Consider the following 57,368-nt stretch of genomic DNA (forward strand, 5'->3'; position numbering starts at 1 on the left):
TGATCAAGCGTGCGCAGCGCGTGTACGGGCGCATCTTCACCATTTCCGGGGTGATCGCCGGGTTCCGCCGCACCGCGCTGCACCGCATCGGCTACTGGGCCGATGACATGATCACCGAGGACATCGACATCAGCTGGCGGCTGCAGATCGACCACTGGGACATCCGCTACGAGCCGAACGCGCTGTGCTTCATCCTGATGCCGGAAACGCTCAAGGGGCTGTGGCGGCAGCGCCTGCGCTGGGCCCAGGGCGGCGTGGAAGTGCTGCTGCGGCATGGCCGTTCGCTGTTCGACTGGCGCAAGCGGCGCATGTGGGGGGTGCTGCTGGAGTACATGTTCAGCGTGCTGTGGGCGTACACGATGCTGGCGATCATCGTGCTGTGGGCGCTGGGCAAGTTCATCCCGCTGCCGCAGGACCTGTACATCGCCACGCTGCTGCCGCAATGGCACGGCGTGATCCTGGCGCTGGTGTGCCTGCTGCAGTTCGCGAGCAGCCTGATCATCGACCGCCGTTACGAAACGCATATTGGACGTAATTACTTCTGGGTGATCTGGTACCCGATGGCGTACTGGCTCATCAGTCTGTTCACGACCCTGGTGGCACTGCCCAAGACGCTGTTGAAGCGGCGTGGCAAGCGCGCGATCTGGGTCAGTCCTGACCGGGGTATACGATGAACGCTTCCAAGCCGACCCGCCGCTACGACTCCCGCCTGATCCGCAAGACACGCCAGCAGCCACGGCTGCAGCGCACCGCGTGGGGGTTTGTCACCATCGCGTTCTGGGGGTTCTATTTCTACCTCTGGGCGCCGCTGATCACCGCCCTTTCCTGGCTGCTCGGTGGGCAGCTGGCGTGGCTGCAGCTGTACGAGTACAAGCAGAGCGTGGACCCGTTCATCGTCATCGCGCTGCCGGTGATGCTGGTGTGCTGTTCGGTGCTGCTGATCGCCTGGGCGGAATACAACCGCATGCGTTTCGCCGGCAAGGACCGGCGCAATGCGCGCGCGGATGTGTCGCTGGAAGAGATCGCGCACAACCTGGGCGCCAGCCCGGCGTTGGCCGCGCAGCTGAGCGCAGGCAAGTCGGTGACCCTGCACATGGACGACATGGCTCGTCCGGTAGGCCTGACAGAACAGCGCTTGCCAGGCTGACAAAGCGTAGAGCCACGCCCTGCGTGGCTATGGGCCCGGCCGAGGTGAATGTGTAAATTCCTTCACATAACCGCCCCCGGCCGGGCGTACGCTCCGCCTCGGAGACATCCCGCACTTCATTGTGAGGGGATACATCATGTCGTCTATCGAGACTTTGGTCAGTGAAGTGGCCCGGGCTACCGGCCTTGGACCGAACGCACAGAAATTCATCGGCGTCGTCATCGAGTACATCTTCAAACAGCCCGGCGGACTCGCCAGTCTGGGCGACAGGTTCACCGCGGCCGGGCTTGGCGATGTCTTCAAGTCCTGGTTCTCAGGCCAACCCAACATGCGCGCTGTCGATGCCGGGCAGATCCGCAGCGCGCTGGGCGGGCAGAGCATCGAGGACATCGCCAGCAAGGCCGGGGTAACGCCCGCCGTGGCCCCCGCGCTGCTGGCAACCTCCCTGCCGGCGATCGTACGGGCGGTGACCGCCGGCGGGGTGATGCCGACCTCGCTTCCCGCTGCGTTCACCGGTCTGTTGGGCACGAAGGGGAAGAAGCAGTCCACCTTCCGCCTCTGGCGCTGGCTGTTGCCCTTGCTGGCATTGCTCGCGCTTGCGTGGTGCGGCTGGCAATCGCGCAACGTGGCCAAGGCGCCAGCGGTTACCGCGCCGGCCGCCAACGTCGCGGCCGTGTCCACGAACCCCACCCTGTCGTTCCAGAACACCGACGGCAAGGTGACGTTGAACGGCACATTGGGGTCGGTGGCCGACAAGGCGAAACTGCTTGGGGCCTTTGCGGGCGCCTATGGACAGACCAATGTCAGCTCCAACATCCAGGTAGATACCAACGTCAAGCAAGCCAGCTGGCTGGGCCGGTTGGCCGATCTGATCCCCAGCCTGAAACAGAACGGGCTGCAGTTCGCATTGAACGGTGACTCGCTCAAACTGGATACGTCCAAGCTGCCCGAGGCCCAACGCACGGCGGTCAGCCAGCTGTTCCAGAAGGAGCTGGGCAACCTGGAGGTGGAGGGCCTGTTCGACAGAGGCGCTGCCGCACTGGGTGCGCTACCGCCAGGCTTCAGCAGTGACGACCTGACCCAGGCGTTGAACCAGACCACGATCACCTTCGAAACCGGGTCGGCGGTGATTACCCGCAGCAGTGCGTCGATCCTGGACGGTGCGGCAAAAGCGATCCAGGCGGCGCCGCCAGGGGCCCGCGTTGAAGTGGAAGGACACACCGACAACGTGGGCAACGCCGAGACCAACCAGACGCTCAGCGAGCAGCGTGCGAAGGCCGTAGCGGCAGCCTTGGCTGCCCGTGGCGTACCTGCGGACCGGTTGCTGGCACGCGGGTTCGGCGCAAACCGCCCGGTGGGCGACAACACCACCGAGGCAGGGCGCGCGGCGAACCGGCGGATTGCCTACAAGGCGTTGTAACGACCCACCATCGTTACCCGACGCACCCGCGCGCCGGTCATGGCGCGCGGGTCTGGCCGCTGCCCTGGACCACGAAGCGTTCCACGGTGAGCGCTTCGAGGCCCATCGGACCGTAGGCGTGCAGGCGCGTGGTGGAGATGCCGATCTCCGCGCCCAGGCCGAGTTCGCCGCCATCGGAGAAGCGGGACGAGGCGTTGACCATCACCACGGCGGCGCGCAGCGCGCTGATGAAACGCTGGGCGGCGGCCGGGTCTTCGGTGACGATGACTTCGGTGTGGTCGGAGCTGTACTGCTGGATGTGGGACAACGCCTGTTCGAGGTCATCAACGACGCGCACGGCGATGATCAGGTCGAGGTATTCGGCCGCGAAATCGTCCTCCGTGGCCGGCGCGGCCTGCGGCAGCCACTGCCGGGCACGCGCGTCCGCGCGCACCTCCACCCCGCGTTCGCGCAAGGCGGCTTCAGCCTGCGGCAGGAACGTCGCGGCGACCTCGGCGTGGACCAGCAGGGTTTCGAGTGAATTGCAGGCCGAAGGGCGGCTGCATTTGCCATCCACCAGCAGCGCCAGCGCCTTGGCCGGGTCGGCGGCACGGTCCACGTACAGGTGGCACACGCCCTTGTAGTGCTTGATCACCGGCACGCGCGCATGTTCGGCAACGAAGCGGATCAGCCCTTCCCCGCCGCGCGGGATGGCCAGGTCGATCAGGTCGTTGAGCTGCAGCAGGGTGAGCATGGTCTCGCGACGCAGGTCTTCGACCAGGGTCAAGGCGGCGTCGGGCACGCCGGCCTCGCGCAGGGCGCGCTTGAGCGAGGCGGCGATGGCGGTGTTGGAATGGATGGCTTCGGAGCCGCCGCGCAGGATCACGCCGTTGCCGGCCTTGATGCACAGCGCTGCGGCGTCGGCGGTGACGTTCGGTCGCGCTTCGTAGATCATCGCGATCACGCCGAGCGGCACGCGCACCTTCTGCACGCGGATGCCGTTGGGGCGGATGTCGTCGCGGGTGATGCTGCCGACCGGATCGGGCAGCGCGGCCACTTCGCGGAGGGCAGCGCTGATGCCGGACAGGCGCGCCGGATTGAGGGCGAGGCGGTCGAGCATCGCGCTGCCGGTGCCTTTGGCTTCGGCGGCGGCGAGATCCAGCGCGTTGGCGGCCAGGATGGCGGCCGCGTCGCTGTCCAGCGCGTCGGCCATGGCATCCAGCAGCGCCGCCTTGGCCTCGGACGAAAGCTGCGCCAGCACCTGCGCGGCGTCGCGGCATTGGAGGGCTTGGTCTCGGATGTCCATGGGATCTCTCATCACGAAGGGTGTTTTGGCGCGTTTCAAAAAATCTTCGGGGCCGACGTCATATCTGGCTTCGAGGTCCACGTGGGACACGCATGGCGTGTCGCTACGCGTAGAGACACGCCATGCGTGTCCCACGTAAACCGGTCGACGCCCGTTTAGACCAGCACCAGATCATCCCGGTGGATCACATTGCCACCGTAGTTGTAGCCCAACACACTTTCAATGTCGCGCGAATGCCGCCCGGCCACGCGGCGGATGTCGCTGGCCGAATACTGGCTGACCCCACGCGCCAAGATCACTTCACCGCTGTCGGTACGCAGGCGCACCTGCACCATGTCGCCGCGGCGGAAATCGCCTTCGGCAGCGGTCACCCCGCCCGGCAGCAACGAGGCGCCCTTGTCGCGCAATGCTGCAGCGGCACCTTGATCCACGATGATCGCACCGGCCTCCAGCGGCGCATGCCGCAGCCAATACTTGCGCGCGGCTTCACGGGTCTGCCCGGCATGGATGCGGGTGCCGAACAACCGGCCCTGCGCCAGCGCGCGCACCACGTCGCCATCGCGGCCGTTGAACAGGCAGGTATCGATGCCGACGCGGCCGGCCTTGGCCGCCGCTTCCAGCTTGGTGTGCATGCCACCGGTGCCCGCCCCGCTGCCCGCACCGCCGGCCATGGCCAGCACCTCGAGGGTCAGCTCCGGCACGTCGTGGATCGGCCGCGCCTGCGGATCGCGGCGCGGGTCGGCGCTGTACAGGCCGTCGATGTCGGTGGCGATGAACAGGATGTCGGCGTCGATCAACGCGGCCACGGTGGCGGCCAGGTTGTCGTTGTCGCCCAGCTTGAGCTCGTCCACCGACACGGTGTCGTTCTCGTTCACCACCGGCAGCGCGCCCAGCCGCAGCAGCTCGTTGAGCGTGGCGCGGGCGTTGAGGTAGCGGCGGCGGTTGCGCAGGTCGTCGTGGGTGAGCAGCACCTGCGCCACCGGGCGCTCGAAGAAGCGCTGCCACAGCCCGATCAGCTGCGCCTGGCCGAGCGCGGCCAGTGCCTGCCGCGCGGCCATGGCGGCGCCGGCCTCGATCGCGCGCGGCACGATCGCACGGCCCGCAGCCACCGCGCCGGAAGACACGATCACCACTTCGCGCCCCGCCAGCACGTGTGCCGAGACGAACTGCGCCAGGCCCAACGCATGCCGTGGCGACAGCCCGCCCCCATCGGCGGCCAACAGGCTGCTGCCGACCTTGAGCACGGCACGCTTCCAGCCGGGAAGCAGCTGTTCGGGGAACGGGGACTGCACGGGCGTGGGGGTCATCGCGGGGGCTGCCTCAGCGGGTGGACCATTCGTGGACGGTGGCGGTGGCGCTGCCGAGCGTCATCAGGGGATCGGCATCGACGATGGCCTGCGCGGCGGCGCGGTCGGCCACGTTGTGCAGCACGTAGGCGCCGCCGGTCTTGTCGGTGAAGCCGCCGGTGATGAGCAACTGGTCGCGGGCGCGCACCTCATCGAGAAAACGTGCGTGTTCGGCACCCGCTTCATCGCGGAACTCAGGCGTGCGGGTAACGAGTACCAGGTAGCAGATCTTCATGCGGAACTCCGTGGATTCATGCCAATACAGGAACGGCGGCCAGTGGCCGCCGTTCTGCGTTACGCCAGTGCCGCCCAGCGGGCGCGCAGCTCGTCCAGCCGCAGGTCCGCGGCCGCGCCGGGCGAGACACGCGCGGCCAGGCTGCCTTCGGGCGTACGCCCCTGCCCGGCGGTGTCCGAAGACGCAGCCGCCGCCTTGTAGGCCTCGCGGAACGGGACGCCGGCCACGGCCGCTTCCACGGCGACGTCGGTGGCGTACATGCCCGAATCGATGGCAACGCGCAGCTTGTCTTCGCGCCATTCCAGGTTGGCCAGCAGGGCCGGCAGCAGTTCCAGCGCGGCCAGGCCACGACCGAAGCCGTGGAAGATGGCGCCCTTGCTGCCCTGCAGGTCACGGTGGTAACCGGACGGCAGCGACAGCAGCTGCTCGATCTCGGTACGCGCCGCAGCCACGCTGGCGTGGGTGGCACGCATCAGTTCGATCACGTCCGGGTTGCGCTTGTTGGGCATGATCGAGCTGCCGGTGGTGTACTGCGCCGGCAGCGCGACGAAGCCGTACTCACCGCTGGTGAACAGCGACAGGTCCCACGCAAGGCGGCGCAGGTCCAGGGTGGCACCGCCGAGCGCTTCCAGTGCGGCCAGTTCGAACTTGCCGCGCGACAGCTGCGCGTAGATCGGCGAGATCTGCATGCGCGCAAAGCCCAGTGCCTGGGTGGTGTGGGCGCGGTCCAGCGGCAGGTTCACGCCATAACCGGCCGCCGTGCCCAGCGGATTGGCATCGACCAGCGCGAAGGTGTCGTGCGCGCGCACCGCGTTGTCGATGAAGGCTTCGGCCCAGCCGGCCCACCACATGCCCGCCGAGGACACCACGGCGCGCTGGATGTGGGTGTAGCCCGGCACCGGCAGGTCTTTCTCTGCTTCGGCGCGGTCCAGGGCGACCTTGGCCACTTCGCGGCTCAGCGCGGACACCTGCAGCAGCTTGTCCTTCAGCCACAGCCGGGTGGCGACCAGGATCTGGTCGTTGCGGCTGCGGCCGGTGTGGATCTTGCGGCCGGCATCGCCCAGGCGTTCGGTCAGGCGCGCTTCGATCGCCGAGTGGCAATCCTCGAAGCGCTCATCAAGCACGAACGCGCCGCTGCGGAAATCGTCGGCCAGCACGTCCAGCTCGCGCTGCAGATCGCTGCGCTCGGTGGCGGTGAGGATGCCGATGTTTTCCAGGCCCTGCGCGTGCGCCTTGCTGGCCTGCACGTCGTACAGGAAGAACTCGCGGTCGAGGATGACGTCATCGCCGGCGAGGAAGGTCTGGATTTTCGCATCCACCGCTACGCCGGGCTTCTGCCAGAGAAGGTCTGCCATGTCTTGCTCCAATCAATGCGGAATCGAGGTCAGTTCATCCAGGCCCAGGGCCAGGTTGAGGTTCTGCATGGCCTGGGTGGCCGCGCCCTTGAGCAGGTTGTCCAGGGTCGCTACGACCACCACGCGCTTGCCGCCCGGGGCCACGTCGAAGCCGCCGATCTGCACGCCATGGCGGCCGGCGATGCGGCTCACCCACGGTGCTTCGTCGAGGATCTCGATCAGCGGCTCATCGGCGTAGAAGCGGCGGTAGGTCTCCACGACCTGATCGCGGGTCACCGGCTGCTGCAGCCACAGGTTCACGGTCATGGTGATGCCACGGAAATGCGGGGCCACGTGCGGCATGAACTCCACCGGCACGCGCAGGTGCGCGGTGACTTCGCGCTCGTGCACGTGGTTGGTGAGCGCGTACGGCATCAGGTTGTCGCGCAGCAGTTCGGGGTTGTTCTTGTCCGACGGGCTGGTGCCGGCACCGGAGTAACCGGATACGCCGAAGCACTGCGGCGGCCCGGCCAGCTGGTCCAGCAGCGGGCTGATCGCCAGCTGCATGGCGGTGGCGTAGCAGCCCGGGTTGCTGATGTGCGTCTGGCCGGTGTAATCGCCCCGGGTCAGTTCGGGCAGGCCGTAGTACCAGCTGCCTTCGAAACGGTGGTCGGCGGAGAGATCCACGATCACCGTCTCCGGGCGCGCGGCATCCAGCGCGGCCACGAACGGGGCCGACAGGTTGTTGGGCAGCGCCAGGATCACCGCATCCACGCCTTTGGCGGCCACGGCGTCGGCATCGAGGTTTTCAAACGCCAGCTCGCCGGCAACCTCGGGATAGGTATCGGCCACGCGCTGCCCGGCCAGCTCGCGCGAGGACACGAAGCCCAGGGCCAGCTGCGGGTGCGCGGCGATCAGCTTGACCAGCTCGGCGCCGGTATGGCCGCGGGCACCGACGATGCCGATGGTGAACGTTCTGTTGGAAGTACTCATGCGTGTGCGTCCAGGCGGTCCTGCAGGGTGCGCTTCACGTCCTGCCATTCCGAATCGATGATGGAGAAGACAACGGTGTCGCGCGGGCTGCCATCGGGGTGGCGCTTGTGGTTGCGCAGCACGCCTTCCTGGGTGGCCCCCAGGCGGGCGATGGCCGCGCGCGAGGCGGCGTTGTGCGAGCTGGTTTCAAAGGCCACGCTGATGCACTTCAACCGCTCGAAGGCATGGGTGAGCAGCATCAGCTTGGCTTCGGTGTTCACCCCGGTGCGCTGCGCATGCGGGCCGTACCAGGTGTAGCCGATGCTCAGGCGCGGCACCTCTTCTTCCAGCGCGTAGTAGCGGGTGCTGCCCACTACGTTGCCGTCGGCGTCGAGCACGGCGAACGGCAGCACCTTGCCGGCGGCCTGGTCCTGCAGGGCCGCCTGCACGTAGGCGGTCATGGTCTTGGCGCTGGGCACGTGCGCGTACCACAGCGCGGAAAGCGAACCGTCGCCCAGCGCACCGCGCAGGCCGTCGATATGCGCCATCTGCAGCGGTTCCAGCCGTGCATGCCGGCCGTCCAGCGTGGGGACCTTGGTCCAGTCGGCATGATTCATCGGGGTCAGCCCTCCAGGCTCGGGGTGCGCTTGGCGCAATGGTCCACGTAGGTGCGGATGCGGTCGAAGCCGTCGGCACCGAACCAGAACACCTTCCAGTGGTCCTGCTTGTAGCAGCCATCGGATTCGGCGTAGTAGAAATGATTGATCGGGTTGCCGTGGCGCGAGCGCCAGAACAGCTGCGGGGTTTCCTCCAGCATCACGTTCCATACCGCACGGCCCAGGCCTTCGCCCTGCGCGTCATCGAGCACGGCGAACTTGTCCAGGTACACGCCTTCGGCTTCGTCGGTGAGGATCACCGCAGCGCGGTAGTTCTCGCTGACATAGGCGCGCAGCAGGCGGGTCTTGTCGAAATAATCGGGCACCAGGGTGCGGCCGAAGCTGGATTCGATCAGGCCCTTCAGGCGCGGCAGGTCCAGTTCGCTCCAGGCGGTGGCGCGCAGCACCTTCTCGCCCTTGCGCACCAGCGTGCCCGAGCCCTTGTGGGTGAACAGTTCCTTGGCCAGGTCGGCCGGCCGGGTGATCGACACCGACGACTCCAGCGGCAGCCGGTCCAGCAGGTCCTTGATCTGTTCGATCTTGACCCGCATGCCGCCGTGGATCCACGGCTGCTGCATCAGCTGGTCGTACTCGGTGGACAGGTTGATCGAGTCGATCACCCTGCCCTCTTCATCGAGCAGGCCGCCGGTGCCGGTGAGGAAGATGATCTTGTACGGCTGCAGTTCCTGCACCAGTTCGTTGGCGGCGAAATCGGCGTTGACGTTGAGGATCTGGCCGCAGCGGGTTTCGCCCAGGCTGGTGATCACCGGAATGGAACCGGCGCGCAGGCTGGCTTCGATCGGGGCCAGGTTGACCTTCTTCACTTCGCCGACCAGGCCGTAGGTGTCCTGGTCCAGGTATTCGGCTTCGAACACGCCACCGGTGATCGAGGTGGCACGTGCACCGTTCTGCTGCAGTGCTTCCACCAGCTGCAGGTTCGACGCCTGGAACACGCGGCGCACGATGGCCAGGCCTTCGGGCGAGGTCACGCGCAGGCCGTTGACGGTCTGCTTGACGATGCCGGCCGCCGACAGCTCCGCATCCAGCTGCGGGCCGGCACCGTGCAGCACGATCGGGGTGAGCCCGACTTCCTGCAGGAACGACAGCGAAGAGGTCAGCGCGTCGAGGTCATCGCGCAGCACGGCGCCGCCGACCTTGACCACGGCGAAGCGCTTGGCATCCACCTGCGAAAAGCGCTTGAGGTACTGGCTGATCTCTTTCGCGCTGGCCATGCTGGAAAGCAGGCGCACGATGGTCTGGCGGGTCTGGCGGTGGGGCTGGAGGGAAGAAGGCATTTCAGTATCGTCACGGGCGGCCGTGGCCGCGGTGGGAGATCCGTCAGTGGTGGGCCACGACGGCGTCATTCGGTCAGGCGCCGGCGCTGATGATGCGGTGCACGGCGTCGGTGTAGCGCTGCAGCTGCTCCAGCGTCACGAACTCGTCGGCGGTGTGGGCCTGGGCGATGTCGCCCGGGCCGTACACCAGGGTGGTGTAGCCACCGGCCGAGAACAGCGAGGCTTCGGTCCAGAAGTCCACGGCGTTGCCGATCGGCAGGTCCAGCGCATCGGCCACGTCACGCGCGGCCAGGCGGCGGTTCTCCGCTTCGGCGATGTCGCCGGCCGGCAGGCTGGGGCCGCGGAAGGTTTCGGTGAACAGCGCCGCTTCCGGTTCGGCAAAACCGGCGAAGGTGGCCAGCAGCGCGTCGATGTCCATCGACGGCAGCGGGCGGAAGCCGAAGCGCAGTTCGGCGGCCGGGGCGATCATGTTGGCCTTGATGCCGCCTTCCACGCGCCCGATGTTGAAGCGCAGCCCGGTCAGCCCGCCGAAACGGGCATGGGCCAGCGAATCCACATGGTCCAGCGCGCGGTTTCCCCAGCGCATGGCCTGGTGCAACGCGCTGGCGGCTGCATCCTGCTTGCCCGAGGCATGCCCGGCGCGGCCCGCGAAATGCATCAGCACCGAGCTGATGCCCCGGTGCGCCAGCACCGCTTCGCTCATGGTCGGTTCGGCCACCAGCACCGCTTCATACGGAATGCCACGGGCCAGGAACGCGGCGATGCAGCGCGGATCGTTGGCTTCTTCATCGCTGGAGAACAGGAACGCGGCATCGCCATCGCTGGCATTGGCCGCGGCCACCAGTGCGGCGGCCGCGCCCTTGATGTCGCACACGCCGAGCCCGATCACCCGGTCATCGGCGCGCCGCATCACGTGCGGGTCGGCGCTCCAATGCGGGGAATCGGGCACGGTGTCCAGGTGCACGTTGAACAGATAGCGCGGCGTACCGCGCACCGCATACAGGCTGACCGCGCCGTCGCCATGGTCGATCACCTCCACGTTGAACCCGGGCAGGTTCGCGCGCAGGTAATCGAAGATGCCACCGGTGGTGATCGCACGCGGCGGGTTGCGGGTGTCAAAAGACACCAGCGCCTGCAGGTGATGGAGCGTCTGTTCCAACATGCCCGGGCCTCAGCGGTTTACTTGCGCGTACAGGGTGCTGCTCATGCCGAACAGCTTGATGAAGCCTTCGGCTTCCTCCACGCCCCAGTCGGCCGACTGCGCATAGGTGGCGCCCTTGGTGTTGAGCAGGTGCGGCGACTTCACCGCCACCGCATCGACGCGGCCGCCACGGGTTTCCAGCACCACTTCGCCATTGACCTTGGCCTGCGAGGACTTCAGGAACGCTTCGATGTCGGTCTTGAGCGGGTCGTGGTAGAAGCCTTCGTACACCAGCTCCACCCACTTGCGCGCCACGTCCGGCTTGAAGCGGTTCTGCTGCTTGGTCAGCACGGCATCTTCCAGCGCGCGGTGCGCGGCCAGCAGCGAGACCAGGCCCGGGGCTTCGAACACGATGCGGCCCTTCAGGCCGATCACGGTGTCGCCGGTGTACACGCCACGGCCCACGCCATACGGCGCGAACAGCTTGTTGAGCTGGGCCAGGATCTGCTCGCCCGGCAGCGCCTTGCCGTTGAGTTCAACGGCTTCGCCTTCGACGAACTTCAGGGTGACGGTCAGCGCTTCTGCCGGCCATTCGCTGCGCGGTGCGCACCAGCCGCGGGCACCTTCGCCCGGGGCTTCCCAACGGTCGATCTCGCCGCCGGACATGGTCAGGCCCAGCAGGTTTTCGTTGATGGTGTAGGCCTGCTGCTTGGCGCGCACGCCGAAGCCGCGTTCTTCCAGGTACTTCTGCTCGTAGGCGCGGGTCTGGGTGTGTTCCTTCTGGATTTCACGGATCGGCGCGACGATCTGGTAATCGCCCAGCGCCTTCACGGCCAGGTCGAAGCGGACCTGGTCGTTGCCCATGCCGGTGCAGCCGTGGGCGATGATGTTGGTACCCAGTTCGGCGGCGCGCTTGAGCGCGGCATCGACGATCAGGTAGCGGTCCGACACCAGCAGCGGGTACTGGCCCTGGTAGCCTTCGCCGGCCCACACGAACGGCTTGACGAAGCCCTTCCAGATGGCCGGGCCACCGTCGACGGTAACGTGGCTGGTCACGCCCAGTTCGGCGGCACGCTTTTCGATGAAATCACGCTCTTCGTCATCCACGCCGCCGGTGTCGGCGAACACGGTGTGCACGTTGTAGCCGCGCTCCTGCAGGTAGGGCACGCAGAAGCTGGTGTCGAGTCCGCCGGAGAAGGCCAGGACGATGTCTTTCTTGCTCATGGGGGTCGGGTCCGAAGTGGGGTTTATAGGAAAAATGGGGTGAAACGCGCGATTACCGGCCGGCCAGCGCCGACATGATGGCCTTCTGCACGTGCAGGCGGTTTTCCGCTTCGTTGATGGCGATGCACTGCGCCGAATCCATCACGCCGTCGGTGGCCTTGACGTTGCGGCGCAGCGGCAGGCAATGGCTGAACACGCCGTTGTTGGTCAGGGCCATCTTGGCTTCGTCGACGATGAAGTGCTTGTACTGGTCGCGGATGGGCTTTTCCGGTTCCCAGTTGCCGAAGAACGGCAGCGCGCCCCAGCTCTTGGCGTACACCACGTCGGCGCCACTGTAGGCGCTGGCGATGTCGTGGCTGATCTTCAGCGAACCGCCGTTCTCGGCCACGTTCTGCTCGGCCCAGCCCATGTAGCGGTCATCGAGGATGTAATCGGCGGTCGGGCACAGCAGGGTCACGTCCATGCCCATGCGGGTGGCGATGGTCAGTGCCGAGTTGGCCACGGCGGTGTTGAGCGGCTTGGGGTGGTAGGTCCAGGTCAGCACGTACTTCTTGCCGCGCAGGTCCTGGGTGCCGAAGTGTTCCTGCAGCGCCATCACGTGGGCCAGTTCCTGGCACGGGTGGGTGATGGTTTCCATGTTGATCACCGGCACCGGCGAGTACTTCGCGAACGCCTTGAGCACGATGTCCTCACGGTCCTGCGCCCAGTCGATGAACTTCGGGAACGCGCGCACGCCGATCAGGTCGACATAGCGGCCCAGCACCTTGGCCACTTCGGCGATGTGCTCTTCGGTGTCGCCGTCCATCACCGTGCCGAGGTTGAACTCGATCGGCCATGCATCCTTGCCCGGCTGCAGCACGATCGCGTGCCCGCCCAGCTGGAAGGCGCCCAGTTCGAAGCTGGTGCGGGTGCGCATGGACGGGTTGAAGAACACCAGAGCAATCGATTTGCCCTTGAGCTCGTCGCCCAGCTTGTTGCGCTTGAACAACGCGGCCTGGGTCAGCAGGGCATCCAGCTCGGTACGGCTCCAATCCTGGGTGTTCAGGAAGTGCTTCAGGGACATCGATCGATCCTTTGAGGCGGGTTTCAATGGAAGAAAGGGTACAAATGCAACTTTTCAGATCGTAGAAACGAAAAAACCCAGCGCGGGGGCTGGGTTTTCCGAACAGACAGCACGAAGCTCCGGTTACCCAGCGAAAATGTGGGGTTCCGGTCGGCGGGCACGCGACGTCATGCCCGTAGCCATACGGGCGGCGCTGGTGTCGTGCTGGAAGTCGGTGAGTTTCATGGCCGCCCATCTTTGCATGTGATCGGGCACGGCGCAAGGCCTGAACCGACGGTTCAGGGATTTGCCGCGCTGCCCTGCTCCGCTCCCACCCACGGGGTGATGGAGACGCGGATCTTGAGCCGGTTGCCGGGGTCGTCGGGCAGGCGCGAGCGGTACTTGGTGCCCTTGTAGACGTAATCCACGTCATAGGCGATGGGCCGGCGGAACTCGCGGCCGACCGGGATGATGCGGCAATCGCGGGTCAGCAGCGGGCCGTTGTTGGCGGCCGGGGCTTCCACGACGGGGGCCATGTCTTCGGTGCTGCCGTCTTCACGCTTGAAGATGGAGCGGACCGAATCCATGAAACGGCCGAACCGGCCCTTCTCTTCCTGCGGCTCTTCGCCGGTGACGTTGACCGGGGCCAGGGTCCGGGTGGATACCGGTTCGCAATGTTCCTCGGTGCGGGTGGCGCGCAGGGTCTGGAACACCGGCTCCACGTTGAGCACCTGCGCGTAGTCGAACTTCACGTTCTCCACGATCACCACCCGGTTACGGACTTCGGCGTCCTGGGCGCACGCCATGAAAGCGGCGCTCCCCAGCAGGCAGGTCAGCGTCAGCAACGAAGCGGATTTCATTGGCAACAGGAAAGAGGACAAGGCGGATAGTGTAGGCAGTGCGTGGCACAAGGGGCTGAACATTACCCTTCCGCGACGCTTCTGCCCATACCGAACCGTGTCGTTTGCGAAATCAGGGGGCAACGGGCGGCGTGCCGGGGCCGGCGCTGGGGGCCGTTGTGATCTAAAATCGAAGGCTTGCCCCTACTCCGCCCGGCCCTACGCCCCCATGACCCTGCGCCTGCACAACAACCTGACACGCCAGCTCGAACCGTTCACCCCGCTCGATCCGACCTGTCCGACCCTGTATGTGTGCGGCCCCACGGTCTACAACTACGTCCATATCGGCAACGCCCGGGGCCCGGTGGTGTTCGGGGTGCTGGCCGACCTGCTGCGGCGCCGCTTCGGCGGGCTGCGCTACGCCCGCAACATCACCGACGTGGACGACAAGATCAACACGGCCGCGCGCGAGCAGGGGGTGCCGATTTCGGCCATCACCGACCGCTTCGCCGCTGCCTACCGTGAAGACATGGCCGCGCTGGGCGTGGTGCCGCCGGACATCGAGCCGGAAGCCACCGCGCACATCCCGCACATCATCACCATGATCGAGCAGCTGATCGCGGCCGGCCACGCCTACGCGGCCGAGGGCCACGTGCTGTTCTCGGTGCCCTCCTACGCCGACTACGGCAAGCTCTCGCGCCGCGACCCGGACGAGATGCTGGCCGGGGCGCGGGTGGACGTGGCCCCGTACAAGCGCGACCCGGGCGACTTCGTGCTGTGGAAGCCCTCCAGCGACGACCTGCCGGGCTGGGAATCACCCTGGGGCCGGGGCCGTCCGGGCTGGCACATCGAGTGCTCGGCGATGGCCGCCGCACACCTGGGCCCGACCATCGACATCCATGCCGGTGGCGTGGACCTGCAGTTCCCGCACCACGAAAACGAGATCGCGCAGAGCGAATGCGCCCACGGCGGGCAGACCTTCGCCCGGTTCTGGCTGCACAACGGCATGCTCAATTTCGGCGGTGCCAAGATGAGCAAGTCGATCGGCAACATCGAGCGGGTCCACGACCTGGTCCGCCAGCACGCCCCGGAGGCGCTGCGGCTGGCCCTGCTGTCGGCCCATTACCGGCAGCCGCTGGACTGGTCCGATGCGCTGATCGAGCAGTCGGTGCGTACCCTGGACCGCCTGTACGGCACCCTGCGCGACCTGGCCGACGTGGCCGCGAGCCCGGCCATCCCGGCCGAGATCGAGGCGGCGCTGGACGATGACCTGAACACCCCGCAGGCGCTGGCCGAGCTGGCCCGGCTGGGCGCGGAAGCGCGCCGCGCCGAACCGGCCGACAAGGCGGGCTGGAAATCGGCCCTGCTGGGCGCTGGGCAGGCGCTGGGGCTGCTGCAGCAGGACCCGGCTGCGTGGTTCGGCACCAGCGGCGGCGACGCCGATGATGACGCGCGCATCCAGGCGCTGATCGACGAGCGCGCGGCGGCCAAGCAGGCCCGCGATTTCGCCCGTTCCGATGCGATCCGTGACCAGCTGGCCGCAGCGGGCATCGTGCTGGAAGACACCGCGCAGGGCGTGCGCTGGTCACGCAGGCGTTGAAAGGCCGCCCGACCAACGGTCGGGCGCTACCGTCGGGTTGGCCCGACGTTCCGTAACAACTGTAGAGATGGCTGTGATCGATTCCCCGTTCCCGATTGAACCCACCGCTGCCGACGCGCAGGCCGCCATTGCCGAGGAATTCGCGTTCTTCGGCGACTGGTCCGAGCGTTACCAGTACCTGATCGACCTGGGCCGCAAGCTGCCGGTGTTCCCGGACGCATGGAAAACCGAGGAACACCGCCTGCTGGGCTGCCAGTCGATGGTGTGGATCGTGCCGGAGGGCAACGCCGATACGCTGCGCTTCCATGCGATCAGCGATTCGGCGATCGTCTCGGGCCTGATCTACCTGGCGCTGCGGGTGTATTCGGGGCGTTCGGCGGCCGAGATCCTGGCCACCGAGCCGACCTACATCCAGGACATCGGGCTGTCGCGGCACCTTTCGCCGACCCGCAGCAACGGGGTGGCGGCGATGCTGGCCTTCATCCGTGAGACCGCGCAGGCGCAGTCGGCGCCGTGAGTTCGCCGGCCCCTTCCGAAGCCGCCGAGAGCGCGCTGGGCCTGCTCACGCGGCCGGGTTTTTCGCTGCTGCTGGCGTACCGCATCCTGGCGATGCTGTCCTACCAGATCGTGGCGGTCACGGTGGGCTGGCACATCTACGAAGTCACCCGCAACCCGTTCTCGCTGGGACTGGTCGGGCTGGCCGAGGTGCTGCCGTTCTTCTGCGTGGCGCCGTTCGCCGGCTACCTGGTGGACCACCTGCCGCGCCGCCGGCTGGGCATGGTGGCGTGCAGCGGGCTGGTGCTGACGGCGGTGGTGCTGACGGCAGTGGCGGAGGGCTGGCTGCCGTTCCACGGGGTGTGGCCGATCTATGCGGCGGTGGCGATGACCGGCATGGTGCGGGCGTTCCTGTCGCCGATCTACAACGCGCTGTTCGCGCGTGTGCTGGAACGCCACCAGTTCGCGCGTAGCGCGGGGCTGGGGTCGGTGGTGTTCCAGGCGGGCATGGTGGTCGGCCCGGCACTGGGCGGGGCGCTGGTGGCCTGGGGCGGCAAGAGCCTGTCCTACGGGGTGGCGGTGGCGGCGGCGCTGGGCGCGCTGGGCTGCCTGGCCATGCTGCGGGTCTCCGAGCCGGTGCACACCGGGCCGGCGGCGCCGATCTTCAAGAGCATCGCCGAGGGCGGCCGCTTCGTGCTGGGCAACCGCATCATGGTCGGCGCGATGGCACTGGACATGTTTTCGGTGCTGCTGGGCGGGGTGGTGGCGATGCTGCCGGCGTTCCTGCACGAGATCCTGCACCACGGGCCGGAAGGGCTCGGCATCCTGCGCGCGGCACCGGCGCTGGGCTCGGTGTGCGTGGGCCTGTGGCTGGCGCGCCGGCCGCTGCAGCGCCATGCGGGGCGGGTGCTGCTGTTCGCGGTGGCCGGGTTCGGGTTGTGCGTGATCGGCTTCGGGCTGTCGCACAGCTTCTGGCTGTCGGCGGTGATCCTGCTGTTCTACGGGGCTTTCGACGGGGTGTCGGTGGTGATCCGTTCGACCATCCTGCAGCTGGCCACGCCGGAAGAAATGCGCGGGCGGGTGTCTTCGATCAACGGCATTTTCATCAGCTCGTCCAACGAGCTGGGCGCGTTCTACGCGGGCACGATGGCCAAGCTGCTGGGCCTGGTCCCGGCAGTGGTGCTGGGCGGGTTTGCGGTGTTGAGCGTTGCCGGGATCACCGCCTGGAAGAACCCGACCCTGCGCCGGTTGAATCTGCGCGATCTGCAGTAACCGCAAACGGCAACAAAAAACCCGGCCTTGGCCGGGTTTTTTGATTGGATCCATGACTTGGGATCAGTCGCCCTGCTGCTTCTGCAGGTGCTCCCAACGCTCCTGGGCATCGATGGTGCGTTCGGCGGTCAGGCGCGCTTCGAGGCGGTCCAAGCCGATTTCTTCGCCGGTGTCCACGCAGAAGCCGTAATCACCGTCTTCCAGGCGCTTGAGCGTGCTGTTGATCTTGCCGATCAGCTTGCGGTAGCGGTCGCGGGTACGCAGTTCCAGCGAGTTCTCGGTCTCGCGGGTGGCGCGCTCGGCTTCGTCGCCGATGTCACGCACTTCTTCCTGCAGGTTGGCGATGGTCTGCTTGGATTCCTCGACCAGTTCATTGCGCCAGTGCTGCAGGCGCTGGCGGAAATACTCCAGCTGCAGCGGGCTCATGTACTCCTCTTCCGCGCTCGGCTTGTAGCCGTCGGGCAGGATCGGACGACCGGTGGCTTCGTCAGTCTTGTACTCGACCACCTTGACCTTGGTGCGCGGGGCCGGGGCGGACGAACGCGCTGCCACGGCAACGGCGACCTTGCCAACCGGACGCGACACGGGCTTGGGGGCGGATTCGGATTTCACGGGAGTTTTTGCAGGCGATTTCGAAACGGGCACGGGATTCTTGTTTTGCGGGGCTTTTGGCGCGGGGGCTGCCGCCACCGGCTTCGGCGCGGGCGCCGGAGCTGGAGCAGGCTTGGCCGCGGCCTTGGCCGGGACAGACTTGGCCGGTGCCGGCGGTGCCGGCTTCGGTGCGGACTTCACTACGGGTGCTGCAACCGGCTTGGCAGCCGGCTTGGTTGCTGCCGGCTTGGTTGCCGGCTTGGCGGCCTTTGCCGGCTTGGCCGGTGCAGGCTTGGCAACCGCTTTTTTCGCCGGCGCGGTCTTGGCCGCCGGCGTTACGGATTTCTTGGCCACAGGCTTGCTGGCGGGCGCGGCTCTCTTCACCGGCGCCTGGGCAGCCTTCGGCTGCTGTGCAGCTTTGGCGACAGGCTTCTTGACCACGGCCTTCTTGGCCACCGGCTTGGTTGCCACCTTCTTCACCGGCGCTTTCACCGGCGCCTTGGCGACCACCTTCTTGGCGGGGGCTTTCTTGGCCGCCGCTTTCTTCACGGGTGCCGTCCTGGCCGCCGGTTGTTTGGATGCAGGCTTGCCCGCCGGCTTTGCGGCCGGTTTTTTGGCAACGGTCTTGGCCGCCAACTTCTTAGCAACAGGCTTGGCGGTTTTCTTGGCGGCCTGGACGGCCTTCTTTGCAGTTTTTTTAGCAGCCACGAAACGCTCTTCCTTGGTTTCCCCGGGGCCCGGGAAAGCGGGCCTTTATAGCCTACCCGACCAGCAGCAGCAACCACTCCGCCTACTCCGTTCAGTTGGAGAACACAGCGGTGTGTGGCCGTTCCCCCGCCGGGGCGGAACGACCTGCGCAGTTCGGAACCTGACCCGGCGATGGCGCCGGGGCGGCCCCGCCGCGCACCAGCGCGGACGGGTCCAACACCCCATCCTGCGACAAATGCGGCCTTCATGCCAACTGCTCTAAGATTGGGGGGTGATCTCCCACCTGCTCATTGCCCTGTTGCGCTTCTACAAGCGCTTCATCAGCCCCCTGCTTGGGCCGCGCTGCCGGTTCATGCCGAGCTGTTCTGAATACGCCATGCAAGCCATTGCCACGCATGGCCCCGCGCGTGGCAGCTGGCTGGCCGCGCGCCGGCTGGGGCGCTGCCACCCCTTCCATCCCGGTGGCGTGGACGAGGTGCCGCCGCGCACCGGCCACGCCGATTGCCGCTGCACAGGAAAACACTGAAATGCCCTCCACGCTCATCGTCAACGCCCGCATGGTCAACGAAGGCCGCATCTTCGACGGCGACCTGCGCATCGACAACGGCCGCATCGCGCAGATCGGTACCGGCCTGCAGCCGCAGGACGGCGACACGGTGGTCGATGCCGCCGGCCGCTGGCTGCTGCCCGGGATGATCGACGACCAGGTGCACTTCCGCGAACCCGGCTTGACCCACAAGGGCGACATCGCCACCGAATCGGCGGCCGCGGTGGCCGGTGGCCTGACCAGCTTCATGGACATGCCCAACACCAATCCGCCGACGCTCAACGCGGCGGCCCTGCAGGCCAAGTACGACAGTGCCGCCGGTCGCGCGCGCGCCAACTACGGCTTCTACATGGGCGCAAGCAACGACAACCTGGCCGACATCAAACTGGTGGATCCGAAAACCTCGCCCGGCATCAAGGTGTTCATGGGCGCCTCCACCGGCAACATGCTGGTGGACAACCCGGAAACGCTGGACGCGATCTTCAAGTACGCCCCGACGCCGATCATCACGCACTGCGAAGACACCCCGATAATCGACGCCAAGGCGAAGGAATACGCCGAAAAGTACGGCGATGCGCTGAGCGCCGAGCAGCACCCGGACATCCGCTCGCGCGAAGCCTGCCTGAAGTCGTCGGAGCTGGCGGTGGCGCTGGCGAAGAAGCACGGCACCCGCCTGCACGTGCTGCACATTTCCACCGCCGATGAGCTGAAGCTGTTCGAGAAGGGCCCGCTGATCCGTGCCGATGGCAGCCGCAAGCAGATCACCGCCGAAACCTGCATCCACTTCCTGCGCTTTGACCGCACCGATTACGCGCGGCTGGGCAACCTGATCAAGTGCAACCCGGCAATCAAGGAAGTGAGCGACCGCGAGGCGCTGACGCAGGCCGTGGCCGACAACGTGATCGACGTACTGGCCACCGACCACGCCCCGCACACCTGGGAAGAAAAGCAGAAGCCATATGCGCAGGCGCCGTCCGGCCTGCCGCTGGTGCAGTACGCGCTGGTGGCTGCGCTGGAGCTGGTGCACGAAGGCAAGCTGGAGATCACCCAGGTGGTGCAGAAGTTCGCGCACGCGCCGGCGCAGCTGTTCGATGTAAGCCAGCGCGGTTACCTGCGCGAAGGCTACTGGGCCGACCTGGTGCTGGTGGAAGACGTGCCGTTCACCGTGAAGCGCGAAGACGTGCTCTCCAAGTGCGCGTGGTCACCGTTTGAGGGCATGACCTTCCGTTCGCGCGTGGCCTCGACCTGGGTCAACGGCCAGCTGGCCTGGGATGGCACCCAGCTGGTGGGCGCGCCGAATGGCCAGCGCATGAGCTACGACCGCTGATGCGGGCAACCGTGTTGGGCCTGGGCCTGCTGGCCCTGGCCCCGGTGGCCGTGATCGGCCTGCTGCCCTCGCCCGCCCAGGCCCAGGCCGACGCGCGCGTGGTGTTCCCGGCCAGCGCGTCGCAGGGTGCGATGGTGATCGGCAAGGTGCCGGCCGGCAGCGTGGTGCAGTACGCCGGCCGCACACTGCGGGTGAGCGGTTACGGCAGCGTGGTGTTCGGGATCGGGCGCGATGAGAAAGGGCCGTTGCAGGTCCAGGTGCAGCGCCCCGATGGCGGCAGCGAAACGGTGAGCATCGCGGTGACCCCGCGTGACTGGCCGGTGGAGCGCGTCAACGGCGTGCCGCCCAAGACCGTGAACCCGCCGCCGGCGATCGCCGAGCGGATCAAGCGCGAGCAGGCGCAGGTGACCGCGGCGCGGGCGCGCGATGACAACCGCGCCGATTTCGCCCAGGCCTTCATCTGGCCGGTGCAGGGCCGCATCAACGGCCGCTTCGGCAATGCGCGGGTGTACAACGGGCAGCCCGGTTCCGGGCATTCGGGAATGGATATCGCGGTGCCGACCGGCACCCCGGTGAAGGCGCCGGCCGCTGGCGTGGTGACGTTTGCCGGACCGGATCTGTACCTCACCGGCGGCACGTTGCTGCTGGATCACGGGTTCGGGATCAGCTCGAACTTCCTGCACCTGTCGCGGATCGACGTAAAGGTCGGCGACCGCGTCGAGCAGGGCCAGGTGATTGCCGCAGTCGGCGCGACCGGCCGTGCGACCGGTCCGCACCTGCATTGGGGCATGAACTGGTTCGATACGCGGATCGACCCGCTGCTGGTGCTGGAACGCGGGAAGTAACCTGAAACGCGGGAGTGACCGGCTGATGGCCGGTGACCTGATGATGCGAGACGGAGCGGCAGGGTCGGTCGACAGACGACCGCCGACAGCGAAGCAACATCCGGTAACGCATGACCTGAAACGAAGGCGCCTCTCCGGCAAAGGTCATGCGTCCCAGCGCCGATCATCATGGTCGGCAGTCGTTTGGGAACCGACTCTACCGACGGCGCGTCACGCCCCGCGCCGCCCGCCGACGGCACGTCACCCGCGCGCGGCCCACCAGGTGCGCAGCAGCGTGCGCACCGGGGTGGCCTTGAGCTCGCGCCCTTGTGACCACGCCTGCTGGCGCGCGCGCGCCAGCGAGGCGTACAGGCGGCGCGGGCGCGGGCCCGCCACGCGGGCCGGCCACTGCCGCACCAGCTGCTGCGCCCAGCGCTGCGTGGCATCGCCATCGGCCTGCGCCAGCAACGAACGCGGCACGGCTGCCACACCCGCTTCGTGCAGGCGCTGGGCCAGGGTCTGCAGTACCACCGGGGTGGCCACGTCGCCGCGCGCCGGGATAGCGAACATCACCGCTTCCACTGCGGCCACGGCGGCGCCGTAGGCCTGCAGGGCGCGCTGCGCGTGCGCCGGGTCCACGGGAACCGCGCGTGCTTCGATCAGGTCCGGCAGGGCCTGCGCCAGTTCGGCCCACGGTGCGCGCACGGGCTCCAGCACGCGGCCCAGCGGATGGCGCGAACGCTGCCCGGCCCAGCTGCGCAGCTCCTCGCCCCACCACGCCAGCTTGGCGTCCGCCGGCATCGGGTCGCCGGCGATGTTGAGGATGTCGTCGAACTCCTGCAGCAGCGCGAACCACGCCACCACCAGGGTGCGCTGGGATTCGGCGATGAACGGTTCGGCCACCTGCCATTCCGGCCAGCGGGTCCGCCATTTGTCGAGGAAGCTGTCGAGGGCGGTGGAGGTGGTCATCAGGGGATTCCTTGGGGAGCGCGTATCGACCAACGGTCGATACCTACCAATGTTGTTCGACGCGCGGTTTGAGCGGCGTCAGGGTGATGCCCGGCGACCCGTGGGCCGGCCAACGGCCGGCGCTACCGGCGGGCGGCTGGCCAGGCGTCGGCGTGCTGCAGCGCTTCCGGCTGCTCGATCATGACTTCGGCGCCCCAGGACATCGGGTCGTCGGCGTCCAGACGGTAGCCCCACAGGGCGGCGACCGAGGCCATGCCGGCGGCGTTGGCGGCGACGATGTCGCGCTCGTCATCGCCGACGTAGATGCAGGTGCCCGGATCGATGCCCATCCGCTCGGCGGCGGCCAGCAGCGGCAGCGGGTGCGGCTTGCGCTGGGCCAGCGTGTCGCCGCCGATCAGCACCGCGCAGCGGGTTTCCCAGCCCAGCTGCGGCAGGATCAGCCGCGCCAGGTATTCGGGCTTGTTGGTGACGATGCCCCAAGCACAGCCTGCGGCCTCCAGCGCGTCGAGCATGCCGGCCACGCCATCGAACAGCACCGCGTGCTGGCCGATCAGCGCTTCGTAGCGATCGAGGAACTTGGGCACCAGCGCATCACGTGCCTCCTGCCCCAGTTCGGGAAACGCCACGGCCACCATCGCTCGCGACCCCTTGGACACCACCGGGCGCAACGCCTCCAGCGTGATCGGGGCGCGTTCGCGTTCGGCCAGCATCGCGTTGGCGGTGGCCAGCATGTCCGGCGCACTGTCGAGCAGCGTGCCGTCCAGGTCGAACAGCACCGCCTGCGGAAAACCGGACTCAGCCACGGCCGTCAGCGTCGGGCTTGACCGCGTGGGCCAGGTAGTTGATGTCGGTGCGCGAGCTCAACCGCGCGCGGTTGCGCCACGGCTCGTAGGCCATGCCGCTGACATCGCGCAGGTTGAAATTCGCTTCGCGCAGCCACTTGCCCAGCTCGGCCGGCTTGATGAAATCCTGGTAATGATGCGTGCCCTTGGGCAGCAGGCGCGCGATGTATTCGGCCCCGACGATGGCCACGGCGAACGCAGCCGGGGTGCGGTTGACGGTCGACAGGAACAGCTGGCCGCCCGGCTTGAGCAGGCGGTGGCAGGCGGCGATGATCGCGCCCGGGTCCGGCACGTGTTCCAGCATTTCCATGCAGGTGACCACGTCGAAGCTGCCCGGCTGTTCGGCGGCGAGGTCTTCGGCGGCCTGCACGCGGTAGTCCACCGTGACGCCCGACTCCAGCCCGTGCAGGCGGGCGACCTTGACCAGCTCCGGGGCCAGGTCGATGGCGGTCACGTCCGCGCCGGCCTGGGCCAGCGCTTCGCTGAGCAGGCCGCCGCCGCAGCCGATGTCGAGCACGCGCGCACCGCGCAGCGTGACCCGGTCCGCAACGTACTTCAGGCGCACCGGGTTCAGCGCGTGCAACGGCTTCTGCGGACCGTCAGCGTCCCACCAGCGGTTGGCGAGCGCGGCGAACTTGTCCAGTTCGGCCTGGTCGAAATTGGTGGAAGCGGGGGGGGCGTTCATGGCTGTCCTTTTCGCGCCTCAGGCGCGTGCATATCAATGACGAGCGTGACGAATGCGCTCGCGCCACTGGCGGGCGTTGGCGACGATGGCGGCGGTGTCCATGCCGACCAGCTCGCGCTGGACCAGCTTGGGCTGCCCGGCAATCCAGACATCGCTGACCTGGTGGCGGCCGGCGGCATACACCAGCTGCGAAAGCACGTGGTGCAGCGGCTGTGTTTCCAGCGCCGACAGGTCCACGCAGACCAGGTCGGCCTGCTTGCCCACTTCGATCGAGCCGATGCGGTCGCCGAAGCCCAGCGCGCGTGCGCCGCCCAGGGTGGCCGCACGCAGCGTGGTGGCCGCGTCCAGCGCGGTGGCATCGTTGGCCACGGCCTTGGCCAGGATCGCCGCGGTGCGGTTTTCGCTGAACATGTCCAGGTCGTTGTTGCTGGCGCAGCCATCGGTGCCGATCGCCAGGTTGACCCCGGCGCGCTGCAGGGCGCAGGCCGGGCAGAACCCGGAGGCCAGCTTGAGGTTGGATTCGGGGCAATGCACCACGCTCACGCCGCGTTCGGCGCAGAGGTGGATTTCCGCTTCGGTCAGCTGAGTCATGTGCACCGCGATCAGGCGGTCGTTGACCAGCCCCAGGCGGTCCAGCCGCGCCAGCGGGCGCTGGCCGTGCAGCTTGAGCGAATCGCTGATTTCCTGGGCGGTTTCATGCGTGTGCAGGTGCACCTGCATGTCCAGCTGGTCGGACAGCATGCGCACGCGTTCGAAGTTGGCGTCGTTGACGGTGTACGGCGCGTGCGGGGCGAACGACGTGCCGATCAGCGGGTCGTTGCGCCACTGGTCGTGCAGCTCGCCGGCCTTGGCGAAGTACTCGTCGTCGGTCTTGGCCCAGGCGGTGGGGAAATCGATGATCACCGCGCCGACCAGCGCACGGAAGCCGTGCTGCTTGTAGACCGCCGCCTGGACGTCGGCGAAGAAGTAGTTTTCGTTGGCGCAGGTGGTGCCACCGCGCAGCATTTCAGCGATGGCCAGGGTGGTGCCATCGGCGACAAATTCCGGGCCGATCACCGCCGCTTCCACCGGCCAGATGTGCTGCTGCAGCCACACCATCAGCGGCAGGTCGTCGGCGACGCCGCGCAGCAGCGTCATCGGGTTGTGCGTGTGGGCGTTGACCAGGCCCGGCATCAGCGCTGCATCGGGGCGCGAGACCACCTGGCGGGCACTGAAGCGCGCGCGCGCTTCGGCGCGCGGCAGGATCGCCACGATTTCGCTGCCGCGCACGGCCACGGCATGGTCTTCCAGCACCACCGCATGCGGTTCGATCGGGACCACGTAACCGGCTTCGATCAACAGGTCACAGGGTTCGGGAATGCGGGTGGCGTCGGTCATGCGGTCTCGCTGAGGCAAAGGTAATGCATCGAATCGGAACGGTGCGCCTGCGGCGTACCGCTGGCGCTCCGGAACGAACGGGCGGGATATCGGCGGCGTATCCCCGGTAGAGCCGACTGTTAGTCGGCTGCCGTTCGCGACGCGCGTTCGGACCCCGCCTGAAGCAGCCGACTAACAGTCGGCTCTACCGTAACTCGACGTTGTCGAATTACTTGCCGGCGCGTGCGGAGTATTCGCCCGAGCGGGTGTCGACCTTGATGATTTCATCCTGGTTGACGAACAGCGGCACGCGGACCACGGCGCCGGTTTCCAGGGTGGCCGGCTTGCCGCCACCGCCGGAGGTGTCGCCACGGACGCCCGGATCGGTTTCGGTGATCTTCAGTTCGACGAAGTTCGGCGGCTGCACGAAGATCGGCTCACCGTTCCACAGGGTCACGATGCAGGACTCTTCGCCCTTCAGCCACTTCTCGGCGCCGCCCATGCCCGACTTGGTCGCCTGGACCTGCTCGAAGGATTCCGGGTCCATGAAGTGCCAGTACTCGCCATCGCTGTACATGAAGTTCATGTTGGTATCCACGACGTCGGCCTTCTCCACGTCGTCGGTGGCCTTCATGGTCATTTCGACCACGCGGCCGGACTTGATGAAGCGGTACTTCATGCGGGTGAAGGCCTGGCCCTTGCCCGGCTTGACGTACTCGGTCTCGGTGATGACCGCCGGTTCATTGTTGACCAGGATCTTCATCCCGTTCTTGACGTCGTTCATGCCAACAGTGGCCATGCTGAAACTCCTGAATGGGCAAACGCCGCGCAGGCGCGGCGAGCCGGATAGAATGGAAAGGCTTTCCCTATGATAACCGCAGGCCCCCATTCCATGCAGCTCTCCGCCACGCCCCTGCCCACCCCCGTCCGCTGGCAGCAGCTGTGGCGCGAGGCGGTCCGCGACCCGCGGACCCTGCTGGAACAGCTGGGGCTGGATCCGGACGCGCTGCCGGTATCGGCCGAGGCGGCCGGGCAGTTCGCGCTGCGGGTGCCGCAAGGCTTCATCGCCCGCATGCGCCAGGGCGACCGCCATGACCCGCTGCTGCGCCAGGTACTGCCGGTGACCGACGAGCTGCAGCACGCGCCGGGCTTCACCCTGGATGCGGTCGGCGATGGGCTGGCCCGCAAGGCCACCGGGGTGATCCAGAAGTACCAGGGCCGTGCCCTGCTGGTGACCACCGGCAGCTGCGCGATCAATTGCCGTTACTGCTTCCGCCGGCATTTCGATTACGGCACCGAGAACGCGGCCCGCGAGGGCTGGCGCGAGGCGGTGGACGCAATCGCGCAGGACCCGGGCATTGACGAGGTGATCCTGTCCGGCGGCGATCCGCTGTCGCTGGCCACCCACAAGCTGGTGGAGCTGACCCAGGCGCTGAAGCAGATTCCGCACCTGCGCCGCCTGCGCATCCACAGCCGCCTGCCGGTGGTGCTGCCCGAGCGGGTGGACGAGGAGCTGGTGCAGTGGATCGCCGCCCTGCCCTGGCCGGTGGCGTTCGTGATCCACGCCAACCACGCCAATGAATTCGATGCATCGGTGGATGCGGCCATGGCGCGCCTGCGCGGCGCCGGCGCTACCCTGCTCAACCAGGCAGTGCTGCTGCGCGGGGTGAACGATTCGCTGCAGGCGCTGCAGGACCTGAGCGAGCGCAGTTTTGCTGCAGGCGTGCTGCCGTATTACCTGTACCAGGTGGACCGGGTACAGGGCGTGGCGCATTTCGAGGTGGACGATGCAACGGCCAAATCGCTGCACGCGCAGCTGACGGCGCGGTTGTCCGGGTACCTGGTACCGAAGCTGGTGCGGGAAATTTCCGGCGATTCCAGCAAGCGCCCGGTGTAGGGCGCAAGCGCCCTACACCGCGCTTGCGGTAGAGCCGACTGTTAGTCGGCTTCCGCTTTGCCGCCCTACCGCCCGGATTCGATCATTTCCACGACATCGGTGGCCGTGATCGGCACGCTCAGCCAATAGCCCTGCGCCAGGTCGCAACCGCGCTGGCTCAGCAGGTCGAACTGCACTTCCTGTTCGATGCCTTCGGCCACCACGGTGATGCCCAGCGCGTGGGCCATGGCGATGATCGCCGTGGTCAGGGCCAGGTCGTCCGGGTCGCGCTGCATGTCGGCGACGAAGCTCTTGTCGATCTTGACCCCGTCCACCGGCACCTGGCGCAGGTGGCTCAGCCCCGAGAAGCCGGTGCCGAAATCGTCCAGCCAGACCTTCACGCCGGTGCGGTGCAGCTTGTCCAGCAGGGCCGCGGCCAGCATCTCATCGCCGATCACCGCCGTTTCGGTCAGCTCCAGGTGCAGGCGCGAGGCCGGCAGGCCGGTGTCACGCAGGCAGTCGGCCACCAGCTGGGGCAGCTCGCCGCCGCGCAGCTGGCGCGGAGATACGTTGACCGAGACGAACATGCCTTCGCCATCGGACGAATGCGGCCACTGCACCGCTTCCATGCAGGCCGCGCGCAGCACCTTCGGGCCGATCACTTCGATCAGGCCACTCTGTTCGGCCACTTCGATGAACACCGAGGGCGGAATGGTGCCCAGGGTCGGGTGCTGCCAGCGCAGCAGCACTTCGACCCCGACCATGCGGCGGTCGCGGGTACGGAAGATGGGCTGGTAGACCAGGCGCAGCTCGCCGCGCTCCCAGGCGCCGCGCAGTTCCTGCTCCATGTGCACGCGGCGTTCCACCGCATGGTCCATGGCCCGACTGTAATAGCGGTAGCAGTTCTTGCCGGCGACCTTGGCCTGGTACATGGCGATGTCGCCATTCTTGAGCAGGGTGGTCGCATCGGCGGCATCGTCGGGGAACAGGGTCACGCCGATGGAGGTGCCGAGGAACAGCTCGCGGCCCTGCACCACCAGCGGCTTGCTCAGTTCGCGGACCAGCAGTTCAGCCAGCTGGCGCGCGCTCGCCGCCACGTCGCCATCGCCGATCAGGATCACGAACTCGTCGCCGCCAAAGCGGGCCAGCAGCGCTTCGTCGCCCCCGGCCTGGGCCACGGCCGCACTGATGCGCTGGGCGAACTGCAGCAGCGCTTCATCGCCGGCCTCGTGGCCGAGGGTGTCGTTGACGCGCTTGAAGTCGTCCATGTCGGCGAACAACAGGCCCAAGCGGTGGTTGGACGCGCGCGCGGCCATCAGCCGGTGGTCCAGCGCCTCGCGGAACGCCAGCCGGTTGGTCAGCCCGGTCAGGGCATCGGTATAGGCCATGTGGCGCACTTCGCGATCGTGCCGCGCAATGGCCTCGCTCATCCGGCCGAACGCACGCACCAGCTCGCCCACTTCGTCCTGGCGGTTGCTGTTGCTCAGCTGCGGCCGGTAGTCACCCGCCTCGATCTGGCGCGCGGCGGCGGCCAACCCGCGGATCGGGCCGACCAGGGTGCGCTGCACATACACGATGACCCCCGCGCCGATGGCCAGCAGCAGGCCCAGCATCAGCAGCAGCCAGCCCAGGTGGCGCTTGCCCACCTGCTGCAGGCGCTCGCCCAGGGTCAGGTTGGCCCGCTGCTCCATGGCCTGCACGTCATCCAGCGCCATGCCGACGCGGACGCCGCCAATGCGCTGGTTGCCGATCATGATCGGCATGGCGTTGTCGAGCACTTTGGGCGATTGCTGCACCACCAGCTTGCGCGCGCCCACTGCCCCAGCGGCCAGCGGATCTTCCATGGGCCGGCCGAAATCGACCACTTCGGTCGAACCGTCGTGGATCAGCTTGCCGTCCTCGTCGAACACCAGCACGTAGCGCACCACCTGTTGCCGCGAGGTATTGCGCACCAGCGCACCTACCTGGGCCAGGTCGTTGTAGTACAGCGGGTTGGCCAGCGCGTCGGACAGCTCGCGCGCCAGGGCCTCGCCCCGGCTGCGCACGCTGCGGTCGAACAGTTCGTGGATGACGCTGCCGCTGAGGTGCTTGACCTCCTCCTGCATCGCCGCCTGGCGCCCCAGCACCACGGCCACGATCGCCACCACCACCACCATCGCCCCGCCCATCGCCAACACGAAACGGGACTGCATTCCGGAACCCAACGGCCTCATTCCACTTCCATCCGCACGCGTGTAAGACCCTGTTTCAATTCATCCAAACGGTGCTGCATCTGCGCATCGACCCGATGGAACCCGGACGTACCAAAAAACTTCTCGAGCGCATCCTGCGCCTGCGGATCCGAGGCGGCATCCAGCAGTACCTGCTGCAACCTGTCACGCACTTTCGGGTCCAGCCCCGCGCGCACCACTTCCACCGCACGCGGGTACGGCTCGGTGCGATGGATGGCACGGAAGTCGCGGCGGAACGCGGCCGGAATCCGGTGCTGATCGGCCCAATCCACGCTGCTGACCGCGCCGGCATCGACCATGCCCTTGTGCACGAAGGTGGCGATGTTGGCCTCCGACCGCGCGAACACATAGCCCACCGTATCGGGCGCGGCCGCGTCGCGCGCGGACAACAGGATCTCCGGGGTCAGGCCGTTCTGCAACAGGGTCATCACCGGCACCAGGTAGGCGCTGGTGGAGGCCACGTTCTGCAGGGCCAGGGTGTGGCCCTTGAGGTCGGCCAGCGAGGTGATGGGGCTGTCGCGGCGCACGAAAAACACGGTCTGGTAGTCGCGCACGCCGCTGCGTTCGGTCAGCAGCAGCGGCTGGGCGCCGCTGCGCAGGCCCAGGTTGACGGCGGTGCCGGAGGTTTCGGTGACCCAGTCGACCCGGCCACGGCGCAGGTAGCTGGCCATCTGCTGCGCATCGGGCGCCATCAGGATGCGGCCTTCGGTGATGCCGACATCGCGCATGCGTGGAACAACATAGTCGAGCAGGGGTTGCAGTTGCGCATAGTGTGACTTGGGGTTGTCGCTGATCCGACCCAGCACCAGGACATGGCCCGGTTCGGCGTGGCCTGGACGGGTGTCATCAGGGGGGGCCGCTGCGGTGCCAGCCGTCATGACGCTGGCCAGACACAGCACCCCTCCCTGCAGCAGCCATCGCAGTACCGGCAATCCCATCCGCTCCCCCCAAGGAATCGAGACAGCCTACCCGAAAAAGTGAGACGTGCGTCGGGTCAATCGGGTTTAGCGTTCGCCAGGCGTGCCATCCGCTGGGCGTCGGCCAGAATGCCGCGCAGCAGCCGCACTTCCTGTTCGCTCAGTTCGGTGCGCAGGAACAGCCGGCGCAGTTTGCGCATGGCCGAATCCGGGGCGCGGCCCTTGTGGAAGTCGATCTCGTCCAGGGTCTGGCCGAGCTGGCCGAACAGGCCTTCGACCTGGGCGTGGCTGGCCGGCTGTTCACGATGTTCAGGATCGGCCGGCGCGGCCGCTTCCACTCCACCCAGGCTGGCCATGCGCAGCTCGTAGGCCAGCACCTGCACGGCGGCGGCGAGGTTCAGCGAGCTGAACTCCGGGTTGGAAGGAATGTGCACGGCCAGGTGGCACAGCTGCAGCTCTTCATTGGTCAGGCCGGTACGCTCGCGACCGAATACGAAGGCGACCTCGCCATCGATCTCGGCCGCCTTGGCCAGGGCGCGCTGGGCGGCCACGCCGGGCAGCAGTTCTTCGAGTTGGACGCGGCGGGCGCGGGCGGTACAGCCCAGCACCAGCCGGCAGTCGGCCACGGCTTCGGCCAGGGTGGCCACGACCGGGGCGTCGCCCAGCACGTCCTCGGCGCCGGCCGAGCGGCGGAAGGCTTCCTCATCCAGCGGCTTTTCGGGGGCGACCAGCACCAGCCGGCCCAGTCCCATGGTCTTCATGGCACGCGCGGCGGCGCCCATGTTGCCGGGGTGCTGGGTGCCCACGAGGACGAAACGGATACGGGAGGAAGCAGATTCAGTGGACATGAACAGGCCAAACGCGAGCAGGACAGTCACAAATGGTAAACTGTGTGACCGGCCTCTGCGCCGGGACCGCTCTTTTCCCCCGCCAGTACCCCCTACTCTGCCTTTCCGGGAGCTTTTCGCCATGCAGAAACCCGCCGTCACCGTCATGGTCAAGGCCGCCCGCCTCGCCGGCAACGTCCTGTTGCGCAACATCAACAAGCTGGAGGCGTTGAACGTCGTGCAGAAGGGGCGCATGGACTATGCCAGTGAAGTCGATGCGGATGCGGAAAAGGTGATCGTCAAGGAACTCAAGCGCGCCTATCCCGAGTACGGGATCATGGGCGAGGAAGGCGGCGTGCAGGCCGTCAACCGCTACATGTGGGTCATCGACCCGCTCGACGGCACCAGCAACTACCTCCGCGGCTTCCCGCACTACTGCGTCTCCATTGCCCTGGTCGAAAACGGCGAGCCGATCGACGCGGTGATCTTCGATCCGCTCCGCAATGAACTGTTCACCGCCAGCCGTGGCGCCGGTGCGGTGCTGAACGACCGCCGCATCCGCGTGGCCGACCGCAAGGACCTGGCGGGCGCGATGATCCACACCGGCTTCGCCCCGCGCGAGCGCAACCGCACCAGCGCCCAGCTGAAGGCGGTGGACGCGCTGCTGGTCCACGCCGAAGACGTGCGCCGCACCGGTTCGGCCGCGCTGGACCTGGCCTACGTGGCCTGCGGCCGCGCCGACGCCTACTTCGAAGCAGGCGTGAAAGCCTGGGACATCGCCGCCGGCGTACTGCTGGTCCGCGAGGCCGGCGGCCGCGTCTGCGACTTCAAGGGCGCAACCCCGGGCCGCATGGACAGCCGTGGCCCGGAAACCCAGCAGATCGTGGCCGGCAACGTGAAGAACACCGACATCCTGCAGAAGGTGCTGGTCAACACGGGCTACGCGGCCGAGTTCGACGCGAAGTTCTGATCTGGTTGATGTGCGATTCAAGCGACGGCGCCTGCGGGCGCCGTTTTTTTTGTTTGGGTCCGCGCTTAGAGCGTTGGCTGTTCGGTTGTTCCTGCGCGGGGCGAGGACGGGGATGCCCTGGCCGGACACGCGTGAACCCATCCATGGGGCTTATCGCAGCATCCATGCTGCTCAAAGTCCGGCCAGGGCATCCCCGCCCTCGCCCCCTCAGTTCTCTGCGACGACCGGACACAAGATCAAAAGCGTCGCGCGAGCCGCCGCATTCTCGGCTGCTCAGCCACGCATGGCGTGGCTCTACGAAGTAACAGGTTGCTCCACAGATCGCCACTTGCCGTTGACTTCGTCACCGCCGGCGCGATCTGTCTGGGGGCGCGGGGTGGGAGGGGGTAGCGGGGCTTTGAGCAGCATGGATGCTGCGATAAGCCCCATGGATGGGTTCACGCGTGCCCCGCTACCCCCTCCCACCCCGCGCCCCCGCGCGCAGAGAATGAAAACGCTAGTGCTTCCCAGCGCGGCAAGCCCAGCAGGCGAAGGCTTTTTGCATTGCGCACCGACCAACGGTCGGTACCTACCCATGCCGCAAAAAGAAAACGCCCGACCAACAGGCCGGGCGCTTCTTTCAAACCAACCACCAGCGCATCACGCCACGGTGTTGCTCGCGGCCTTCAGCGCGGCAATGCGCTCTTCCAGCGGCGGGTGGCTCAGGAACAGCTTCTTGGCGGTGGCGCCGGCGATGCCGAACGCGGCGATCTGGGTCGGCAGGGTGCTCTGGCCGTGATTGAGCTTCAGGCGCTCCAGTGCGGCGATCATCTTCTGGCGGCCGGCCAGGTGCGCACCGCCGGCGTCGGCGCGGAACTCGCGATGGCGCGAGAACCACATGGCGATCATGGTCGCGAACAGGCCGAACACCATTTCCAGCACGAACACGATGATGAAGTAGGCGAAGCCGCGGCCGCCGCCTTCGCGGTTGCCCGACAGCGCACTGTCGATGATGCCGCCGACCACGCGTGCCAGCACGATCACGAACGTGTTGAGCACGCCCTGCAGCAGCGCCATGGTGATCATGTCACCGTTGGCCACGTGCGCGATTTCATGGCCCAGTACCGCCTCGGCCTCGTCCTCGCTCATGTTCTGCAGCAGGCCCGTGGAGACCGCCACCAGCGCGTTGTTGCGGTTGGCACCGGTTGCGAACGCATTGATTTCCGGGCCGTCATAGACCGCCACTTCCGGCATGCCGATACCGGCTTCGCGCGCCTGGCGCTCCACCGTGGCCAGCAGCCAGCGCTCGGTCTGGTTGCGCGGCTCGGTGATCACTACCGCGCCAGTGGAACGCTTGGCCATCCACTTCGACAGCAGCAGCGAGATCAGCGACCCGCCAAAACCGAAGATGGCCGCAACCACCAGCAGGCCGCTCATGCTTGCCGGATCGATACCGGCCAGGCGCATTACGAAGCCTGCCAGGATCAACACGGCGAAGTTGGTCGCGAGGAACAGGGCAATACGACTGAACATGGGAAAAGGACGCTTTCAGGTGGGTGTTGGTGCAAATCTGCGGGGACTTCATGTTGAATTCAAGTCGCAACCTGACCGACGATTCATAGTTCATGTCCATGACTGCCTACCGCGGGCGCTTCGCCCCCTCGCCCACCGGCCCCCTCCACGCCGGCTCGCTGCTCGCCGCCTTCGGCAGCTGGCTGCTGGCCCGGCACGCCCGTGGCCAGTGGCTGGTCCGGGTCGAAGACGTCGACCCGCCCCGCACCGTGCCTGGCGCCATCGACCAGCAACTGGCCGCCCTGGCCGCCTTCGGCCTGGGCAGCGATGACGCCATCGTCCACCAGAGCCAGCGCGACGCCCTCTACCAGGCCGCGCTGGACCGCCTGCTGGCCGAGGACAAGGCCTTTGCCTGCCACTGCAGCCGTACCGAACTGGCCGACCAGCAGGGTATTCATCATTACTGCGTGGCACGTACTGAACGCGCCCGACCGGCCATCCGCCTGCGCGTGCCGCCGGGCAGCGTGGTCGCGTTCGACGACGGCCTGCGCGGCCGGATCCGCCAGGACGTGCATGCCGAAGTCGGCGATTTCGTACTGCGCCGGGCGGACGGCTACTGGGCCTACCAGCTGGCCGTGGTGGTCGACGACGGCGACCAGGCCATCACCGACGTGGTACGCGGGGCTGACCTGCTCGATTCCACGCCGCGCCAGATCCTGCTGCAGCAGGCGCTGGGGCTGCCCACCCCGCGCTACCTGCACCTGCCGCTGCTGCTGGAGCCGGACGGGCTCAAACTGTCCAAATCCGCCGCCGCGCGCCCGGTCGATGCCCATCGTCCCCTGCCCGCCCTGCAGCAGGCCTGGGCGCAGCTTGGCCAGGATCCCGCACGCCTGCAGGGCTGCCGCAGCGTTACCGAGCTCCTTGAACGGGCCGTTGCCGGCTTCGACCCGGCGCGATTGCCACCGGGTGACATCCGCCTTGACGCCGACGCCTGCTGAGCCGCCCATTTTCCGCCGCGATGTTGCAGAATCGCTGTCCCCCCCCTGTTGGCCCCGGAGTAGCTGCTCATGACATCTCGCGTCGCACTGGTCACCGGTGGTACCGGCGGTATCGGTTCCGCCATCTGCCAACGTCTGGCCGACCAGGGCCATCGGGTTGCCACCAACTACCGTGACGAAGCCAAGGCCCTGGCCTGGCGCGAGAAGATGCTGGCGCGCGGCTGCGACGTGGCGATCTTCCCCGGCGACGTCTCCGATCCGGATACCGCCGAACAGATGGTGCACGCGGTGGAAGCCGCACTGGGCCCGGTCGAGATCCTGGTCAACAACGCCGGCATCACCCGCGACACCACCTTCCACCGCATGCGCGCCGACCAGTGGCACGACGTGATCAACACCAACCTCAATTCGGTGTTCAACGTCACCCGCCCGGTCATTGAAGGCATGCGCCGCCGCGGCTGGGGCCGGGTGATCCAGATCAGCTCGATCAACGGCCTGAAGGGCCAGTACGGCCAGGCCAACTACGCCGCCGCCAAGGCCGGCATGCACGGCTTCACCATCTCGCTGGCGCGCGAAAATGCCGGCTTCGGCATCACCGTCAACACCATCTCGCCCGGCTACGTCGCCACCGACATGGTGATGGCCGTGCCCGACGAAGTACGCGCCAAGATCATCGCCGACATCCCCACCGGCCGCCTCGGCAAGCCCGAGGAAATCGCCTACGCCGTCGCCTTCCTGGTCGCCGAAGAAGCCGCCTGGATCACCGGCTCCAACCTCGACATCAACGGCGGCCACCACATGGGCTGGTAACGCTTACACCGTTACCCACCACAGGTTCCCAAGGCCCCCAACCGCCGGCGCCACCGCCATATCGGCATACCTGCGAAAAAAATGCTGCACTTCACCCGCCCGCCCACCGCAGGAGGAGCCCCCTGCTTGTTGAAGGGGGCGCGCCGAAGGCGCGGGGTTAAGGCGGCATGCCGCAGAGGCCCACGTTTTGCGCAGCAAAACGTGGGCAAGCGCAGCAGGCGTTGCGAATACCCCGGAATGCTGCACCCATGCTGCGCAGCATGAAGAACGCCACCAAATGACCAAAGGAGGTTGCAACGCCTGCTGCGCTGCGCCATGCTTCGCCCTTACGCTGACGAGTGATTGCTTCATGGCTGCGAACCGCATCATCAAGAAGTATCCCAACCGCCGTCTCTACGACACCGAGATTTCCAGTTACATCACCATCGAGGACGTGCGCCAGCTGATCCTGGACGGCGAGGACTTCGAAGTCCGCGACGCCAAGAGCGGCGACGACCTGACCCGTTCAGTGTTGCTGCAGATCATCGCCGACCAGGAACAGGACGGTGAGCCCATGCTCTCCACCCAGCTGCTCAGCCAGCTGATCCGGTTCTATGGCGATTCGCTGCAGGGCTTCATGGGCAACTACCTGGAGCGCAGCATGCAGGTCTTCCTGGACCAGCAGCAGCAGTTCCGTCAGCAGATGGGCAACCTGCTCGGCCAGACCCCGTGGGCGATGATGAACCAGCTCACCGAACGCAACCTGGAGCTTTGGCAGGACTTCCAGCGCAACATGGGCGGCGGCTTCGGCCCGCGTCCGCCGGGTACCCAGACCGGCACCGGTACGGGCACCGGCAAGCCCGAAGCCCCCACGGCCGGCAAGACCCGCCGTTGACTGCTTCGCCCGGCAGCGCCGGGACGCATGAAAAAAGGCGCAGCCTCACGGCCGCGCCTTTTTCATTTGCGCCCCGTGGAAATCAGCGCTTGGGTTTGGCGCAGCCGGTGCAGATCCGCTCCACCTGGTAGCCCTTGGCGCGCAGTTTTTCGACGACGCCATCATCGCCCAGCAGGTGCAGCGAGCCCACCACCACCAGCGTGCCGCCCTGCCCGGCCTTGAGCTGCTGCTCCAGCTTGGGTACCCACGCATTGTTGCGGTCGGTATTGATGCGCTTGTACAGCTGCGGGTACTCGCCGCGCATTTCCGCGGCCATCGAGGTCCACAGCAGCTTGTCGTCGCCACGGCGCCAGGCATCGTGCAGCTTGCGACCCATCGCATCGGCCTCGCTGGCCTGGTCCAGCGCTTCGGCCACCATCTGCTGCTGCTCCTGCGCGGACATGCCCGAGAGCACCGCCACCTGCGTATCGATGTCTTCCAGGCCACTGGTCGGCTTGCCCGCATCGGCGGCGCGCGTCATGAAATGCCGGTCCAGCCCCAGCGCCGGGTCCAGGCCCATCTTGGCGAACTGCGACAGCGTGATGGTCAGCCCGACGAACCACGGCTTCATGCCCTGCAACTGTGCCAGCGGCAGGTTGTTGTCGCGCGCGTAGGCCTGCAGCTTGGTCCAGGTGGCGTCGTCCAGGTCACGCCTGAGTTCGCTGCCATCGGTGCGCATCGCCGCCTGCAGCATCTTGCGGGTCAGGTCCGGCGACTGCATGTCCTGCGGCGAGAGTTCGAATACCACGCGCTTGGACGCCGCAAAGGCCTGGTCCACGTCGGCCGCCAGCGGATAATCGTCGGCACGCAGCAGATGGAACGAGCCCAGCAGGTACACCCGGCTGTCGCCCGGGCCGGTCACCTTCCACAGCAGCGGCACCGGCGCGGTGGATTTTGCCGCCGGCACGGCGGCCATCGTGGCTGCGCTGCCCAGCAGCAGGCTGGTCGCCAGCAGCAGCGGGGCCGCCAGTCGCTTCAGCATCGTCATGCTCAAACCCCTCCCTGGGGTGTGTGGTAGGCCTGCTCACCGGCTTCGACCTTCAGGTCCAGGCGGTTTTCCGGCGGGGTCAGTGGGCACGTGGCGAACGGCGTGAACGCACACGGCGGGTTGTAGGCGTGGTTGAAATCAATCACCACCTTGCCGCTCGCATCCGGTGCGGGCAGGTCCAGGTAGCGGCCAGCCGGGTAACTGCCATGGCCGCTGGTGCGGTCGCCGAAGATCACGAACAGCTCGCGCCCCGGCTCACCCAGCGCTTCCAGCCGCCAGGTCTTTCCATCGCGCTCGAATTCCAGCGCACCCGAATTCGGCATCTCGGTGGTGAGGCCGGTGATGTCCACGATCGGCAGGGTCTTGCCGGCCGGGTGCGGAACAAACCGCGCGCTGATGCGCCAGTCCGGACCACCCGGCCAGTAGTTCAGGCCAGTGAAGCCGGTGCGCGAATAGGCGTCGGCATGCTTGACCCGCAGCGCGTAGCGCTCACCACGGTGGATCAGGCTGAGCTGGCCCTTGCCATCATCGAAGCCGATAAGCGTAGGCGTCGGATCGCGGTCGCTCTGGAAACGGATCGGCCCGGTGAGCGGCTTGCCGTCCACGGTCAGTGCCGTGCCGCGCTCGGGGGTGAAGGTGAGTATGTCGCCACGGTGCGCCACCATGCCCAGCTTGGCCGGGCCCACGGCCAGGCGGATGCCGCTGCCGGGGCCGCTGCCGATGTAGTGCGCCTTGTGCTCAAGCCAGTGCAGGCCGACCAGGCTGGTCCAGCCATCGGGCGCGTGCAACTCGGTGTAGCGCTGCTGTCGCCATTGCTGCTGTTCGGCGGCGAATGCCGGATCCACCGCCGCCGGCGCCGGCGCGGCTTCTTTATCGCCACACCCTGCCAGGCCCAGCGCCAGCACTGCCGCGCCGAGTCCCCATCCCCAAGTACGCATCGTGCTCCCCTTCAACGTCCGCGCAGGAACCAGCGGTCGATTTCCGCCAGTGAAAAACGGGCCCAGGTGGGCCGGCCGTGGTTGCATTGGCCGGACCGCTCGGTAATTTCCATGTCGCGCAGCAGCGCGTTCATTTCCGGCAGGGTCAGCCGCCGGTTGGCGCGCACCGCACCGTGGCAGGCCATGGTCGACAACAGTTCGTCGCGCGCACTGGCGATGCGCCGGCTCTGGCCGTGTTCGCGAAGGTCGGTGAGCACATCGCGCAGCAGCCCTTCCGGCTCGGCGTTGGCCAGCAGCGCGGGAATGCTGCGCACATGCAGCGAACCGGGACCGGACCGGGTGATCTCGAACCCCAGCGCGGTCAGCGTATCGGCTTCGCGCTCGGCGGTATCGGCATCGCGCTCGCCCACTGCCAGGGTGATCGGCACCAGCAGCGGCTGCGCATGCAGGCCGGTGGCATCGTGCGCGGTCTTCAGCCGCTCATAGCCGATCCGCTCGTGGGCGGCATGCATGTCCACCACGATCAGGCCTTCGGCATTCTCGGCCAGGATGTAGATACCGTGCAGCTGCGCCACCGCATAGCCCAGCGGCGGCACGCCACTGTCGGCCGCGGTGACCGGCAGGCCCTGCTCGCTGGGCATCGGCGGCAGCGCGGCATCGCTGCCGGCCGGGCGCGCGTACAGCGCTGCATAGGCCGACGGGGCATCGGCCACGCGCAGGCCCAAAGGCGACTGCTGCGGGCGCCAGGCCGCGTTGCCCATGCCACCACCGCCACCGCCCGCCAACGCGTAGCCCGTGCCGGCCGCCGCACTGGCGTAGGCAGGCGCGGCAGCCTCGGCGACGCCCTCGCTGCCCGCCCCCGTCGCGGTCATGCCCGCACGGGTTTCGGCCAGCGCTTCTTTCAACGTGCGGTAGACGAAGTCATGGATCAACCTCGAATCGCGGAAACGCACTTCATGTTTGGCCGGGTGCACATTGACGTCCACCCGGGTCGGGTCCAGCTCCAGGAACAGCACGTACGCGGGCTGGCGGCCATGGAACAGCACATCGCCGTAGGCCATCTTCACCGCATGGGCCACGCTGCGGTCGCGCACCGAACGACCGTTGACGTACAGGTACTGCTGGTCAGTGCTGGCGCGCGAATAATGCGGCTGCGCGATCCAGCCATGCAGGCGCAGCCCGGCACCGCTGTGGTCCACGCGCATGGCCTGGGCGGCGAAGTCGTCGCCCAGCGTTTCGCCCAGCCGCGCATCGGAATACAGATCACCCGGCTTGTAGCGCCGCGACGGCTTGCCGTTGTGCGATACGCGCAGCTCCACGTCCGGCCGCGCCAGCGCCAGCGAACGCAGCCATTCTTCGATATGGCCCAGTTCCGTCCGCTCGGCGCGCAGGAATTTGCGGCGAGCCGGCACGTTGTAGAACAGCTCGCGCACTTCCACCGTGGTGCCCGGTGCATGCGCGCGCGGGGTGACTTCACCCAGCTTGCCGCCTTCGATCTGCAGCGCCGAGCCATGCTCGTCACTGCGCCGGCGCGAGGCCAGGGTAAAGCGGCTCACCGACGCGATCGACGGCAGCGCCTCGCCACGGAAGCCCAGCGTGGCCACCGCTTCCAGGTCATCCAGACTGGCGATCTTGCTGGTGGCATGCCGCGACACCGCCAGCGGCAGTTCTTCCGGCGCGATGCCACCACCATCGTCACGGATGCGGATCAACCGCACCCCACCCTCTTCCAGGTCGATATCCACGCGGGTGGCACCGGCATCGAGCGCGTTTTCCACCAGTTCCTTGACCACCGACGCCGGGCGTTCAACGACTTCGCCCGCGGCGATCTGATTGATGAGGATTTCGGGAAGCTGGCGGATGGTCATGCGGGAATGATATCCGGATCGTGGGGATGGATTCCGATATCGATTGGCCAATGGGCCCATGGTCGATTGATCCCGATCCCCATGGGCCCGTAAAAATTCGTAGCCCCGGCCGTTGGCCGGACACCGCGCGCAGCGCGGCCCAAGCGTCCGGAGCCGACGATTCATCGGTTGCGGCCTTCCCCCCGGCGTTTACGCGTTCCGAAGACACCCGTCAGGCGTTCATGACGCCTGATACGCGGTTTCGTTTCGGGTTTACACCCGGATGCATGGCCGCCATCGAGAGCAGGTCGAGCTCCGGACGCTTGGGCCGCGCTGCGCGCGGTGTCCGGCCAACGGCCGGGGCTACGAACCGTTACGTAACGTCCGGATACCCGGATCAATCAACCATGGGCTCCAGTGGGTACGTTGGGGCCGGGCAGACGCCACAAAAAAACCCGCCGAAGCGGGTTTTTATTTGCTGCCGCCGGCGACCGTGCTGGCGGCGTCTATCTCGGCCTGGGCGCGGGCCGCGTAGAGCGTGCCTGGTGGCGGTTGGCGGCTGAAGAACGTATGCACGCCATCCAACACCGCACCAGCGATCTGGCGCTGGTAGGCCGGGTCCATCAGCCGGCGCTCCTCGTCCGGGTTGGAGATGAAGGCCGTTTCCACCAGCATCGCCGGCATGTCCGAAGTGCGCAGCACCGCGAAGTTGGCCCGTTCAATCGCCGGCTTGTGGTTCTTGCCGATCCGCTTCAGCCCGCCCAGCACATGCCCGGCCGCGTCTTCGGAGGCCTTCATGTAACCGCTCTGGGCCAGGTCCAGCAGCACATTGGCCAGCGTGCCCTCCGTCTGCTGCAGGCGCACGCCACCGACCAGGTCGGCCGCGTTTTCCTTGTCCGCCAGCCAGCGCGCACGCTGCGACGACGCGCCCTTGGTCGACAGCACGTATACCGACGAACCCGTCGCCGCGCGGTTTTCCGCGGCATCGGCGTGGATCGAGATGAAGATGTCGGCCTTGGCCGAACGTGCCTTCTGCGCGCGCATCGGCAGCGGAATGAACACGTCGGTATCGCGGGTCAGGAACGCCTTCAGGCCCGGCGTCGCATTGACCTGGCGCGCCAGCTCACGCGCCACCGCCAGCGTGATGTCTTTTTCGCGCTTGCCGGTCGGCCCCACGGCGCCCGGGTCCTGGCCGCCGTGGCCGGGATCGATCGCCACCACCAGCGGGCGCATGCCCGACTGCATCTTGACCCGCGACGCATCGCTGGGCATCACCGGGCGCGGCGGCTGCGCCGGCACCACGGTGGTCGGCACCGGCACGTTGGCCGCCGTCGGCTGGCCGGCCAGGATGGCAGCAGGCGACGCGGAATTGCTGGCAGCGTTGGCGGTGCCGGCCGCCGCCACGTTGACCGTGGTCGCGGTCGGCGCGGCCGGGGTCGGCACCGGCGTGGCGGCGCTGACGCTGGCCTGTTGCCGCACCGAAGCGGTCAACAGCGCCGTGGCGCGGGCGGCGTCATTGCGCGCCTGCGCCGCTTCGGCTGGCGTCGGCGGCAGGGTCTGGGTGGTTGCAGGCACGGGCGCGCCGTTGGCCTGCGCCGCCATCGGTGCAGGTGCAGTCGTGCTGCCTGGCGTGGTGCTGTTCGCTGCAGTGACCGGTGCCGGGGTAGTCGGCACGGGCGCACGGGCCACGCTGGCCGGTGCGTCGCCCGGCCACTCGATCACCAGCCGCGAATCCTCGCCCTGCTTGACCAGCTGCGGCTTGAACGGCGCCACCGATTCGGCCAGGTCGAACACCACCCGGAACGTGCCGGGCACCGGCTGCCCGGTGCGTACCGCCGTGACCACGCCCTTGGGCGCAGGCAGCTTGAGGTTGCGCACCGCGCTGGAATCGGGGAAATCGACCACCAACCGGTTCGGGCCGGCCAAGGTCAGGGTCTTGTAGCCGCCGCTGCCGGACAGCGCGATCTCGGCGCGGGTGCCGGTCGAACCGGTCTCCAGGGCCACCTGGCGGACTTCGCCCGCCCACGACATCGCGCTCGCCAGACAGAGTCCGACGGCGGCGCAGATGGCAGTGAGTGGCTTCCCCATTGGCATGGGTACGGATTCAATCACTGCGCTGAATGAAAAGCAACACCTTTTCCCTTAATAATCCGTAACCTGGGGGTGTTTCCTACTGTCAGCCGACAGAAAGGGCCTGCAAGTCGCCCCCTTGCGGGAGCCGTTCCAGCCATTCATGTCCTGCCGCACTGGCCGCGCCCAGCCGCGCGCGACGGCCCTGCCCCTCGATCTCCAGCGCCACGATCAGGTCGGTGGGCGGCAGCGCGCCGGCCCCGCGCTCGGGCCATTCCACCAGCCACAGCGAGGCACTGCCCTCGTCCAGGCCGAGGAAATCCAGTTCTTCCGCCTGCCCGATCCGATACAGGTCCAGGTGCCAGGCTTCGTGACCGTCGCTCAGCGGATAGCGCTCGACCAGCGTGTAGGTGGGGCTGCGGACGTTGCCCTGCACGCCCAGCGCGCGCAGCAGCGCCCGGGCCAGGGTGGACTTGCCGGCACCGAGGTCACCTCTCAACTCAACCACCGCGTGCGGGGGTCGGGTGGCCGCCAGCCATTGGCCGAGCAGGTCGGTGTCCTGCGGTTGTGCCAGGAAGAACTCAATCATGGACGTCACGGTTCCGGGTTCACCCGCCGGCGCAGCGGCACCAGCAGGTCGGTGGGGAGCAGGCCACGCTGGCCTTCGCTGGCCGCGTCATCGCCGGCCAGGCTGTGCAGCAGCGCACCGCTGCTGGCCGCGTCGAACGCGTCCAGCCCCTGCGCGCGCAGTGCGGCAATGATGCCGGTGAGCAGGTCGCCCATCCCACCCACCGCCATGCCCGGGTTGCCGGCGGCGATCACCCGTGGGCGTTGATGCGGTGTGGCCACGATCGTGCCGGCGCCTTTGAGCACCACTACGGCATTGAAACGCGCGGCCAGTGCCGCAGCGGCGGCGAAACGGTCGGCCTGTACCTGGGCGGTGTCGGTACCCAGCAGCCGCGCCGCCTCGCCCGGGTGCGGGGTGAGAATCGCGTCGTGCAGCGTCCGTGGCGTGGCGGCCAGCAGGTTCAACGCATCGGCATCGATCACCAGCGGTTTGCCGCTGGCCAGCACCTGCCGCCACAGCTCGTGGGCCCAGTCGTCCTGGCCCAGCCCGGGACCGATCGCGATCACTTTCGCGCGCGGCAGCAGCGCCTGCAGGTCCTGCGCCTCCTGCACCGGGTGGGCCATGACTTCGGGCAGGCGCGCCAGCAGCGGCGCGATGTGCTGCGCCTGGGTGGCCACGCTGACCAGCCCGGCGCCAGCGCGCAGCGCCGATTCTGCGGCCAGCATCACCGCGCCCCCACTGCCGGCGTTGCCGCCCACGCACAGCACATGGCCGGATTCGCCTTTGTGCGTGTTGGCACGGCGCGGCGCCAGCTGCGTGGGCAGCCGGGAAGGCAGCCACAGGCACGCTGCCGGAGCGATGCCCCGCTGCGAACCGTCGGGCAGCGACAGCGGTGCCAGCCGGCGGCCACCGATGTATTCCAGCGCATCTGCGGTGTACAGGCCCTGGTGACGGACGATGAACTGCAGGGTGATCGTGGCGCGCACCGCAACACCGGGCACCGCGCCGGTACGCGCGTCCACGCCACTGGGCACATCCAGCGAAAGCACGGGCAGCCCGCTGTCGATGATCGCCGCGATCAGGCGTGCCGCATCGCCGTTCGGCGCGCGGTTCAGGCCGATGCCGAACAGTGCATCGACCACGATGTCAGCGGCAGGCAATTCCCCTGCGAAGATGGTTTCCGGCCCGCCCACCGCCAGATACGCCGCGCGGGCCCGTTCAGCCAGTTCCGTCCGCGCGCCGGCATCGGCCAGCCGCAGCACCTGCACCTGGCGCCCGGCCTGGCGGGCCAGCCGCGCCAGCACGTAGCCATCGCCGCCGTTGTTGCCCGCACCGGCCGCCACGCACAGCCGCTGCGCCTGCGGCCAGCGCTCAAGCAGGCAGTGCCAGGCGGCCGTGCCGGCCTGCTCCATCAGCCCCGCGCCGCCATCGCCCAGCAGCGCGCTGGCCTGGGCATCGAGACGGCGCGCGGCGGCGACATCGAACAGTTCATCGAGTTCGTGCATGCCGGGATTCTATACTTGCTGCATGTCCGCTGTTCCCCTGCCCGCCCCGCTCGACCTGGCCCGTGCCGCCGAACGGGTGCGCGCGCTTGCGCGGCAGCATGGCTTCCAGCGCTGCGGCGTGTCCGGCATCGACCTGGCCGACGACGAAGCGCACCTGGCCGACTGGCTGGGCCAGGGCCTGTACGGCACCATGGACTGGATGGCACGCCACGGCACGCTGCGCGCGCGCCCGGCCGAACTGCTGCCCGGCACCGTGCGGGTGATTTCAGTGGGCATGGATTACGGCCACAAGGACGACACCGAGGCCTGGAACACGCTGCATGACGGCAACCGCGCCTACGTGGCGCGGTATGCGTTGGGCCGCGATTACCACAAGCTGATGCGCAACCGCCTGCAGAAATTCGCCGATGCGCTGGCCGCGGAGATCGGCACGTTCGGGTACCGCGTGTTCGTCGATTCGGCGCCGGTGCTGGAGCGTGCGCTGGCACGCAACGCCGGGCTGGGCTGGATCGGCAAGCACACCTGCCTGATCGACCGCCAGGGCGGTTCGTGGTTCTTCCTGGGCGAAATCTACATCGACCTGCCGTTGCCGGTGAATGCGCCGGCCAGCGCGCACTGCGGCACCTGCACCCGCTGCATCGATGTCTGCCCCACCCAGGCCATCATCGGCCCGCAGCGGCTGGATGCGCGGCGCTGCATTTCGTACCTCACCATCGAACACGATGGCGCCATTCCCGAAGACATGCGCCCGCTGATGGGCAACCGCATCTACGGCTGTGACGACTGCCAGCTGGTGTGCCCCTGGAACAAGTTCGCGCGGCGCACCGACGAGCCGGATTTCCGCGCCCGCAACGCGCTCGATACCGCCACGCTGGCCGAACTGTTCGCGTGGGAGGAAGAAGAATTCCTGCGCCGTACCGAAGGCAGCCCGATCCGCCGCAGCGGGCATGAGCGCTGGCTGCGCAACATCGCGGTGGCACTGGGCAATGCGCCAGGCCACCCGGACACGCTGGCCGCGCTGCACGCGCGCGCCAGCCATGACTCCGCGCTGGTACGCGAACACGTGCAGTGGGCACTGCAGCAGCACGCCCGGCTCGACAACGGCGGCTGAGCGCCGCACACACGCACCTTGCCCCGGCATGCGACCATGGGCACCCGTTCGTACTGTTTGACCGTCCATGGACCGTAGCGCGCAGATCCTCACGCCCAGCCAGCTCAACATCCTGGCCCGCGACCTGCTGGAAGGCACGTTCCCGATGGTGTGGGTGGAAGCCGAGCTGGGCAGCGTGACCCGCCCGGCCTCGGGCCATATGTACTTCACGTTGAAGGACGCGCGCGCGCAGATCCGCGCGGCATTGTTCAAGCCCAAGAGCCAGTGGCTGAAATTCGTGCCGCGCGAAGGCATGCGCGTGCTCGCGCGCGGAAGGCTGACCCTGTACGAAGCGCGCGGTGAGTACCAGATGGTGCTCGACCACATGGAAGAAGCCGGCGAAGGCGCACTGCGCCGCGCCTACGAACAGCTCAAGGCACGGCTGGAAGCGGAAGGCCTGTTCGCCGCCGAACGCAAGCGTGCCCTGCCCGCCCATATGCGCCGGCTGGCGGTGATCACCTCGCCCACCGGCGCAGCCGTGCGCGATGTGCTCAGCGTGCTGGAGCGCCGCTTCCCGCTGCTGGAAGTGGACCTGCTGCCCAGCCTGGTGCAGGGTGACAGTGCCGCTGCGCAGATCACCGCGCTGCTGCGCAGCGCCGACGCCAGCGGCCGTTATGACGTGATCCTGCTCACCCGCGGCGGCGGCTCGATGGAAGACCTGTGGGCCTTCAACGACGAACAACTGGCGCGTGCCATCGCGGCGAGCCATACCCCGGTGGTGTCGGCGGTGGGCCACGAAACCGACTTCAGCCTGGCCGACTTTGCCGCCGACCTGCGCGCGCCCACGCCGTCGGTGGCCGCCGAACTGCTGGTACCGGACCAGCGCGACCTGCAACTGCGCCTGCGCCGGTTCGCCGCGCGGCTGGTGCAGCTGCAGCGGCATGGGTTGGGCCAGGCCATGCAGCGTGCCGACCGCGCCCTGCTGCGGCTGAACGCACAGAGCCCGCAGAACCGGCTGCAGCTGCTGCAGCGTCGGCAGCAGGATCTGGCCCGGCGCCTGGCCGGCGCGTGGCAGCAGCAGCATGAGCGCCGCCTGGCGCGGCTGCGGCACGCGGCGGTGGTGCTGCGCAATGGCCACCCGCAACGCCAGCTGGATGCACTGAAACAGCGCCTGTTGCGGGTGCAGCCACGCGCGGAGGCGGCGATGGCGCGGCAGCTGCAGCGCGATACGTTGCGCCTGCGTGCGTTGGCGCGTTCGATGGAAGCGGTGAGCCCATTGGCCACGGTCGCGCGCGGCTACGCCATCCTGACCCGTGAGCAGGATGGGCGCCTGGTGCGGTCGCCGTTGGATGTTTCGCCCGGCGATACATTGAAGGCCCAGGTGCAGGACGGGGTAATCGATGTGGTGGTAAAAGACACCCGCGGGTAAGCCTTGTAGGGACACGCCATGCGTGTCCAAGCAGGCCGCACACGCGTTTCGCCCACGTTATTGCGTCGCCGTGGCGCCTGCAGATTCGCAGTAGCGCTGGCGGTATTCCATGGCCTTGGGCATCAGCGCCTGCAGGTTCTGGATGCGGGTGCCCGGGTTGGGATGCGTGGACGAGAATTCCGGCGGCGCCTGGCCGCCGCTGGCCTGGCCCATGCGCTCCCACAGCGGCACCGCTTCGCGCGGGTCGAAGCACGCCGCCGCCGCCAGCATCAGGCCCACTTCATCGGCCTGGGTTTCGTGGCTGCGCGCGTACGGCAGCAGGTAGCCGTAGCCCATCGCCGACATCACCATCTGTTGCTGCTGCGGATCCATGCCGCTGGCGGCACCGGCCATCTGGCCGATCTGGGTGAGCTTCTGCTGGGCCATGCGCTGGGCGCCATGGCGGAGCAGTGCGTGGGCGATTTCATGGCCCATCACCACTGCCATCGCATCCTGGGTCTGTGCCACCGGCACCAGCCCGGTGTAGACCGCCATCTTGCCGCCCGGCAGGCAGAACGCATTGGCCTGGTCGGACTGGATCACATTGACTTCCCATTCGAAGTCGCGCGAGAAGTGCGCCGGCTTCAGGCCGTGCTCTTCGGCCAGCGCGGTTTCCACCACGTCCACTTTCCGAATCAGCCGTTCGGCGATCGCGCGCACGTCGCGCGATATCTGCGCGTTGGGATCCAGCGGGCGCTCCTCGGCCAGGATCTGCTGGTAGGCCTGCAGGCCGAGCGCCTTTTCCTGGTCGGCATCGAGCGAACTGTCGATCAGCACGTTTTCGCCGGTGTACGGGTCTACGCTGCGGTTGGAGAACCAGTAGAAGGCGGCATAGCCGGCGAACGCCAGCAGCACCCACCAGCGGATGTTGCCGAACAGCCCGGGGCGGCGTGCTCGTTGCTGCTGACCGCCATAGGGATTGCTGCTCATCGTCCTGGTTCCTGATGGGGGCCGGCACGCCGTGCCGGCATTGGGGGCAATCCTAGCGCCAAGCCGACGTATCAGATACCTCGAACCAGGCGGAACCCGATCCTGGCGCTGGTCGTGTCCGAATCCTGTGATTGCCGCCAGGCCGCGCGGGTCTGTTCGGGGGCATTGGCCCAGTTGCCGCCGCGGATCACCCGCTGCCGGCAGCCCGGGTTGAACCAGGCCACGCCATCGGCCGGGGCCCGGCGGTAGCTGGCGTGCCAGCAGTCGGCCACCCATTCGCTGAGATTGCCGGCCATGTCGTGCAGGCCCCAGGCATTGGGTTCGAAGGTGGCCACCGGGGCCGGCCCCCACCAGCCATCGCCATAGCCGACGAAGGCATTGAACCAGCGCCGGCCGGAAGGCGATACGTCTTCGCCGCCGGTGAAGTTGCCCGACAGCGGCGGCGGCGTACCCTCGTTGCCCCACGGGTAGCGGCCACTGGTGCCGGCACGCAGCGCGTACTCGAATTCGGCCTCGCTGGGCAGCCGGTAGGAACGCCCGGTCTGTTCGGACAGCCACATCGCGTAGTGCTCGGCATCACGCACGCTCACGTGCATCACCGGCGAATTGGCGATGGCCGGGGTGCCGTCGTAGCCCGAGCGCCAGTCCACCCCGCTGCTGCGGGTGAAGTTGCCGCTGCGTTCGTCGTAGATGATCGAATGGCCACGCCGGGTGGCGCGCGGCCGGGCGTTGCTGGCCTGCACGTAGCGGCGGTAATCGGCCACGGTCACTTCGGTGATCGCCATGGCGAAGCCGCGGTCGAAGCGCACGTAGTGCGAGGGCTTTTCCGCATCGCTGGCGCCCGGTTCCGCGTCGCCGGCGCCCATCTGGAAGCCGCCATGCGGCACCACGATCATCTGCGGGCCACGCCCGCCATCGCGCAGCGCATCGCTGAACACCTGGCGCGGGCGGAAACTGCCGTAGTGGGTGGCCAGTTCGATGCGTTCGCGCAGCTGGCCCACCACCGGGTCGCCGGGCATCGCGATGCGCAGCGCGTCTTCCAGCTTCTGCCGCGCTGCCTTGAGCCCCTGCGGGCTGGCCAGGTCGCGCAGGCCGTCGTCGCGCAGGCGCACCAGCGTGGCGGCGCGGATCGCCTCGATCCGCTCGAACGCATCGGCAATGGTGGGTGCCGAATCGCGCACCTTGGCCGCTTCGGCCAGCCAGGTGCCGGCGGCAGCGAAATCGGCGCTGCGGGCAGCGGCTTCGGCGCGGCGGATCAGCGCGCTTTCGGCGGCGGCCAGGCCCTGCCGGGCCCGCGGCTCGTCCGGCTGCAGCGCCAGCGCCTCGCGGAAGTTGGGAATGGCACCGTCGCCGTCTTCACCAATGCGGTCGGCGCGCAGGTCCTCCTCGCCGGCGCGGTTGTACGCCACCACCCGCTGGGCCAGCTCCACGCGCGACTGCAGCTGGCGCACCTTCGGGTCATCCGGGGCCAGGGCCAGCAGCACCAAGGCAATCTCACCGGCCTGCGCCAGTGCCTCGCGCTGCTGCAGCGGCCGCTGCAGCAGCTCCGCGGCGTCCTTCAGCAGCTGCTGGCGGGCACGGGTGAGTCCGGCCTGGGCCTGGCGGTCGTTGGCGTCGCGCTGGCGCAACGCCAGCCAGATCGGAATGGCATCGGCGGCGGTGGCGTACAACCGCCCCTCGTCGAAGGCCTTGGCTGCGTCGCGGCGCGCCTGTGCCACGCCGTCGTCGGCAATGACCACCGCCGGCGGCTGCCAGCGCTGTTCGGTCTCCGCTTCATCCTCACCGCCGATGGTCACCTGCCCGGGCAAAGGCTCGACCCGTTTGGCCGGCTCGGGCGCGCGCGCCGCCGCCGGGCGTGGTGGTGGCGCGTCGGGCGAGCAGGCGGTCGTGGCCAGCAGCAGCACGGCCAGCAACAGCGGGACAGGGCCTGGAGTACGCAATTCGGGTTCCTTCGGCGGGACGGCCTCGACGTTAGGCTATTCTCCCTCACCTGAGCAAACCTGCAGTAGATGGAATCCCTACGTGGCCTATTGGATCAAAACCCCGGCGGAACTGGACGAGCGCTACCGCCAGCGCCCCACCCGCATCGGGCTGGACACCGAATTCATCCGTGAACGCACCTATTGGCCGCAACTGGCGCTGGTGCAGATGGCGGTCGGCGATGAAATCCTGATCATCGACCCGTTGATTCCGGGCATGACCGAGGCGCTGGCGCCGTGGCTGGCCGATACGTCGATCCTGAAGGTGATGCACAGCGCCAGCGAAGACCTGGTCACCTTCAAGGTGGCCTGCGGCGTGCTGCCGCGGCCGCTGTTCGACACCCAGATCGGCGCGTCGCTGGCCGGCATCGGCGGTGGGATGGGCTACCAGAAGCTGGTCACCGCCATCACCGGGGTGACCCTGGCCAAGGGCGAGACCCGCTCGGACTGGATGCGCCGCCCGCTGACGGATTCGCAGCTGGAGTACGCCGCCGACGACGTGGAGTACCTGTTCGCGATCCACGATGCGGTGGATGCGAGGCTGGGCGAGCTGGACCGCCGCCAGTGGCTGCAGGACGATGCCGAGCGCCTGCTGGCCAGTGTCGAGCAGGACGAAGAGCGCTGGCCGCACGTGGCGATGCGCTCGGCGCAGTTCATGGATGCGCCCGCGCAGCGCCGTCTGTTGCGCCTGCTGCGCTGGCGTGACGTGCAGGCACGGGCAAGCGACAAGCCGCGCAGCTGGATCCTGGACAACGAACTGGCCGCGCTGCTGGCACGTACGCCGCCGGCCGATGCCGGCGCACTGGGCAAGCTGATGGAAGGCTTCCCCAAAGCCCCGCGCAAGCTGGCCGCGCAGGTCTGGGAAGCCCTGGAAACGCCGCTGCACGATGAGGCCGAGGCGCCGCTGGCGCTGCCGGCCAACGATGCCAACAAGCAGGCGTTGAAGCGGCTGCAGGACGCGGTGAGCGCACGTACCGCCGAGCTCGGCCTGCCCGATGGCGTGCTGGCTTCGCGCAAGCACCTGGAGAGTTATCTGGAAAGCCGCACGTGGCCGCAGGCCCTGGCGGGATGGCGGCAGGCGGTGCTGGAGCCGGTGCTGGCGCCCTTGTTGCCCGCCGCAGGCTGATACCGCAGCGAAAAGGCCCCGCTCGCGCGGGGCCTTTTTTTCAACCGCTTACCAGTTGAGGTTCAACGAGACGCCCACAACGCGCGGTTCGTTGTACACCGCCGCCATGTAGTTCTCGATCACGCCCTTGAGGTTCTTCTCGTTGGTGATGTTGCGCGCGAACAGCGCCGCTTCCCACGCCCCGTAGTTACCCGAGTAACCCAGCTTCAGGCCACCTTCGAAGCTGCCCTTGGAATTGAACTCGGCCGAGTCATACAGCACGAAGCTGGTATGGCCCTGCTTGTTCCAGTCGGTGGACACGAAGAACACGTCGCTGTCGTTGACCGGGAAGTCGTAGCGCGCAGCGAAGTTCAGGTTGTACTTCGGCGCGTTCGGCAGCGGGTTGCCGTTGATCTGGGCGAACGTGTTGGCGCCCACCTTGATGGTCGGGTCATTCACGGTGCACACCACCGCACCGTTCAGCGCGCAGACCTGCGCATACACGCGGTCATCCTGGATTTCGCTGTGCAGCAGGCTCACGCCGGCGCTCAGGCTCAGGTTCGGGATCGGGCGCAGCTCCATGTCCGCTTCCAGGCCGTACGCCTTGGCCTTGTCGGCATTGAACAGCACGCCGTTGCCGTTGGAATCGTTGCCGTTGAGCTGGATGTCGTTGACCACGTAGGTGAAGGCGGTGGCGTTCATGCGCAGGCGGTTGTCCCACAGGCTGCTCTTCACGCCCGCTTCCCAGGACAGGATGGTTTCCGAATCGGCGGTGGTGAAGTCCGCGTTGAACACCGCCGAACGGCCTTGGATGGTCGGGCCGCGGAAGCCACGCGCCACCTTGGCGTACACGCTCACCTGCGGGTTGAACGCGTACATCGCGCTCACGTCCCAACTCGGGGTGGTGTCGGCCATTTCCACGTCGGTACGGCCACGGTAGGTGACCACCCCGGCGGCCGTATCAGCGGTCTTCAGCAGCCGGGTACGCTTCTCGTCGCGGGTCTGGCGCAGGCCGGCGGTCAGGGTGAACTTGTCGGTCACGTCATAGCTGACCTGGCCGAAGCCGGCCCACGAGGTATTGGTGTTGCGCAGGCGCACCCAGTTGTTCGGATTGCGCGCGGCGCCCTGCAGGAACCAGGCGCGCTGGTAGAAATCGGTGGTGTCGCGGCCATCGAAGTAGAACGCGCCCACCTGCCACTTCAGGCGGTTGTCATCGGCATTGGCCAGGCGCACTTCCTGGGTCCACTGGTCCAGGTCGCGGATCTGCCCCATCGACTGGCCATATCCGTTGGGCACGCCGTTGACCGGGAAGTTGGCCGCCGCGCCACCGTCGGTGTCACCGCGGCTGTAGCCGGAGGTGGTCTCGTAGGCGGTGATCGAGGTCAGCGAAATGTTGCCGAAGTCGTACACGGCTTTGACCGAGCCGCCGTAGGTCTTGTACGCCTGCGGGTTGTTGTCGGCTTCGTCGTAGGCCACCTGGTCGCGCGGCGCGTCGGTGGTGTTGGAGCCCTTGGTGATCGCGTTGCGCAGGAACAGGGTCGAGGTGCCTTCGTAATCGCGGGCGTGCGCCGAGGCCAGCAGCGAGAACGCATCGCTGGGCTGCAGCAGCAGCTGGGCACGCACGTTGCGGTCGTCGAAGCCGCCCATGGCGTTCTTCTTCGGGGACACCGTGCCATCGGCGCTGGGGCCGGTGTAGGTGTTGTCCACGTAGTCGTCGCGGTGCTGGTACAGCGCCGACACGCGGAACGAGGCGATGTCGTTGATCGGGCCGCCGAAGCCGCCGTCCACCGACACGCTGCCGTAGCTGCCGTAGCTGGCCTGCACGCGGCCGCTGTAATCCTGGCTGGGCTTGATGCTGTCGAACTTGACGATGCCGGCGGTGGTGTTGCGGCCGAACAACGTGCCCTGCGGGCCACGCAGCACTTCGATCTGGTCCACGTCATACACCGGGTTGGACTTCAGCACCACGTGCTCAAGCACCACGTCATCCTGGATGATCGACACCGGCTGCGACGCACCCAGGTAGAAGTCGATGTTGCCCAGGCCGCGGATGTAGAAGCGCGGGAAGATGCGGCCGGTGGTGGTCTCGGCGTAGAAGCTCGGCACCCGGCCACTCAGGGCCAGCAGGGTGTCATCGCCGCCGGCGGTGTAGTCGCGCAGGCGCTCGCCCTGGACCACGCCGACCGAGACCGGCACTTCCTGCAGGTTGCGCTCGCGGTGGTCGGCGGTGACGGTGATGGCGTCCAGCGAGGTCGGGCTGGCGTCCTGCGCCACGGCGGCGCCGCTCAGCCCGAGCAGCGACATGCAGGCCAGCGCCAGCGCGTGGGGGCGCGGCTGCCGGGCGGTGCGGATGGAAGCGGTTGCGGCCGAAGCGGTGGTGGTGCGATGGGCGGACATTCAGGGGTCTCGGGTGTTACGGATCAAAGTGGCGCACGCGGCGCGCGGATGAACACCCACGGCACCGCCGTTTGCGCGGCGATGCGGCAAGGTATTGCGTTCGTGTTGCAAAGGAGTTTCAGGGCGCTGCGGGGGACGGCCTTCCGTTCCCTACCCTGGTGTGCTGGCTGAGCCGCCGGAGTTCGTGCGGCGGATTATGCCGGATCCGTTGCAGACCCGGCCATACCTGTTCCATTTGATCCGGCGGTGGCGTCTGCGACTCCCCATCGCAGACGCCACCGCATCCGATCAGGCCGCAACGCGCTCCCTGCGCGCGGGCTGCGCGTCGGCCAGGCGGAACTGCCCGACCGATTGCTGCAGCTCGGACGACTGCGCGTTCAATGCACGCGCAGCGGCCGAAGCCTCCTCGACGAGGGCAGCATTCTGCTGGGTCACACCATCCATCTGCACGATGCTCTGGTTGACCTGCTCGATCCCTGCCGCCTGTTCCTGGCTGGCGTTGGCGATCTCTTCGATCAGCCCGCCCAGCTCCCCAACCGATGCCACCACGCGCTGCAGGGTCTGCCCCGCCTCGCTGGCCAATGCGCTGCCGTCGGCCACCTGGGTCGCAGACGCGTCGATCAGCGCCTTGATCTCCTTGGCCGCACTGGCCGAGCGCTGCGCCAGCGCGCGCACTTCCGAGGCCACCACGGCAAACCCACGGCCTTCCTCACCCGCGCGCGCCGCTTCCACCGCGGCGTTGAGCGCCAGGATGTTGGTCTGGAACGCGATGCCATCGATGACGGTGGTGATGTCGGCGATGCGGCGCGAGGACGCTTCGATGCCGCCCATGGTCTCCACCACCTGCGCCACCGCGTTGCCGCCCTGCACCGCCACTTCGGCCGCCTCCGCCGCCAGGCGGTCGGCGCGACGTGCATGGTCGGCGTTCTGCTTCACGGCAGCGGTCAGCTCTTCCAGCGACGCGGCCGATTCTTCCAGGCTCGCGGCCTGCTGCTCGGTGCGCTTGGACAGGTCGTCGTTGCCGGCGGCGATTTCCGCCGACGCCGTGGCGACCGACACGGCCGCCTGCTGGATCCCACCAACGATACGGGTCAGCTGTGCCACGGTGGCATTGGCATCGTCGCGCATGGTCGCGAACACGCCCTGGAACTGACCCTCGATACGGCCGCGCAGGTCGCCTTCGGCCAGCGCACGCAGCAGCCCGGACAGCGCGCTGAGGTTGCGGTCGGCCGTGACCATCAGGGTGTTGAGCCCTTCGACCATCACGCGGAAGTCGTACTGGTAGGCCTCGGCGTTGCCGCGCACGCTGAAGTCGCCGGCGGCGGCCGCCGCCACCAGGTGCTTGATCTCGCCATTGATCGCCTGCAGGCGGTCGCGCACGCCGTTCACGGCCTCGGTGATGCGCGCCTTTTCGCCCGGCAGCTGCTCCATCGGCTGGGACAGGTCGCCATCGGCGTAGCGGCGCACCAGGTCCACCATGCGCATCTTGACCCCGATATGCGCGGCAACCAGTTCATTGGTCCCGGTCACCATGGTGCCGAACTCGCCCTCGAAGCGGCTGGCATCGATGCGGTGGCTGATCGCCCCTTCGGCATGCCGCTGGCTCATTTCGTTCTGCGCCTGGATGATCTCGCGCAGCTTGGCCTGCATCTGCTGCAGCGCGCCCATCAGGCGGCCGACCTCGTCCTGGCTGTGCACCACGATGCGCTGGTCCAGGCGGCCCGCCGCGACGTCGCGCGCGACCTGCCCGGCCTGCGCCAGGGGGGCGCTGATGACGCGACGGACCACGACGATGAGCGCCACGATCACCGCGAGCAGGCCCAGGCCGGACACCACGCCGATCTGCAGCATCAACTTGTGCAGCACGGCCTGCAGCACCGAGGTCGGTTCCAGGCCGAGTACCGTCCACTGCCACGGGCCGTAGGCCTGGGCGCTGACGAAATAGGTCTGCGGCGCGGCGTCCTTGGCGGTACGCAGGTGCAGCGTTGCCTGGCTGGCCTTGCCGGCCAGCAGTGCCTCCAGCGTGGCCTGGTCGGCCGGGTCCACCAGCGAGGACAGGAGCTCGCCTTCGCCGGCGAACGACGCCATCACCGTACCGAACTGGTCGCCGGCCTTGGTGTTGACTGCCAGGAAGTGACCTTCCTTGCCCAGCTTGGATTCGCGCAGGCGCGCCTTCAGCGCCGCCAGGCCTTCGGTGTAGTTCTGGCCTACGAAAGCGATCGCGGCAACCTGACCGGCGGCATCCTTGATCGGCATGTAGTGGGTCATGTAATCCACGCCGAACAGCCGCACCGGACCGGTGTACCCCTCACCTGCGATGACCTTGGCATAGGCCGGGCTGGCGTGGTCGAGCACCGTGCCCATGGCCCGTGCGCCTTCGGCGTTGCGCACCGAGGTGGACACGCGCACGAAATCGTCGCCATCGCGCACGAACACCGTGGCCACGCCGCCGCCTGTGGCTTCGGCAAAGCGGTCCACCGTGGCCTCCTGCAGGTTGAGCACCTCGGTGCCGAACTGCAGGGTCGGGGTCTGCCGTTCGCCCACGGTCACGGTCTTGGCCGCGTCAACGCTGACATCGCCGGCGGGCAGCATGCCGCGGAAGATCCCGGCCATGCGCTGGGTGCTGTCGCTCAGGCTGCGGTCGTACAGTTCCACCGAGTCGCGCATCAACTCGGTGGACGACTGCAGGCCAGCTTCAACACGCTGCTGGTAGCTGGTTGCGGCCTGGCGGTAGATCAGCACCGCCAGCGCCACGAAGGCAACGGTGGTGATCAGGCCCATCAACAGCGCCAGGCGCGCGCCGATGGAGGTAGAGAAAACGGTGGCGGCACGGGTCGTCATCGTCGGTACTCGAAGGTGGGGGTTGGATTGAGAGATACGTCACAGTTCTTATCGGCACCGAAGTGGTCCTCTTTACGTAAAAAAAGACAAAAACATTGGTGCTTTCGTTTTACCTAAGCGATTGATTTAAAAGAAATGTCTCCCGGGCGCATCTTCACAAAGCCGGACATTCGTTCAGATAAGGGGTCAATTTCCTCAAGTTCAGAGGGGTGCTGCCGCCAACGGCACTTCCCTGCCGGGCCTTAGGCCGGAGACCCCCTTCGTTGAACAAGGCGCCGGTTGCGAAGATCGCGGCCGGCGGCACTGGCTTGAGCAATGCAGGTTCGCAGATGCAGTGCGGGGCCTTGGCAGCCCGGGGTGCACGGCGCTACACTTGATCGCATCGCGGTTCCCAAGCCGTGTTGCAGCACACCGGGGCCATAGCTCAGCTGGGAGAGCGCGTCGTTCGCAATGACGAGGTCAGGAGTTCGATCCTCCTTGGCTCCACCACATTCCAGCCGCCGTCTTCGGACGACAGCGCAACAAAAAAGCCACCCGACGGGTGGCTTTTTCGTTTGCGTGGCGCTGCCGTCAAGGTGTCTCAGCGGGGACGTCCCCTGCCCGCTCGGCGATCGGGCGTACCTGCTGTACGAGGGTGAGCAGGGTCTTGCCCGGTTCTTCGATCATCACTTCGTGCGCGGACTGCTCGAACCAGACCAGCTGCTTGGCCGGCGCCTTTACGCCCTGGAGCCACTCCGCCGCGAGCTCGGACGAGACGTTGTGGTCGTGCCGGCCTTCGAACAGGAACACCGGAACCTTCAGTTCCCGAACCGTGGTCATATCCAGGGTCAGCACCTCGCTGAGCAGGTGCTGCATCGAGAAGTCGTTGCCCTTCCACACCTCGGCCACGTCATGGTCGGTGTACTCCGGCGAAAGCTTGATCGCGGCCGCCTCGGCATCGCCGCCCCTGCGGTTGTGCACCATGCCGCCGTAGTGGTTGAGCCACTTCCGCTGCTTGAACAGCTTCTCAAGCGGCACGGGTTGGTTTCCCTGTGCGTAGGGCGCCAATGCTTCCAGCTCGGCCACCGCTTCGGCGTTGCCGTCCTCCCGCGCCTGCTGCAGGGTCCACGCAAAACCACGGCGCTCGCTTTCCGGCGCATTGGAGATCTGCCCGATGCCGATGTAGGCATGCAGCCACCCGGGCCGGCGCTGGGCCAGCTCCAGACCCAGGTAACTTCCCCACGATTGACCCAGCACGAAGATCCGCTCCTTGCCGAACTCCCTGCGCAGCCAGGCCACCATTTCCTCGCTGTCGGCGATCATCCGTTCGCGGGTCATGGTCGGAGCGACCACCGCAGGGTCATTGGCCGCGTAGGTCTTGCCTGCACCGCGCTGGTCCCACTGCACGACCGTGAAGTACTCCTCCCAACCACGCTGGAAATACCAGCTGGTGGGCATGGCCACCCAACCGGGCCCGC

At 67.6% G+C, this 57,368-nt stretch carries 49 protein-coding genes and 1 tRNA gene (2 of these 50 only partly in view); 18 read left to right on the top strand and 32 right to left on the bottom strand.

Going from position 1 to position 57,368, the window contains the following annotated elements:
* From pgaC to KVS69_RS02310, 3 genes are all read left to right on the top strand, one after another.
* A protein-coding gene (gene pgaC, locus KVS69_RS02300) for a poly-beta-1,6-N-acetyl-D-glucosamine synthase (protein WP_093532469.1) crosses the window boundary here: on the top strand, positions 1–674 show its 3' portion. The gene continues 574 nt to the left of window position 1, outside the view; the window shows 674 of its 1,248 coding nt (coding positions 575–1,248); its start codon lies off the left edge, out of view; it ends in the stop codon at positions 672–674.
* The gene (gene pgaD / locus KVS69_RS02305) at positions 671–1,147 is read left to right on the top strand and encodes a poly-beta-1,6-N-acetyl-D-glucosamine biosynthesis protein PgaD (protein ID WP_068853187.1); all 477 of its coding nucleotides are present in this window, start codon (positions 671–673) and stop codon (positions 1,145–1,147) included. The genes pgaC and pgaD overlap by 4 nt, the downstream gene beginning before the upstream one ends.
* A 136-nt stretch (positions 1,148–1,283) precedes the next feature.
* On the top strand, positions 1,284–2,567 hold the full coding sequence (locus KVS69_RS02310) for an OmpA family protein (protein WP_217536299.1): 1,284 nt from the start codon (positions 1,284–1,286) through the stop codon (positions 2,565–2,567).
* 37 nt (positions 2,568–2,604) lie between these two features.
* Here KVS69_RS02310 and KVS69_RS02315 read toward each other — a convergent pair whose 3' ends face one another.
* The 11 genes from KVS69_RS02315 to KVS69_RS02365 form a co-directional block, all read right to left on the bottom strand.
* On the bottom strand, positions 2,605–3,852 hold the full coding sequence (locus KVS69_RS02315; protein ID WP_217536311.1) for a glutamate-5-semialdehyde dehydrogenase: 1,248 nt from the start codon (positions 3,850–3,852) through the stop codon (positions 2,605–2,607).
* A 155-nt stretch (positions 3,853–4,007) separates the two neighbouring features.
* On the bottom strand, positions 4,008–5,159 hold the full coding sequence (gene proB, locus KVS69_RS02320; RefSeq protein ID WP_217536330.1) for a glutamate 5-kinase: 1,152 nt from the start codon (positions 5,157–5,159) through the stop codon (positions 4,008–4,010).
* A gap of 13 nt (positions 5,160–5,172) precedes the next feature.
* Positions 5,173–5,433 carry a YciI family protein gene (locus tag KVS69_RS02325; protein WP_068853199.1) on the bottom strand — a complete coding sequence of 87 codons (261 nt, stop codon included), beginning with the start codon at positions 5,431–5,433 and terminating at the stop codon, positions 5,173–5,175.
* A gap of 59 nt (positions 5,434–5,492) precedes the next feature.
* The gene (argH, locus tag KVS69_RS02330) at positions 5,493–6,788 is read right to left on the bottom strand and encodes an argininosuccinate lyase (protein WP_217536333.1); all 1,296 of its coding nucleotides are present in this window, start codon (positions 6,786–6,788) and stop codon (positions 5,493–5,495) included.
* A 12-nt stretch (positions 6,789–6,800) separates the two neighbouring features.
* Positions 6,801–7,760: an N-acetyl-gamma-glutamyl-phosphate reductase gene (gene argC / locus KVS69_RS02335; RefSeq protein ID WP_210130681.1), complete on the bottom strand. Its 960-nt coding sequence runs from the start codon at positions 7,758–7,760 to the stop codon at positions 6,801–6,803.
* Positions 7,757–8,356, bottom strand: coding sequence for a GNAT family protein (locus tag KVS69_RS02340; protein ID WP_210130683.1), 600 nt, complete (start codon positions 8,354–8,356; stop codon positions 7,757–7,759). The genes argC and KVS69_RS02340 overlap by 4 nt, the downstream gene beginning before the upstream one ends.
* Positions 8,357–8,361: 5 nt before the next feature.
* The gene (locus KVS69_RS02345; RefSeq protein ID WP_093532462.1) at positions 8,362–9,690 is read right to left on the bottom strand and encodes an acetylglutamate kinase; all 1,329 of its coding nucleotides are present in this window, start codon (positions 9,688–9,690) and stop codon (positions 8,362–8,364) included.
* Positions 9,691–9,763: 73 nt separating this feature from the next.
* Positions 9,764–10,852, bottom strand: a complete 1,089-nt coding sequence (locus tag KVS69_RS02350; protein ID WP_093532461.1) for an acetylornithine deacetylase — start codon at positions 10,850–10,852, stop codon at positions 9,764–9,766.
* 9 nt (positions 10,853–10,861) lie between these two features.
* A complete protein-coding gene (locus KVS69_RS02355; RefSeq protein ID WP_093532460.1) occupies positions 10,862–12,055 on the bottom strand; it encodes an argininosuccinate synthase in 1,194 nt (397 codons plus the stop codon).
* Between the two features lie 52 nt (positions 12,056–12,107).
* Complete coding sequence (locus KVS69_RS02360; protein ID WP_068853217.1) at positions 12,108–13,118, bottom strand: N-acetylornithine carbamoyltransferase; 1,011 nt, start codon at positions 13,116–13,118, stop codon at positions 12,108–12,110.
* 278 nt (positions 13,119–13,396) lie between these two features.
* On the bottom strand, positions 13,397–13,957 hold the full coding sequence (locus KVS69_RS02365; RefSeq protein ID WP_095362819.1) for a hypothetical protein: 561 nt from the start codon (positions 13,955–13,957) through the stop codon (positions 13,397–13,399).
* A 208-nt stretch (positions 13,958–14,165) separates the two neighbouring features.
* Between KVS69_RS02365 and cysS the strand changes: the two genes are divergently transcribed.
* The 3 genes from cysS (at position 14,166) to KVS69_RS02380 (ending at position 17,303) form a co-directional block, all read left to right on the top strand.
* Positions 14,166–15,536, top strand: a complete 1,371-nt coding sequence (cysS, locus tag KVS69_RS02370; protein ID WP_217536336.1) for a cysteine--tRNA ligase — start codon at positions 14,166–14,168, stop codon at positions 15,534–15,536.
* A gap of 73 nt (positions 15,537–15,609) precedes the next feature.
* Positions 15,610–16,053, top strand: a complete 444-nt coding sequence (locus tag KVS69_RS02375; RefSeq protein WP_093532579.1) for a SufE family protein — start codon at positions 15,610–15,612, stop codon at positions 16,051–16,053.
* Positions 16,050–17,303 carry an MFS transporter gene (locus tag KVS69_RS02380; RefSeq protein ID WP_217536339.1) on the top strand — a complete coding sequence of 418 codons (1,254 nt, stop codon included), beginning with the start codon at positions 16,050–16,052 and terminating at the stop codon, positions 17,301–17,303. Before KVS69_RS02375 ends, KVS69_RS02380 begins: the two co-directional genes overlap by 4 nt.
* A gap of 63 nt (positions 17,304–17,366) precedes the next feature.
* Here the strand turns inward: KVS69_RS02380 and dksA are convergent, their stop codons facing one another.
* Positions 17,367–18,602, bottom strand: a complete 1,236-nt coding sequence (dksA, locus tag KVS69_RS02385; protein WP_217536349.1) for an RNA polymerase-binding protein DksA — start codon at positions 18,600–18,602, stop codon at positions 17,367–17,369.
* A 271-nt stretch (positions 18,603–18,873) separates the two neighbouring features.
* Between dksA and yidD the strand changes: the two genes are divergently transcribed.
* Genes yidD through KVS69_RS02400 form a run of 3 tightly spaced genes read left to right on the top strand, consistent with a single transcriptional unit; the run spans position 18,874 to position 21,321 of the window.
* Positions 18,874–19,128, top strand: coding sequence for a membrane protein insertion efficiency factor YidD (gene yidD, locus KVS69_RS02390; protein ID WP_184126588.1), 255 nt, complete (start codon positions 18,874–18,876; stop codon positions 19,126–19,128).
* A gap of 1 nt (position 19,129) precedes the next feature.
* Entirely contained in the window at positions 19,130–20,476 is a 1,347-nt protein-coding gene (locus tag KVS69_RS02395) for a dihydroorotase (protein WP_217536352.1), read from the top strand.
* Positions 20,476–21,321 (top strand): M23 family metallopeptidase, encoded by an 846-nt coding sequence (locus KVS69_RS02400; RefSeq protein ID WP_217536355.1) that lies wholly within the window; start codon positions 20,476–20,478, stop codon positions 21,319–21,321. Before KVS69_RS02395 ends, KVS69_RS02400 begins: the two co-directional genes overlap by 1 nt.
* 240 nt (positions 21,322–21,561) lie before the next feature.
* Here KVS69_RS02400 and KVS69_RS02405 read toward each other — a convergent pair whose 3' ends face one another.
* The 5 genes from KVS69_RS02405 to efp all read right to left on the bottom strand — a co-directional run bounded on the left by KVS69_RS02405 (position 21,562) and on the right by efp (position 25,951).
* The gene (locus KVS69_RS02405; protein WP_217536358.1) at positions 21,562–22,269 is read right to left on the bottom strand and encodes a squalene/phytoene synthase family protein; all 708 of its coding nucleotides are present in this window, start codon (positions 22,267–22,269) and stop codon (positions 21,562–21,564) included.
* A 122-nt stretch (positions 22,270–22,391) separates the two neighbouring features.
* Positions 22,392–23,072 (bottom strand): phosphoglycolate phosphatase, encoded by a 681-nt coding sequence (locus KVS69_RS02410; protein WP_217536361.1) that lies wholly within the window; start codon positions 23,070–23,072, stop codon positions 22,392–22,394.
* Positions 23,065–23,796, bottom strand: coding sequence for a bifunctional 2-polyprenyl-6-hydroxyphenol methylase/3-demethylubiquinol 3-O-methyltransferase UbiG (gene ubiG, locus KVS69_RS02415; RefSeq protein ID WP_217536363.1), 732 nt, complete (start codon positions 23,794–23,796; stop codon positions 23,065–23,067). The genes KVS69_RS02410 and ubiG overlap by 8 nt, the downstream gene beginning before the upstream one ends.
* 33 nt (positions 23,797–23,829) lie before the next feature.
* Complete coding sequence (locus tag KVS69_RS02420) at positions 23,830–25,173, bottom strand: TRZ/ATZ family hydrolase (RefSeq protein WP_217536366.1); 1,344 nt, start codon at positions 25,171–25,173, stop codon at positions 23,830–23,832.
* A gap of 208 nt (positions 25,174–25,381) precedes the next feature.
* Complete coding sequence (gene efp, locus KVS69_RS02425; protein ID WP_068853252.1) at positions 25,382–25,951, bottom strand: elongation factor P; 570 nt, start codon at positions 25,949–25,951, stop codon at positions 25,382–25,384.
* Between the two features lie 93 nt (positions 25,952–26,044).
* Between efp and epmB the strand changes: the two genes are divergently transcribed.
* On the top strand, positions 26,045–27,049 hold the full coding sequence (epmB, locus tag KVS69_RS02430) for an EF-P beta-lysylation protein EpmB (RefSeq protein WP_184126582.1): 1,005 nt from the start codon (positions 26,045–26,047) through the stop codon (positions 27,047–27,049).
* A gap of 65 nt (positions 27,050–27,114) precedes the next feature.
* On the opposite strand, the gene KVS69_RS02435 is transcribed toward epmB, so the two are convergent.
* The 3 genes from KVS69_RS02435 to KVS69_RS02445 are packed head-to-tail and all read right to left on the bottom strand — an operon-like array spanning position 27,115 to position 31,024.
* The gene (locus tag KVS69_RS02435; RefSeq protein WP_217536380.1) at positions 27,115–29,241 is read right to left on the bottom strand and encodes an EAL domain-containing protein; all 2,127 of its coding nucleotides are present in this window, start codon (positions 29,239–29,241) and stop codon (positions 27,115–27,117) included.
* Positions 29,238–30,197: a phosphate/phosphite/phosphonate ABC transporter substrate-binding protein gene (locus tag KVS69_RS02440; RefSeq protein WP_217536383.1), complete on the bottom strand. Its 960-nt coding sequence runs from the start codon at positions 30,195–30,197 to the stop codon at positions 29,238–29,240. The genes KVS69_RS02435 and KVS69_RS02440 overlap by 4 nt, the downstream gene beginning before the upstream one ends.
* 56 nt (positions 30,198–30,253) lie before the next feature.
* Positions 30,254–31,024 carry an RNA methyltransferase gene (locus tag KVS69_RS02445; protein WP_217536386.1) on the bottom strand — a complete coding sequence of 257 codons (771 nt, stop codon included), beginning with the start codon at positions 31,022–31,024 and terminating at the stop codon, positions 30,254–30,256.
* A gap of 121 nt (positions 31,025–31,145) precedes the next feature.
* On the opposite strand from KVS69_RS02445, the gene KVS69_RS02450 reads away from it, so the two are divergent.
* Positions 31,146–31,973 (top strand): inositol monophosphatase family protein, encoded by an 828-nt coding sequence (locus KVS69_RS02450; RefSeq protein WP_068853263.1) that lies wholly within the window; start codon positions 31,146–31,148, stop codon positions 31,971–31,973.
* 639 nt (positions 31,974–32,612) lie between these two features.
* Here the strand turns inward: KVS69_RS02450 and htpX are convergent.
* On the bottom strand, positions 32,613–33,485 hold the full coding sequence (htpX, locus tag KVS69_RS02455; protein WP_068853266.1) for a protease HtpX: 873 nt from the start codon (positions 33,483–33,485) through the stop codon (positions 32,613–32,615).
* A gap of 92 nt (positions 33,486–33,577) precedes the next feature.
* Between htpX and gluQRS the strand changes: the two genes are divergently transcribed.
* The 3 genes from gluQRS (at position 33,578) to phaR (ending at position 36,146) form a co-directional block, all read left to right on the top strand.
* Positions 33,578–34,462 (top strand): tRNA glutamyl-Q(34) synthetase GluQRS, encoded by an 885-nt coding sequence (gene gluQRS, locus KVS69_RS02460; RefSeq protein ID WP_217536389.1) that lies wholly within the window; start codon positions 33,578–33,580, stop codon positions 34,460–34,462.
* A gap of 69 nt (positions 34,463–34,531) precedes the next feature.
* A complete protein-coding gene (locus tag KVS69_RS02465; RefSeq protein ID WP_068853270.1) occupies positions 34,532–35,272 on the top strand; it encodes a beta-ketoacyl-ACP reductase in 741 nt (246 codons plus the stop codon).
* Positions 35,273–35,621: 349 nt separating this feature from the next.
* Entirely contained in the window at positions 35,622–36,146 is a 525-nt protein-coding gene (phaR, locus tag KVS69_RS02470; RefSeq protein ID WP_068853272.1) for a polyhydroxyalkanoate synthesis repressor PhaR, read from the top strand.
* 82 nt (positions 36,147–36,228) lie between these two features.
* On the opposite strand, the gene KVS69_RS02475 is transcribed toward phaR, so the two are convergent.
* The 6 genes from KVS69_RS02475 to KVS69_RS02500 all read right to left on the bottom strand — a co-directional run bounded on the left by KVS69_RS02475 (position 36,229) and on the right by KVS69_RS02500 (position 44,101).
* Positions 36,229–37,173, bottom strand: a complete 945-nt coding sequence (locus tag KVS69_RS02475; protein WP_217536400.1) for a TraB/GumN family protein — start codon at positions 37,171–37,173, stop codon at positions 36,229–36,231.
* 2 nt (positions 37,174–37,175) lie between these two features.
* On the bottom strand, positions 37,176–38,111 hold the full coding sequence (locus KVS69_RS02480) for a DUF1684 domain-containing protein (protein ID WP_217536402.1): 936 nt from the start codon (positions 38,109–38,111) through the stop codon (positions 37,176–37,178).
* Between the two features lie 11 nt (positions 38,112–38,122).
* Positions 38,123–39,979, bottom strand: a complete 1,857-nt coding sequence (gene mutL / locus KVS69_RS02485; protein ID WP_217536405.1) for a DNA mismatch repair endonuclease MutL — start codon at positions 39,977–39,979, stop codon at positions 38,123–38,125.
* A 450-nt stretch (positions 39,980–40,429) separates the two neighbouring features.
* Positions 40,430–42,046 carry an N-acetylmuramoyl-L-alanine amidase gene (locus tag KVS69_RS02490; protein WP_217536545.1) on the bottom strand — a complete coding sequence of 539 codons (1,617 nt, stop codon included), beginning with the start codon at positions 42,044–42,046 and terminating at the stop codon, positions 40,430–40,432.
* A gap of 88 nt (positions 42,047–42,134) precedes the next feature.
* A complete protein-coding gene (tsaE, locus tag KVS69_RS02495; protein WP_093536353.1) occupies positions 42,135–42,617 on the bottom strand; it encodes a tRNA (adenosine(37)-N6)-threonylcarbamoyltransferase complex ATPase subunit type 1 TsaE in 483 nt (160 codons plus the stop codon).
* Between the two features lie 5 nt (positions 42,618–42,622).
* Positions 42,623–44,101, bottom strand: coding sequence for an NAD(P)H-hydrate dehydratase (locus KVS69_RS02500; RefSeq protein ID WP_217536408.1), 1,479 nt, complete (start codon positions 44,099–44,101; stop codon positions 42,623–42,625).
* 22 nt (positions 44,102–44,123) lie between these two features.
* On the opposite strand from KVS69_RS02500, the gene queG reads away from it, so the two are divergent.
* Complete coding sequence (gene queG / locus KVS69_RS02505) at positions 44,124–45,212, top strand: tRNA epoxyqueuosine(34) reductase QueG (protein WP_217536412.1); 1,089 nt, start codon at positions 44,124–44,126, stop codon at positions 45,210–45,212.
* 67 nt (positions 45,213–45,279) lie between these two features.
* Positions 45,280–46,620, top strand: coding sequence for an exodeoxyribonuclease VII large subunit (gene xseA / locus KVS69_RS02510; RefSeq protein ID WP_217536414.1), 1,341 nt, complete (start codon positions 45,280–45,282; stop codon positions 46,618–46,620).
* Between the two features lie 57 nt (positions 46,621–46,677).
* Here the strand turns inward: xseA and KVS69_RS02515 are convergent, their stop codons facing one another.
* Complete coding sequence (locus KVS69_RS02515; protein ID WP_217536417.1) at positions 46,678–47,589, bottom strand: M48 family metallopeptidase; 912 nt, start codon at positions 47,587–47,589, stop codon at positions 46,678–46,680.
* A 71-nt stretch (positions 47,590–47,660) separates the two neighbouring features.
* Entirely contained in the window at positions 47,661–49,397 is a 1,737-nt protein-coding gene (locus tag KVS69_RS02520; protein ID WP_254621991.1) for a formylglycine-generating enzyme family protein, read from the bottom strand.
* A 214-nt stretch (positions 49,398–49,611) separates the two neighbouring features.
* On the opposite strand from KVS69_RS02520, the gene rnd reads away from it, so the two are divergent.
* Positions 49,612–50,694 carry a ribonuclease D gene (gene rnd / locus KVS69_RS02525; protein ID WP_217536420.1) on the top strand — a complete coding sequence of 361 codons (1,083 nt, stop codon included), beginning with the start codon at positions 49,612–49,614 and terminating at the stop codon, positions 50,692–50,694.
* A 48-nt stretch (positions 50,695–50,742) separates the two neighbouring features.
* Here rnd and KVS69_RS02530 read toward each other — a convergent pair whose 3' ends face one another.
* Positions 50,743–52,977 (bottom strand): TonB-dependent receptor, encoded by a 2,235-nt coding sequence (locus tag KVS69_RS02530; protein WP_254621993.1) that lies wholly within the window; start codon positions 52,975–52,977, stop codon positions 50,743–50,745.
* A gap of 381 nt (positions 52,978–53,358) precedes the next feature.
* Complete coding sequence (locus KVS69_RS02535; protein ID WP_217536426.1) at positions 53,359–55,911, bottom strand: Cache 3/Cache 2 fusion domain-containing protein; 2,553 nt, start codon at positions 55,909–55,911, stop codon at positions 53,359–53,361.
* Positions 55,912–56,324: 413 nt separating this feature from the next.
* Between KVS69_RS02535 and KVS69_RS02540 the strand changes: the two genes are divergently transcribed.
* Positions 56,325–56,400, top strand: a tRNA-Ala gene (locus KVS69_RS02540).
* A gap of 81 nt (positions 56,401–56,481) precedes the next feature.
* Here the strand turns inward: KVS69_RS02540 and KVS69_RS02545 are convergent.
* Positions 56,482–57,368, bottom strand: the 3' portion of a protein-coding gene (locus KVS69_RS02545; RefSeq protein ID WP_217536429.1) for an alpha/beta hydrolase. It continues 250 nt past the right edge of the window; the window shows 887 of its 1,137 coding nt (coding positions 251–1,137); its start codon lies beyond the right edge, outside the window — the gene reads right to left on this strand; its stop codon occupies positions 56,482–56,484.

The organism is Stenotrophomonas sp. GbtcB23, assembly GCF_019091045.1.
GTDB classification, from domain to species: domain Bacteria; phylum Pseudomonadota; class Gammaproteobacteria; order Xanthomonadales; family Xanthomonadaceae; genus Stenotrophomonas; species Stenotrophomonas rhizophila_A.

Bases quoted from the DNA above. Each gene is read 5' to 3' on its own strand.
- pgaD (WP_068853187.1), top strand. From the start codon at position 671: ATGAACGCTTCCAAGCCGACCCGCCGCTACGACTCCCGCCTGATCCGC.
- KVS69_RS02310 (WP_217536299.1), top strand. From the start codon at position 1,284: ATGTCGTCTATCGAGACTTTGGTCAGTGAAGTGGCCCGGGCTACCGGC.
- KVS69_RS02315 (WP_217536311.1), bottom strand. From the start codon at position 3,852: ATGGACATCCGAGACCAAGCCCTCCAATGCCGCGACGCCGCGCAGGTG.
- proB (WP_217536330.1), bottom strand. From the start codon at position 5,159: ATGACCCCCACGCCCGTGCAGTCCCCGTTCCCCGAACAGCTGCTTCCC.
- KVS69_RS02325 (WP_068853199.1), bottom strand. From the start codon at position 5,433: ATGAAGATCTGCTACCTGGTACTCGTTACCCGCACGCCTGAGTTCCGC.
- argH (WP_217536333.1), bottom strand. From the start codon at position 6,788: ATGGCAGACCTTCTCTGGCAGAAGCCCGGCGTAGCGGTGGATGCGAAA.
- argC (WP_210130681.1), bottom strand. From the start codon at position 7,760: ATGAGTACTTCCAACAGAACGTTCACCATCGGCATCGTCGGTGCCCGC.
- KVS69_RS02340 (WP_210130683.1), bottom strand. From the start codon at position 8,356: ATGAATCATGCCGACTGGACCAAGGTCCCCACGCTGGACGGCCGGCAT.
- KVS69_RS02345 (WP_093532462.1), bottom strand. From the start codon at position 9,690: ATGCCTTCTTCCCTCCAGCCCCACCGCCAGACCCGCCAGACCATCGTG.
- KVS69_RS02350 (WP_093532461.1), bottom strand. From the start codon at position 10,852: ATGTTGGAACAGACGCTCCATCACCTGCAGGCGCTGGTGTCTTTTGAC.
- KVS69_RS02355 (WP_093532460.1), bottom strand. From the start codon at position 12,055: ATGAGCAAGAAAGACATCGTCCTGGCCTTCTCCGGCGGACTCGACACC.
- KVS69_RS02360 (WP_068853217.1), bottom strand. From the start codon at position 13,118: ATGTCCCTGAAGCACTTCCTGAACACCCAGGATTGGAGCCGTACCGAG.
- KVS69_RS02365 (WP_095362819.1), bottom strand. From the start codon at position 13,957: ATGAAATCCGCTTCGTTGCTGACGCTGACCTGCCTGCTGGGGAGCGCC.
- cysS (WP_217536336.1), top strand. From the start codon at position 14,166: ATGACCCTGCGCCTGCACAACAACCTGACACGCCAGCTCGAACCGTTC.
- KVS69_RS02395 (WP_217536352.1), top strand. From the start codon at position 19,130: ATGCCCTCCACGCTCATCGTCAACGCCCGCATGGTCAACGAAGGCCGC.
- KVS69_RS02400 (WP_217536355.1), top strand. From the start codon at position 20,476: ATGCGGGCAACCGTGTTGGGCCTGGGCCTGCTGGCCCTGGCCCCGGTG.
- KVS69_RS02405 (WP_217536358.1), bottom strand. From the start codon at position 22,269: ATGACCACCTCCACCGCCCTCGACAGCTTCCTCGACAAATGGCGGACC.
- ubiG (WP_217536363.1), bottom strand. From the start codon at position 23,796: ATGAACGCCCCCCCCGCTTCCACCAATTTCGACCAGGCCGAACTGGAC.
- KVS69_RS02420 (WP_217536366.1), bottom strand. From the start codon at position 25,173: ATGACCGACGCCACCCGCATTCCCGAACCCTGTGACCTGTTGATCGAA.
- efp (WP_068853252.1), bottom strand. From the start codon at position 25,951: ATGGCCACTGTTGGCATGAACGACGTCAAGAACGGGATGAAGATCCTG.
- epmB (WP_184126582.1), top strand. From the start codon at position 26,045: ATGCAGCTCTCCGCCACGCCCCTGCCCACCCCCGTCCGCTGGCAGCAG.
- KVS69_RS02435 (WP_217536380.1), bottom strand. From the start codon at position 29,241: ATGAGGCCGTTGGGTTCCGGAATGCAGTCCCGTTTCGTGTTGGCGATG.
- KVS69_RS02440 (WP_217536383.1), bottom strand. From the start codon at position 30,197: ATGGGATTGCCGGTACTGCGATGGCTGCTGCAGGGAGGGGTGCTGTGT.
- KVS69_RS02445 (WP_217536386.1), bottom strand. From the start codon at position 31,024: ATGTCCACTGAATCTGCTTCCTCCCGTATCCGTTTCGTCCTCGTGGGC.
- KVS69_RS02450 (WP_068853263.1), top strand. From the start codon at position 31,146: ATGCAGAAACCCGCCGTCACCGTCATGGTCAAGGCCGCCCGCCTCGCC.
- htpX (WP_068853266.1), bottom strand. From the start codon at position 33,485: ATGTTCAGTCGTATTGCCCTGTTCCTCGCGACCAACTTCGCCGTGTTG.
- gluQRS (WP_217536389.1), top strand. From the start codon at position 33,578: ATGTCCATGACTGCCTACCGCGGGCGCTTCGCCCCCTCGCCCACCGGC.
- KVS69_RS02465 (WP_068853270.1), top strand. From the start codon at position 34,532: ATGACATCTCGCGTCGCACTGGTCACCGGTGGTACCGGCGGTATCGGT.
- phaR (WP_068853272.1), top strand. From the start codon at position 35,622: ATGGCTGCGAACCGCATCATCAAGAAGTATCCCAACCGCCGTCTCTAC.
- KVS69_RS02475 (WP_217536400.1), bottom strand. From the start codon at position 37,173: ATGACGATGCTGAAGCGACTGGCGGCCCCGCTGCTGCTGGCGACCAGC.
- KVS69_RS02480 (WP_217536402.1), bottom strand. From the start codon at position 38,111: ATGCGTACTTGGGGATGGGGACTCGGCGCGGCAGTGCTGGCGCTGGGC.
- mutL (WP_217536405.1), bottom strand. From the start codon at position 39,979: ATGACCATCCGCCAGCTTCCCGAAATCCTCATCAATCAGATCGCCGCG.
- KVS69_RS02490 (WP_217536545.1), bottom strand. From the start codon at position 42,046: ATGGGGAAGCCACTCACTGCCATCTGCGCCGCCGTCGGACTCTGTCTG.
- tsaE (WP_093536353.1), bottom strand. From the start codon at position 42,617: ATGATTGAGTTCTTCCTGGCACAACCGCAGGACACCGACCTGCTCGGC.
- KVS69_RS02500 (WP_217536408.1), bottom strand. From the start codon at position 44,101: ATGCACGAACTCGATGAACTGTTCGATGTCGCCGCCGCGCGCCGTCTC.
- queG (WP_217536412.1), top strand. From the start codon at position 44,124: ATGTCCGCTGTTCCCCTGCCCGCCCCGCTCGACCTGGCCCGTGCCGCC.
- xseA (WP_217536414.1), top strand. From the start codon at position 45,280: ATGGACCGTAGCGCGCAGATCCTCACGCCCAGCCAGCTCAACATCCTG.
- KVS69_RS02515 (WP_217536417.1), bottom strand. From the start codon at position 47,589: ATGAGCAGCAATCCCTATGGCGGTCAGCAGCAACGAGCACGCCGCCCC.
- KVS69_RS02530 (WP_254621993.1), bottom strand. From the start codon at position 52,977: ATGTCGCTGCTCGGGCTGAGCGGCGCCGCCGTGGCGCAGGACGCCAGC.
- KVS69_RS02535 (WP_217536426.1), bottom strand. From the start codon at position 55,911: ATGACGACCCGTGCCGCCACCGTTTTCTCTACCTCCATCGGCGCGCGC.